Source organism: Bradyrhizobium sp. U87765 SZCCT0048 (assembly GCF_018131225.1).
Lineage (GTDB): Bacteria > Pseudomonadota > Alphaproteobacteria > Rhizobiales > Xanthobacteraceae > Bradyrhizobium_A.
In genome coordinates, this window is the sequence record NZ_JAFCMM010000002.1 from 230687 (window position 1) to 287425 (window position 56739).

General features: G+C 67.7%; 49 protein-coding genes and 1 pseudogene (1 of these 50 running past the window's edge). 18 read left to right on the forward strand and 32 right to left on the reverse strand.

Annotation, left to right across the window (positions count from 1 at the left end; all coding sequences use genetic code 11):
- Positions 1-37 precede the first annotated feature (37 nt).
- Both JQ639_RS14310 and JQ639_RS14315 read right to left on the reverse strand, forming a co-directional pair.
- A complete protein-coding gene (locus JQ639_RS14310) occupies positions 38-679 on the reverse strand; it encodes an ANTAR domain-containing response regulator (RefSeq protein ID WP_211967078.1) in 642 nt (213 codons plus the stop codon).
- Positions 676-1833, reverse strand: coding sequence for a transporter substrate-binding domain-containing protein (locus JQ639_RS14315; protein ID WP_211967077.1), 1158 nt, complete (start codon positions 1831-1833; stop codon positions 676-678). Before JQ639_RS14315 ends, JQ639_RS14310 begins: the two co-directional genes overlap by 4 nt.
- Before the next feature lie 45 nt (positions 1834-1878).
- On the opposite strand from JQ639_RS14315, the gene JQ639_RS14320 reads away from it, so the two are divergent.
- The gene (locus JQ639_RS14320) at positions 1879-2085 is read left to right on the forward strand and encodes a hypothetical protein (protein ID WP_211967076.1); all 207 of its coding nucleotides are present in this window, start codon (positions 1879-1881) and stop codon (positions 2083-2085) included.
- 115 nt (positions 2086-2200) lie between these two features.
- Here JQ639_RS14320 and glk read toward each other — a convergent pair whose 3' ends face one another.
- Positions 2201-3169 (reverse strand): glucokinase, encoded by a 969-nt coding sequence (gene glk, locus JQ639_RS14325; RefSeq protein WP_211967075.1) that lies wholly within the window; start codon positions 3167-3169, stop codon positions 2201-2203.
- A gap of 276 nt (positions 3170-3445) precedes the next feature.
- On the opposite strand from glk, the gene JQ639_RS14330 reads away from it, so the two are divergent.
- Positions 3446-4258 (forward strand): RMD1 family protein, encoded by an 813-nt coding sequence (locus JQ639_RS14330; protein ID WP_211967074.1) that lies wholly within the window; start codon positions 3446-3448, stop codon positions 4256-4258.
- Positions 4259-4430: 172 nt separating this feature from the next.
- Here the strand turns inward: JQ639_RS14330 and JQ639_RS14335 are convergent, their stop codons facing one another.
- The 3 genes from JQ639_RS14335 to pcaH form a co-directional block, all read right to left on the reverse strand.
- Entirely contained in the window at positions 4431-5570 is a 1140-nt protein-coding gene (locus JQ639_RS14335) for a tetratricopeptide repeat protein (RefSeq protein ID WP_211967073.1), read from the reverse strand.
- 234 nt (positions 5571-5804) lie between these two features.
- The gene (pcaG, locus tag JQ639_RS14340) at positions 5805-6431 is read right to left on the reverse strand and encodes a protocatechuate 3,4-dioxygenase subunit alpha (RefSeq protein WP_211967072.1); all 627 of its coding nucleotides are present in this window, start codon (positions 6429-6431) and stop codon (positions 5805-5807) included.
- Positions 6432-6433: 2 nt separating this feature from the next.
- Positions 6434-7219 (reverse strand): protocatechuate 3,4-dioxygenase subunit beta, encoded by a 786-nt coding sequence (gene pcaH, locus JQ639_RS14345; protein ID WP_211967071.1) that lies wholly within the window; start codon positions 7217-7219, stop codon positions 6434-6436.
- A gap of 110 nt (positions 7220-7329) precedes the next feature.
- Between pcaH and JQ639_RS14350 the strand changes: the two genes are divergently transcribed.
- Positions 7330-8331 (forward strand): LysR family transcriptional regulator, encoded by a 1002-nt coding sequence (locus JQ639_RS14350; protein WP_211967070.1) that lies wholly within the window; start codon positions 7330-7332, stop codon positions 8329-8331.
- 29 nt (positions 8332-8360) lie between these two features.
- Here JQ639_RS14350 and JQ639_RS14355 read toward each other — a convergent pair whose 3' ends face one another.
- Positions 8361-8867, reverse strand: coding sequence for a MarR family winged helix-turn-helix transcriptional regulator (locus tag JQ639_RS14355; RefSeq protein ID WP_211967069.1), 507 nt, complete (start codon positions 8865-8867; stop codon positions 8361-8363).
- Between the two features lie 119 nt (positions 8868-8986).
- Between JQ639_RS14355 and JQ639_RS14360 the strand changes: the two genes are divergently transcribed.
- Together JQ639_RS14360 and hpaD are read left to right on the forward strand one after the other, a co-directional pair.
- Entirely contained in the window at positions 8987-9529 is a 543-nt protein-coding gene (locus JQ639_RS14360) for a VOC family protein (RefSeq protein WP_211967068.1), read from the forward strand.
- Between the two features lie 251 nt (positions 9530-9780).
- Positions 9781-10635, forward strand: coding sequence for a 3,4-dihydroxyphenylacetate 2,3-dioxygenase (hpaD, locus tag JQ639_RS14365; RefSeq protein WP_211967067.1), 855 nt, complete (start codon positions 9781-9783; stop codon positions 10633-10635).
- 27 nt (positions 10636-10662) lie between these two features.
- On the opposite strand, the gene dctA is transcribed toward hpaD, so the two are convergent.
- Positions 10663-12042 (reverse strand): C4-dicarboxylate transporter DctA, encoded by a 1380-nt coding sequence (gene dctA / locus JQ639_RS14370; protein WP_211967066.1) that lies wholly within the window; start codon positions 12040-12042, stop codon positions 10663-10665.
- Positions 12043-12285: 243 nt separating this feature from the next.
- Here dctA and JQ639_RS14375 point away from each other — a divergent pair, with 243 nt between their 5' ends.
- Positions 12286-13200 carry an alpha/beta fold hydrolase gene (locus tag JQ639_RS14375; RefSeq protein WP_211967065.1) on the forward strand — a complete coding sequence of 305 codons (915 nt, stop codon included), beginning with the start codon at positions 12286-12288 and terminating at the stop codon, positions 13198-13200.
- Between the two features lie 12 nt (positions 13201-13212).
- Here JQ639_RS14375 and JQ639_RS14380 read toward each other — a convergent pair whose 3' ends face one another.
- Positions 13213-15612 (reverse strand): putative bifunctional diguanylate cyclase/phosphodiesterase, encoded by a 2400-nt coding sequence (locus JQ639_RS14380; protein WP_211967064.1) that lies wholly within the window; start codon positions 15610-15612, stop codon positions 13213-13215.
- A 426-nt stretch (positions 15613-16038) separates the two neighbouring features.
- On the opposite strand from JQ639_RS14380, the gene JQ639_RS14385 reads away from it, so the two are divergent.
- Together JQ639_RS14385 and JQ639_RS14390 are read left to right on the forward strand one after the other, a co-directional pair.
- Entirely contained in the window at positions 16039-16392 is a 354-nt protein-coding gene (locus JQ639_RS14385) for a hypothetical protein (RefSeq protein ID WP_211967063.1), read from the forward strand.
- Positions 16389-17858, forward strand: coding sequence for a methyl-accepting chemotaxis protein (locus tag JQ639_RS14390; protein ID WP_211967062.1), 1470 nt, complete (start codon positions 16389-16391; stop codon positions 17856-17858). The genes JQ639_RS14385 and JQ639_RS14390 overlap by 4 nt, the downstream gene beginning before the upstream one ends.
- A 36-nt stretch (positions 17859-17894) precedes the next feature.
- On the opposite strand, the gene JQ639_RS14395 is transcribed toward JQ639_RS14390, so the two are convergent.
- On the reverse strand, positions 17895-18665 hold the full coding sequence (locus JQ639_RS14395; RefSeq protein ID WP_211967061.1) for an ABC transporter permease: 771 nt from the start codon (positions 18663-18665) through the stop codon (positions 17895-17897).
- 2 nt (positions 18666-18667) lie between these two features.
- Positions 18668-19444, reverse strand: a complete 777-nt coding sequence (locus JQ639_RS14400; RefSeq protein ID WP_211967060.1) for an ABC transporter ATP-binding protein — start codon at positions 19442-19444, stop codon at positions 18668-18670.
- Positions 19445-19632: 188 nt separating this feature from the next.
- On the opposite strand from JQ639_RS14400, the gene JQ639_RS14405 reads away from it, so the two are divergent.
- Positions 19633-20649 carry an ABC transporter substrate-binding protein gene (locus JQ639_RS14405; protein ID WP_211967059.1) on the forward strand — a complete coding sequence of 339 codons (1017 nt, stop codon included), beginning with the start codon at positions 19633-19635 and terminating at the stop codon, positions 20647-20649.
- Positions 20650-20936: 287 nt separating this feature from the next.
- On the opposite strand, the gene JQ639_RS14410 is transcribed toward JQ639_RS14405, so the two are convergent.
- The 10 genes from JQ639_RS14410 to JQ639_RS14455 all read right to left on the reverse strand — a co-directional run bounded on the left by JQ639_RS14410 (position 20937) and on the right by JQ639_RS14455 (position 28860).
- The gene (locus tag JQ639_RS14410; RefSeq protein WP_211967058.1) at positions 20937-21269 is read right to left on the reverse strand and encodes a cupin domain-containing protein; all 333 of its coding nucleotides are present in this window, start codon (positions 21267-21269) and stop codon (positions 20937-20939) included.
- Positions 21266-22261, reverse strand: coding sequence for an amidohydrolase family protein (locus JQ639_RS14415; RefSeq protein ID WP_211967057.1), 996 nt, complete (start codon positions 22259-22261; stop codon positions 21266-21268). Before JQ639_RS14415 ends, JQ639_RS14410 begins: the two co-directional genes overlap by 4 nt.
- Positions 22258-23814: an FAD-dependent monooxygenase gene (locus JQ639_RS14420; RefSeq protein WP_211967056.1), complete on the reverse strand. Its 1557-nt coding sequence runs from the start codon at positions 23812-23814 to the stop codon at positions 22258-22260. Before JQ639_RS14420 ends, JQ639_RS14415 begins: the two co-directional genes overlap by 4 nt.
- Positions 23815-23827: 13 nt before the next feature.
- Positions 23828-24574, reverse strand: a complete 747-nt coding sequence (locus JQ639_RS14425) for an SDR family NAD(P)-dependent oxidoreductase (protein WP_211967055.1) — start codon at positions 24572-24574, stop codon at positions 23828-23830.
- On the reverse strand, positions 24571-25479 hold the full coding sequence (locus JQ639_RS14430; protein WP_211967054.1) for a fumarylacetoacetate hydrolase family protein: 909 nt from the start codon (positions 25477-25479) through the stop codon (positions 24571-24573). Before JQ639_RS14430 ends, JQ639_RS14425 begins: the two co-directional genes overlap by 4 nt.
- 6 nt (positions 25480-25485) lie before the next feature.
- Entirely contained in the window at positions 25486-25884 is a 399-nt protein-coding gene (locus JQ639_RS14435; protein WP_211967053.1) for a RidA family protein, read from the reverse strand.
- A gap of 12 nt (positions 25885-25896) precedes the next feature.
- Positions 25897-26967, reverse strand: coding sequence for an Ldh family oxidoreductase (locus tag JQ639_RS14440; protein ID WP_211967052.1), 1071 nt, complete (start codon positions 26965-26967; stop codon positions 25897-25899).
- Positions 26964-27380 (reverse strand): cupin domain-containing protein, encoded by a 417-nt coding sequence (locus JQ639_RS14445; protein ID WP_249123203.1) that lies wholly within the window; start codon positions 27378-27380, stop codon positions 26964-26966. Before JQ639_RS14445 ends, JQ639_RS14440 begins: the two co-directional genes overlap by 4 nt.
- Positions 27381-27575: 195 nt before the next feature.
- Positions 27576-28367, reverse strand: a complete 792-nt coding sequence (locus JQ639_RS14450) for a GntR family transcriptional regulator (protein WP_211967051.1) — start codon at positions 28365-28367, stop codon at positions 27576-27578.
- 265 nt (positions 28368-28632) lie between these two features.
- Entirely contained in the window at positions 28633-28860 is a 228-nt protein-coding gene (locus JQ639_RS14455; protein ID WP_211967050.1) for a hypothetical protein, read from the reverse strand.
- A gap of 4 nt (positions 28861-28864) precedes the next feature.
- Here JQ639_RS14455 and JQ639_RS14460 point away from each other — a divergent pair, with 4 nt between their 5' ends.
- Positions 28865-29839: a quinone oxidoreductase family protein gene (locus JQ639_RS14460; RefSeq protein ID WP_211967049.1), complete on the forward strand. Its 975-nt coding sequence runs from the start codon at positions 28865-28867 to the stop codon at positions 29837-29839.
- A 16-nt stretch (positions 29840-29855) separates the two neighbouring features.
- On the opposite strand, the gene JQ639_RS14465 is transcribed toward JQ639_RS14460, so the two are convergent.
- The 3 genes from JQ639_RS14465 to JQ639_RS14475 all read right to left on the reverse strand — a co-directional run bounded on the left by JQ639_RS14465 (position 29856) and on the right by JQ639_RS14475 (position 35107).
- On the reverse strand, positions 29856-30713 hold the full coding sequence (locus JQ639_RS14465; protein WP_211967048.1) for a class I SAM-dependent methyltransferase: 858 nt from the start codon (positions 30711-30713) through the stop codon (positions 29856-29858).
- A gap of 152 nt (positions 30714-30865) precedes the next feature.
- Complete coding sequence (locus JQ639_RS14470) at positions 30866-32440, reverse strand: type II toxin-antitoxin system VapC family toxin (protein WP_211967047.1); 1575 nt, start codon at positions 32438-32440, stop codon at positions 30866-30868.
- 231 nt (positions 32441-32671) lie between these two features.
- The gene (locus tag JQ639_RS14475) at positions 32672-35107 is read right to left on the reverse strand and encodes an autotransporter family protein (RefSeq protein WP_211967046.1); all 2436 of its coding nucleotides are present in this window, start codon (positions 35105-35107) and stop codon (positions 32672-32674) included.
- 1 nt (position 35108) lies between these two features.
- On the opposite strand from JQ639_RS14475, the gene JQ639_RS14480 reads away from it, so the two are divergent.
- Positions 35109-35393, forward strand: a complete 285-nt coding sequence (locus tag JQ639_RS14480; protein ID WP_211967045.1) for a hypothetical protein — start codon at positions 35109-35111, stop codon at positions 35391-35393.
- 194 nt (positions 35394-35587) lie between these two features.
- Here the strand turns inward: JQ639_RS14480 and JQ639_RS14485 are convergent, their stop codons facing one another.
- Positions 35588-40264 (reverse strand): autotransporter domain-containing protein, encoded by a 4677-nt coding sequence (locus tag JQ639_RS14485; protein WP_211967044.1) that lies wholly within the window; start codon positions 40262-40264, stop codon positions 35588-35590.
- Positions 40265-40380: 116 nt separating this feature from the next.
- Here JQ639_RS14485 and JQ639_RS14490 point away from each other — a divergent pair, with 116 nt between their 5' ends.
- Positions 40381-43419, forward strand: coding sequence for an ATP-binding protein (locus JQ639_RS14490; RefSeq protein ID WP_211967043.1), 3039 nt, complete (start codon positions 40381-40383; stop codon positions 43417-43419).
- On the opposite strand, the gene JQ639_RS14495 is transcribed toward JQ639_RS14490, so the two are convergent.
- From JQ639_RS14495 to JQ639_RS14505, 3 genes are all read right to left on the reverse strand, one after another.
- Entirely contained in the window at positions 43392-44090 is a 699-nt protein-coding gene (locus tag JQ639_RS14495; RefSeq protein ID WP_249123202.1) for a response regulator transcription factor, read from the reverse strand. The genes JQ639_RS14490 and JQ639_RS14495 overlap by 28 nt on opposite strands.
- Positions 44091-44240: 150 nt before the next feature.
- Positions 44241-45260, reverse strand: a complete 1020-nt coding sequence (locus JQ639_RS14500; protein WP_211967041.1) for an alpha/beta hydrolase — start codon at positions 45258-45260, stop codon at positions 44241-44243.
- A complete protein-coding gene (locus tag JQ639_RS14505; protein WP_211967040.1) occupies positions 45257-46201 on the reverse strand; it encodes an MBL fold metallo-hydrolase in 945 nt (314 codons plus the stop codon). Before JQ639_RS14505 ends, JQ639_RS14500 begins: the two co-directional genes overlap by 4 nt.
- On the opposite strand from JQ639_RS14505, the gene JQ639_RS14510 reads away from it, so the two are divergent.
- The gene (locus tag JQ639_RS14510; protein ID WP_502748172.1) at positions 46200-47258 is read left to right on the forward strand and encodes a LysR substrate-binding domain-containing protein; all 1059 of its coding nucleotides are present in this window, start codon (positions 46200-46202) and stop codon (positions 47256-47258) included. The two genes, JQ639_RS14505 and JQ639_RS14510, sit on opposite strands and share 2 nt — an antisense overlap.
- A 16-nt stretch (positions 47259-47274) precedes the next feature.
- Here the strand turns inward: JQ639_RS14510 and JQ639_RS14515 are convergent, their stop codons facing one another.
- From JQ639_RS14515 to JQ639_RS14525, 3 genes and pseudogenes are all read right to left on the reverse strand, one after another.
- Entirely contained in the window at positions 47275-47910 is a 636-nt protein-coding gene (locus tag JQ639_RS14515; RefSeq protein ID WP_211967039.1) for an HAD-IA family hydrolase, read from the reverse strand.
- Complete coding sequence (locus tag JQ639_RS14520; RefSeq protein ID WP_349644712.1) at positions 47907-48368, reverse strand: RidA family protein; 462 nt, start codon at positions 48366-48368, stop codon at positions 47907-47909. Before JQ639_RS14520 ends, JQ639_RS14515 begins: the two co-directional genes overlap by 4 nt.
- Positions 48369-48370: 2 nt before the next feature.
- Positions 48371-49552: pseudogene (locus JQ639_RS14525) on the reverse strand (alanine racemase).
- A gap of 80 nt (positions 49553-49632) precedes the next feature.
- On the opposite strand from JQ639_RS14525, the gene JQ639_RS14530 reads away from it, so the two are divergent.
- The 4 genes from JQ639_RS14530 to JQ639_RS14545 all read left to right on the forward strand — a co-directional run bounded on the left by JQ639_RS14530 (position 49633) and on the right by JQ639_RS14545 (position 54630).
- On the forward strand, positions 49633-50571 hold the full coding sequence (locus JQ639_RS14530) for a LysR substrate-binding domain-containing protein (protein WP_211967038.1): 939 nt from the start codon (positions 49633-49635) through the stop codon (positions 50569-50571).
- 221 nt (positions 50572-50792) lie between these two features.
- A complete protein-coding gene (locus JQ639_RS14535) occupies positions 50793-52373 on the forward strand; it encodes a sugar ABC transporter ATP-binding protein (RefSeq protein WP_249123201.1) in 1581 nt (526 codons plus the stop codon).
- The gene (locus JQ639_RS14540; RefSeq protein WP_211967037.1) at positions 52370-53365 is read left to right on the forward strand and encodes an ABC transporter permease; all 996 of its coding nucleotides are present in this window, start codon (positions 52370-52372) and stop codon (positions 53363-53365) included. Before JQ639_RS14535 ends, JQ639_RS14540 begins: the two co-directional genes overlap by 4 nt.
- A 107-nt stretch (positions 53366-53472) precedes the next feature.
- Positions 53473-54630, forward strand: coding sequence for a substrate-binding domain-containing protein (locus tag JQ639_RS14545; protein WP_249123200.1), 1158 nt, complete (start codon positions 53473-53475; stop codon positions 54628-54630).
- Positions 54631-54703: 73 nt separating this feature from the next.
- Here the strand turns inward: JQ639_RS14545 and JQ639_RS14550 are convergent, their stop codons facing one another.
- Positions 54704-55507, reverse strand: coding sequence for a DeoR/GlpR family DNA-binding transcription regulator (locus tag JQ639_RS14550; protein WP_249123199.1), 804 nt, complete (start codon positions 55505-55507; stop codon positions 54704-54706).
- 215 nt (positions 55508-55722) lie between these two features.
- Here JQ639_RS14550 and deoC point away from each other — a divergent pair, with 215 nt between their 5' ends.
- Positions 55723-56739, forward strand: partial view of a deoxyribose-phosphate aldolase gene (gene deoC / locus JQ639_RS14555; protein WP_211967036.1) — the 5' portion only. 12 nt of this gene lie beyond the right edge of the window; the window shows 1017 of its 1029 coding nt (coding positions 1-1017); it begins with the start codon at positions 55723-55725; its stop codon lies beyond the right edge, outside the window.

Here is a 56739-nt window from a genome sequence, read left to right on the forward strand (position 1 = left end):
TGGCGGCTGTGTCGCCGCCGGTCCCCGCTATTGGGGATCAGTGTTGCGGATCGTAGCCAAGCAATTCGAAGGAGTCAACGATGGCTGCAGCAACTGCACTCGCGGACACGCGACGATCCATCGCTTGTCTGCGAATGAAGCTGTAGGCTTCGGTTTCCGGCATCTGCCGCGTCGCCATCAGGATGGCCTTAGCTCGCTCGACGGTGCGCATCGAACGCAGATTCTCGTCGAGCTTTTCGATCTTGCTGCGCAGCCGCTTCTCGTAGCCGAACTGGCTGCGCGCCAGCACGAGGCTCGAGAGCACCGCATTCGACGTGAACGGGCGCGACAGCACCGCGTTGGGCGTCGCATGGGACAACGCTTCTGCCTGAATCGCCTCGGTCTGCGGCACGATGACGACCAGCGCCGAGCGCGCATCACCGGGAATCCACGGCAGGCGGCGCGCGAGATCCGGACAGTAGTCGCAGTAGACGACATCGGCGTCGCCCGGCACGCTTTCGGGCATCGGCCACACCTGGCGGACGCGCATGCGGAACCGCTGCAGCTCGCGCAGCAGCAGGCTGGTCTGATCGTCGACCGGCGCGACGACGACCACGCTGAGATCGGCGAGCTCCTGCACCATCGATTTGCGGCCGGCCATCTCGCGATTGCCGGCCGGCTTGCGCATGGTTTCGGTCATTGGGCGTGTCCTGACTGCGCCGTGGCCCGTCCGTAGCCGATCAGGAAGGGATCGGCGTGAACTGCTTCCTTTGATTGATTGATGACGTCGAACTGGCCGCTGCGGTTGGCGCGGCCGATCCGGGTCCACAGGTCGGTGTGGCCGGACATCGGGTTCACGGTCACCGCACCTTGCGGTGCATCATAACTGCTGCCGAACACCATGGCGCGCAGCACCTCGGTGTCCAGCGAATTGGCCTGTTCCAGCGCCCGGGCGAACAGCTGCACCTGGAAGTAGGAGGCCTCGGCGCACATGTTGGTGGACGCGTCGTCGCCATAACGCTTCTTGAATTGCCGTACGAAGGCGTTGTTGGCGTTGCCTTCGATCCCCTGGAAGTAGGACGCCGCGGTGATGTGGCCCTCGCCGACATCGAAGCCCATGGCGGCGATCTCGGCTTCGGTCGTGGTCAGGCTGGCGATCGGTACCTGCTTGGGATCGAGGCCGACATTGGCATAGGCCTGGTAGAGATGGACGGTGCCCTCCCCCACCACGGTGGAGAAGATGACGTCGGGACGAATGCGGCGAATGTCCTGGATGATCGGAAGGAAATCCTGCCAGCGGGCATGGACGCTGACATAGCGCTCGCCGACCACCGAGCCGCCATTGGCCTTGAGCAGCTCGCGCATCACGCGGTTGGATTCGCGGGGATAGATGTAATCGGAGCCGACGAAGTAGAAGCGGCTGCCGAAATTGTCCATCAGGTGGCGGCACAGCGCCAGGCTGTTCTGATTGGGCGAGGCGCCGGTATAGATGACGTTGGGCGAGGCCTCGAAACCTTCATAGAGTGTCGGGTACCACAGCAGGCCGTTGAGCCGCTCCACCACCGGCAGCACCGCCTTGCGGCTCGACGAGGTGTAGCAGCCGAATATGGTGGAGACCTCGTCCTCGATCATCAGCCGCTTGGCGTAATGACCATAGGCGAGCGAATCGGAGCCGGGATCATAGGCGACGGGAACGAGCTCGCGGCCGCACACCCCGCCCGCGGCATTGATCTCGTCGATCGCCAGCAGCGTGCCCCGGTACTGGGTCTCCTCGATCACCGACATGAAGCCTGTTCGCGAAAACAGCACGCCGATCCGCCAGGGGGCGGATGTTTCCTGAGAGAGGTTGGCCATGGACAGACCCTCGATCTCAAAGAGTGACGGGAACGAAAATGACTCTTGAACGCGCGTTTCCGTAAAAAGATTGCATGCGATCCGGATGGAAACAAGCACAGCTTTTCATCGTTGCGTCATCAAGTGGCACAACGTGCGCTTGCCGGCGTGATCAAATCATGGGCCGCGGTTGCACGAAATGTTGCACGGGATACATTCGCCCGTGACCGTCGGTTGCTTTTTGCAGGCCTTTGCTCCGGCGCGGCGATGTGACGGCCGCGCCGTCCACGTGCGATTGCGCTCTGACATAATAATATGTGCGCGCTGGAACAATCCTGAACCATCCGGGCTGCTTTAAACGCCGCCACGCCGGATCGGACACGGACCGTCAGGCCGTGCGGCGGTCCTCATAATTGGCAAGCCCCAGCAGCGCCGGCGACTCGTCCATGATCACGACAGTCGGGATACGTTCGAGATAGGATTGAAAGCGCCCCTTGTCTTCGAAGCGCGCGCGAAACGGCGATGCGGCGAAGACATCGACAAAGCGCTGGACAATCCCGCCGGCGAGATAGATGCCACCGGTGGCCCCGATGGTCACCGCAAGATTGCCCGCCACCGTGCCGAGCATCGCGCAGAACATCCGCAGCGTCGCAACGCAGGTCGGATCGGTGCCGCGAATGGCCTGGTCGGTGATCTCCGCCGGCGACAACGGCTGCGCCGGCTGGCCCGCGACCGTGCACAGCGCTTCGTAGAGATTGACGAGGCCGGGCCCCGACAGCACGCGCTCGGCGGAGACATGCGACCAACGCCGCCGCAGCGCCACGATCACGGCATCTTCCTCCGCCGTCACTCCCGGCAGCGTCACATGCCCGCCTTCGCCCGCCACCAAGGCCCAGCCGCCCCGGTCCGGCACCAGCGAGCTGACGCCGAGACCGGTCCCCGGACCGATCGCGCCGATCGGGCCATGCGCGCCGGCGATCGCCGGGCCGATCGGGCGGCAGCTCGCCGCCGGCAGGTAGGGGATCGCGGCGGCGACCGCAGCGAAATCGTTGATGACCCGCAGCGACAACAGCCCGAGCGCCGTTTTCAGCGCCGCGATCGAGAACGACCAGCTCTGGTTGGTGAGATGGATTTCGTCGCCGAGAATCGGAGCGGCAATGGCGAGCACGCCGGTCGCGGGCTGCATATCGGCCGGCAGCCGCGACAGATAATCGGCCAGCGCATCCTGCAGCGTCGGATAATCCCGCACCGCGACATGGGACAGCGCGCGATAGGCGCCCCGCTCGGCAATCGCGAAGCGCGCATTGGTGCCGCCGATGTCGGCGATGACGCGCCGGCCGTTCGGTGCCGCGCTCATCGCACCGCCTCTCGCGGGCAGATCCGGATCGGACGAAGGCGGCAGGACACGAACGGCGTCATCGGCATGATCGGGCAGTTGGAGCGGCGACAAGGGCGGGACGGCGCGGTCGGCGGGGCGCCCCACCACCGCAGTGACAACATGATGTGTCATCAAGGCGACGGCGAGGCGTCAAGTCCTTGACAACGCATTGTTTGGTAAAGGGTTCCTTCCGCGGCCAGGCCTTGCCTATTTCCCCGGACGGCCTAGCCTTGCCCGGCAGATGACGGAGTATCCATGACCGCCGCCCCCTCCTCCCCGATCGGACGACGCCTCAGCGTGCGCGCGCTGCTGGTCGGCGATCGCCTCAACGCCAGCGGCTTCGAAGCCCGCGACATGATCTCGACCACCCCGGTGGCGTTCCGGGTGCAGAACGACGGCATGGCCGTGCTGTTCCGCTATGGCGTGGTGGTGCTGATCGGGCTGACGCCGGACGAGCAGGCCGGGTTCCTCTCCGCACTCAAGCCGCGCATCATCAGCGAATTCGTGCGCTACGAGGAAGAGGCAACCGAGGTCGAACTCGGCGACGATCCCGGCGACGTCGTGCCTCCCGGCGGCCCGATCCGGATCGCCTCGCTGTCCAACGACCGCCTGCTGCTGGTCGCCGACGCCCTCGCCAAGAGCACGGTGCTCGCCCATGACGAGCGCCGTGTCGCCGCCGTGTTCGATGTCATCGAGCCGTTCGCGCGCGAACTCGCCGAGCGCGGCCGCACCCCGCACGACCGCACCGCGATGCTCAAGCTGATCGGCAACGCGCTGCTGGTGCAGCAGCGCGTGTCCGGCCGCGTTGCCGTGACCGAGAAGCCCGATGCGCTGTGGGACAAGCCGGAGCTCGAGCGGCTCTATACCCGCCTCGAAGATGAGTACGAGCTGCAGGAGCGCGTCGAGGCACTCGACCGCAAGCTCACGGTGATCGCCGAGACCGCCCAGGCGCTGACCGACATGATCGACACCCGCCGCACGCTGCGGCTGGAGTGGGCGATCGTCGGCCTTATCAGCTTCGAGATCGTGCTGACGCTGTACCAGCTGTTCGTCGGCCGCGGCCACTAGAGCCGCGTTCTCGTTTGATGGGAACGCAAACGCGCTCGAAATTCCTGCCCTGAAGCATTTTCTTCACGCGAACCGGTGCCCACTTCGCTCGAAAACGCTCTGGATGCACCGACGCCCGGCTGCGCCGGCGCGCGAACCGAGCGCCGGCGATCACGCCTTCCATCGACCCGCGCTACGGCGCGCGGCCGGCGGGCTTCTGACCGAGCCGCACCGCCTCGTTGTGGTCGGTGGCGGCGCGCTCGGTGTCGCCCTTGGCGCGGTAGGCGATGGCGCGATTCTCATAGGCGACGGCATAGGACGGATCGAGTGCGATGGCGTGGCTGCAGTCGGCGATGGCGCGGTCGTCGTCACCCTTGGCATGATAGGCCGCGCCGCGGCCATTGTAGGCGAGCGCATATTTCGGATCGAGCGTGATCGCCTGATCGTAGTCGACGATGGCCCGGTCGTTGCTGCCCTTGGCCTGGTAGGCGTTGCCACGACCGTTGTAGGCACTGACGTATTTCGGATCGAGCGCGATCGCCTGGTCATAGTCGGCGATGGCGTGATCGTTGTCGCCCTTGGCCTTGTAGGCATTGCCGCGGTTGTTGTAGGCGAACGCGAATTTCGGATCGATCGCGATCGCCTGGCTATAGTCGGCGATGGCGTGATCGTTGTCGCCCCGCGCCTTGTAGATGTTGCCGCGGCTGTTGTAGGCGTTGATGAACCTCGGATCGAGCGCGATCGCCTGGCTATAGTCGGCGAGAGCGTGGTCGTTGTCGCCCTTGGCGAGGTAGGTGTTGCCGCGGTTGTCGTAGGCGAGGACGAACTTCGGGTTGAGCGCGATCGCCTGATCGTAATCGGCGATGGCGCGATCGTTGTCGCCCTTGGCTTTATAGGCGTTGCCGCGGTTGTTGTAGGCATTGGCGTACTTCGCATCGAGTGCGATCGCCTGTTCGTAGTCGGCGATGGCGCGGTCATATTCGCCGACCGCCTGGCGCACGTTGCCCCGGTTGTTGTAGGCCAGCGCGAATTTCGGATCGAGCTCGATCGCGTGATCATAGTCGGCGATGGCGTTGCCGCTGTCGCCCTTGTTCTGATAGGCGAGAGCACGGTCGTAGTACGCGGCCACCGCCGCCGATCCGACGAAACGTCCGGACTGGATCGCCTTGGTGCAGGCCGCCACCTGCTCGTCCCAGGGAATGTCCGGGTTGCCCGTGCAGCGCCAGTCCTTCAGGGTTTCCGCCGCAACGGGGAAAGCCGAGGCGGCCGACAGCAACGCCGCTGCCGCCGCCCCGGTCAGATGCGCACGCGCGCACCGCACAATTCGAGCCATGAACCGCTATCGACCTCGCGCAAGCCGGGATCTGGCAGCACGCCGGCGCACGGAAACGCCGCCGGCCACCCTGCCCGTTTTCCACAACGACTCTCACGGTAGAGTCAGCCGATCAAAAGTTCCACCGCCATTTTGTTTACATTCATATCTATGGCGCTGCGCGCCACAGGGCACAAAAGTGGCGCCGTCGATCGGACGGCGCCGCTCTTGGTAATGCTCGCAAACGCAAAAGGCTCAGATGTCGAAGAACACCGTCTCGTTGTCGCCTTGCAGGGTGACGTCGAAGGTGTAGACCACCTGGCCGTCACGGATGCTGCGCTTCGCAATCAAGGTCTGCCGCCGCGCCGGATTGTCGACGAGGTTGAGCACGGGGTCGGCGGCATTGGCCGCGGTCTCGTCGGAGAAGTACAGCCGCGTGCACAGACCGATGTTGATGCCGCGCGCCACGATCCAGACATTGATATGGGGCGCCTGGGGCGCGCCGCCGCCCCCCTTCACCGCACCGGGCTTGATGGTGTCGAAGGTGTAGAGGCCGGTCTCGAAATGCGAGCCCGCGCGGCCCCAGCCGCGAAAACTCGACGCCAGCGGATTGGCCTGGCCATCCGCCGGATGGTTGTAGCGGCCACTCGCGTCGGCCTGCCAGATCTCCAGCAGCACGTCGCGCAGCGGCGCCCCCGCGCCGTCGATGACACGGCCCTCGATGCGGATGCGCTCGCCCGGCGTCTCCGGGCCCGCCAACACGCTGGTGAAATTCTTCTCGAAGATGTCGAACCCGGCCATGTCGGGGATCAGGCCGATATGGACATACGGCCCGGCGGTCTGCGACGCGGTTTCCTTCAGATAAGGCAACGCCTGCACCATGATCAGTTTCCTTCCGGGCGGTTTTCGAAGAACGTCGAGCGCTGGCCGCGCAGCACGATATCGAAGCGATAGGTCAGGAGGTCGAGCGGCGCACTGGCGTGCAGATCGAGCGGCGCCACCAGACGATCGAGCGCGTCCTTGTCCGGCACGGCCTGGAGGATCGGGCAGGTGCGGATCAGCGGATCGCCCTCGAAATACATCTGGGTGATCAGGCGCTGGGCGAACCCCGAGCCGAAGATCGAAAAGTGGATGTGGGCCGGCCGCCAGCTGTTGATGTAGTTGCGCCACGGATAGGGGCCGGGTTTGATGGTGCGGAAATAGTAGTAGCCGCTGTCGTCGGTCAGCGCGCGGCCGCAGCCGCCGAAATTGGGATCGACCGGCGCGAGATACGTGTCCTTCTTGTGGCGGTAGCGGCCGCCGGCGTTGGCCTGCCAGAATTCCACCAGCGTGTGCGGCACGCCGCGGCCGGTCTCGTCGAGGACGCGGCCATGCACCACGATGCGCTCGCCGATGGGATCGCCGGTCTTGGCGTAGTTGCGGATCAGGTCGTTGTCGAGCGGGCCGAGGTCGTTCTGGCCGAACACCGGGCCGGTGCGCTCGGACAGGCCGGCATCGAACGACAACAGCGCATAGCGCGGCGAACGCAGCACCGACGACTTGTAGCCCGGCGCATAGGCCGGCGGGTGGATCGAGCGGTCGCGCTCGAAAAAGCCGCCCTGGCCGAGACGGGGCAGCGGCTGGTTACTGTCGCGATCCTGCGGATCGAAGCGAAAATTCTGGATGGTCATGCCTGCGTCATCCTCCCTGCAATGGCCGCAGCCGCGCGGGGCGCTGCGGATTTGCCGGGATCATCGACCGCCCTATTCTCAAAATATAGAGATGGATTATCATATATTGCATGAGCAAAATCGATCATTTGGCGCTCGACGGCCATGCCCTGAAGCTGTTCCTGGCCGTGCTGGAGGAAGGTTCGGTCACAGCCGCCGCCACCCGGCTCGGCCTGACCCAGTCGGCCGTCAGCCACAGCCTGCAGAAGCTGCGCCGCATCGTCGGCGATCCGCTGTTCGCCAAGTCCGGCCGCGGCATCGTCGCCACCGCCCATGCCCACGCGCTGGCGGCGCGCGCCCGCACCCTGCTCGACGACATGCGCCAGTTCGCCGGCGCGGCGACTTTCCGCCCGGCCGGCGCCCGGCTGACGCTGACCATCGCCGCCAACGACTTCCAGCGCGACCTGCTGCTGCCCGGCTTCTTCCAGCGGGTCGAGGCCGCGGTCGCGAGCTTCAGCCTGCGGGTGATCCCGTCGCAATCGCCGTCGGCGGCGATGCTACGCGAGGGACGCTGCGACCTCCTGATCACGCCGTTGCCGCCATCGGGCATCGACATCGTCCAGAAGCGCCTGCTGCAGGATCACTATGTCTGCTTCTACGACAGCAAGGTACGCGCGGCCCCGGCGACGCGGGCCGCCTATCTTGCGGCGCGGCACATCACCGTGGTCTACACCGACAATGAGCGGCTCGATTTCGACCGCCGCCTCGCCGCCGGCGGCATCCGCCGCGACATCGCGATTTCGGTGCCGAACTTCAGCGGCGTACCGGCATTCCTGCACGGCTCCGACATGCTCGCCAGCATGCCGAGCCTGCTGGCCAGCCAGCTGATGCGCGACTTCGCTGGGGTCGATATTCCGCTGACGGCGAAGCCCGCGCGCAAGACGGCAACCACGAAGGCTTCGACCAGCAAGGTTTCGGCCCTCAAGACCCGCCCCCTCGCGGAATTGCCGATGTACATGGTCTGGCACCAGCGCTTTCACAAGGATCCGGCGCACAGCTGGCTGCGCGAACAGCTGGAGGCGAGCGTGACCGGCGCACGCGATGGCGACACATCGCGCACGAAGCCGCGTTGAAACGCCGCCGCGCTGAAACGCCGCCGCGCTCAGGCCTCGGTGCGCGCCGCCACCGCCGCCAGATCCGCGGACGCCGCGGCAAGCTTGTCGATGACCTTGTCCAGCACCGCCGCTTCCCGCGGCGTCAACGCCGCGAGCAGCGCCTCTTCCCGCGCCAGCGCCAGCGGCACCACGCGGTTGTAGAGCGTGCGGCCGGCGGCGGTGAGCCGCGCGATGCGCTCGCGGCCGTCGTCGGGATCGCGAAACCGGCGCACGATGCCCCGCCCTTCCAGCCGCTGCATCGCCCGGCTGACCTGCATCTTGTCGAGCGTCGTCTGCCGCAACACCTCGCGGGTGGCGATCTCCTCGCGGGTGCCGAGCACCGCCAGCAGCCGCCACTCCGGCCGCGTCAGCGCAAAGCGTTCGGCATAGACCTCGGCCACCGCCAGCGACACCAGCTCGGCAACCCGCGCCAGCCGATAGGGAAAGTAGCCCTGCAGATCGAGCGTCGGCGCCGCGCCGCCCGCCTCATCCAGTCGTTGCCGGCCACGCGCCATGCTGTGCTCCCAAATCATCGCCGTCACCGGAGCCTGCCGCCGCCACGAACGGTTTGATCCAGATCAAGGAAGGCAAATAGTAACACTTGTTACGAATTGGCGACACCACGGAGCATCCCATGCAGATCGAGAAAATCCATCACGTCGCCTATCGCTGCGTCGACGCCAAGGCGACCGCCGACTTCTACAAAACAGTCCTGAACATGGACCTGCTCGGCGCCATCGCCGAGGACAAGGTGCCTTCGACCAAGGCCCCCGATCCCTACATGCACATCTTTCTCGACGCCGGGAACGGCAACATCCTGGCGTTCTTCGAACTGCCGAAGTCGCCGCCGATGGGCCGCGATCCGAACACGCCGGACTGGACCCAGCACATCGCGTTTCAGGTCGCCGACCTCGCCGCGCTCGACGAGGCCAAGGCACGCGCCGAGGCCGCCGGCCTCGCCGTCGTCGGCATCACCGACCACACCATCTTCAAGTCGATCTATTTCCGCGACCCCAGCGGCCACCGCATCGAGGTCGCCGCCTGGACAGCGACCGCCGACCAGCTCGGCCGCATGAAGTCGGTCGCGCGCGACATGGTCGAGGAATGGTCGCGCACCAGGACGCCGCCGCGCCACACCGCCTGGCTGCACGAGAAAGAATTCGCGGGTGCGGACTAACACAAGCCCAGGCGCGACGCCTCCTTCCATCACGCCGAGCGGCTCACTCCGTCATCCTGAGGTGCGAGCGCCAGCGAGCCTCGAAGGATGAACGGCCACCGAGCAGCAGGCTCCCGGGCCGTCGCCCTTCGAGGATCCGGCAAGACGGGACCACCTCAGGGTGACGGATCGACGCCATCATGCGTCGCCGCTCTCGGCCAGCAAAACTGGCCGGTCACAGACCTCAACCAATGAAAACAGGAGAAACACCCATGGGACAGATCGCCCTCGCCGCCAAGGTTTCGCACGTGCCCTCGCTGCTGCTGTCGGAGCAGGGCGACAGTCCGCTGAAGGAGGCCCGCAGGGAGGCCGTCGGCTCGCTGCGCGAGATCGGCCGGCGCGCCCGCGAGCGCGGCGTCACGACCTTCGTGGTGTTCGATACCCACTGGCTGTCGAACTTCGGCTACCACATCAACGCCAACGCCCACCATCGCGGCACCTACACCAGCCACGAGGCGCCGCACATGATCAGGGATTTGCGCTACGACCTGCCGGGCAACCCGGCGCTGGCCGACGCCATCGCCGCCAGCGCCCGGCGCAACGACCTCAACGTGCTCGCCCATCAGGTGCCGACGCTCGGGCTGGAATACGGCACCATCGTGCCGATGCATTACATGAACGACGGCTGGGCGAAGGTCGTATCGGTGGCATCGCCGCTGTTCACCTCGGTCGAGGAGAGCCGCCGCCTCGGCGAAGCGGTGCGCCGCGCCGTCGAACAGTCGGACGAGCGCGTCGCTGTCCTCGCCAGCGGCTCGCTGTCTCACCGCCTGTGGCCGAACCGCAACCTCGGCCCGGAGGCATGGACCAGCATCGCCAGCGAATTCAACCGTCAGGTCGACCTGCATGTACTGGAGCTGTGGCGCCAGCGCCGCTACCGCGAGTTCGTCGCCATGCTTCCGGACTATGCCGTGAAGTGCAATGGCGAAGGCGGCATGGCCGATACCATCATGCTGTTCGCGGCGCTCGGCTGGGACACCTTCGATGGCCATGCCGAACAGATGTGCGACTATTTCGCCGCGAGCGGCAGCGGCCAGGTCAACGTCGAATTCCATCTCGACGCAGCCTGAGTCCAGCTGTCTCTGGGGCGCGGCCGGTCAGCCGGCGCGCCCTGCGAGCTGCGTCGCGGCGGGCGCGGCGACAGGAGGCGGCAGCGCGCTGTCGGCCGCGGCCGGCAGATCGTCGACCTCGCGGCCGGCGAGTACCGCGGCCATGCGCTCGCGGTCGATGGCGTTTTCCCAGCGCGCCACCGTCATGCAGGCCACCGCGTTGCCGATCATGTTGGTGATGGCGCGCGCCTCGGACATGAAGCGGTCGATACCGAGCAGCAGCGCGAGGCCTGCGACCGGCAGGGTGTGGGTCGACGACAGCGTCGCCGCCAGAGTGACGAAGCCGGCGCCAGTGACCGCCGCCGCGCCCTTCGAGGTCAGCAGCAACACCGCCAGCAGCGCCAGCTGTTGCTCCAGCGGCAGCGGAATGTTCATCGCCTGGGCGATGAACAGCGCCGCCATGGTCAGGTAGATCGCGATTCCGTCGAGATTGAACGAATAGCCGGTCGGCACCACGAGACCGACCACGGACTTGGAGACGCCGAGGTTTTCGAGCTTGGTCATCAGGCTCGGCAACGCGCTCTCGGATGTCGAGGTACCCAGCACCAGCACGATTTCACGGCGGATGTACACCAGCAGCCGCCACAGGCTGAAGCCGCTGAGACGCGCGATGGCACCGAGCACGCCGAAAATGAACAGTGCGCAGGTGGCATAGAAGCACAGCATCAGCAGGCCGAGCTGCTGCAGCGAGCCGATGCCGTACTTGCCGATGGTGAAGGCCATGGCGCCGAACGCGCCGAGCGGCGCGAAATACATGATGACTTCGATCACCCCGAACAGCGCCTCGGCAACCTCGTCGAGCATGCGCACGATCGCGCCGTCGCTGCGCCCGGTGCGCACCAGCACAAGGCCGAACACCACCGACACCAGCAGCACCTGCAGCACGTCGCCGCTGGTCAGGGCGCTGACGAAGGTCTCCGGCACCATCTTCATGATGAAGTCGACGAAATGCAGCTTCTCGCCGCTGCCGACATAACTCGACACCAGCGAGGCATTGAGCGACTGCGGATCGACATTGAGCCCATCGCCGGGGCGGACGATGTTGCCGACCACGAGGCCGACGATCAGCGCCAGCGTCGATACCACCTCGAAGTAGATCAGCGCCTTGAGCCCGATGCGGCCGACGTCGCGCATGCTGCTCATCTTGGCGATGCCGGTGACCACGGTGACGAACACGATCGGCGCGATCATCATGCGGATCAGCTTGATGAAGACGTCGCCGAGCGGCTTCATCACCACGCCGATGTCCGGGAAGAAGCGCCCGACCAGCACGCCGACGACGATCGCGAGCAGAACCTGGCCATAGAGGCGTTTGTGGAACGGCTTGCGGGGATGGCGGGGTGCGGTGTCGAGGGTCGCAGTCGTCATGAAGGTCCTCCCGGAACGGCGCCTGTCTGCGCAGGCGCGCGAGCGCACCGTAGAGAGGGCAGCCGCGAGCGGCCAATGCGTGTTTTCGATGGTTTGATGCCGGAAACGGATGAGGCGCGGCCGCCGCGCTGATATATAGAGTCGATCATGACTGGCGCGGCCGCGCGGCCGGAGCGCTTCCCTGTATGGCGGAACGCGACGGCCGTCGCAGGCGTGCACTGACGGTTTGCCCGGACCATGCCGATGCCCATGCCCATCACCGAACGCGGCCCCTCGCCTTTCCTCGACGGCTTTCGCCTGATCGATGTCGCGGTGGCGCCGGGCCTGACCATCCGCGCCGCGGTCGGCGGCGACGGCCCGCCGCTGCTGCTGCTCCACGGCCATCCCCAGACCCATGTGACCTGGCGCAAGATCGCGCCGCAACTGGCACGCCGTTACACGGTGATCGCCGCCGACCTGCGCGGCTATGGCGACAGCAGCAAGCCGGATGGCGGGCCGGATCACATCAACTACAGCAAGCGCGAGATGGCGCGCGACCAGGTGGCGGTGATGAAGGCGCTCGGCCATGACCGCTTCGCCGTCGTCGGCCATGACCGCGGCGCGCGGGTCGCCCATCGCATGGCGCTCGACCACCCGCAGGCCGTGACCCGGCTCGCGCTATTCGACATCGCACCGACCCGGACGATGTACGAGCGCACCGACAAGGCGTTCGCGACACGCTATTTCTGGTGGTTCTTCCTGATCCAGCCGGCGCCGCTGCCGGAGCGCATGATCGGCGCCGATCCCGAGTTCTTCCTGCGCCACCACATCGCCGGCCAGCTCAAGACCGAGGGCGCGACCGAGCCGGCAGCGTTCGACGAATATCTGCGCTGCTACCGCGATCCGGCGACGCGGCACGCGATCTGCGAGGACTATCGCGCCGCCGCGACCATCGATCTCGTCCATGATGCCGACGATGCCGATCGCCGGGTGACCGCGCCGCTGCTGGCGATCTGGGGCGCCAAGGGCACCGTCGGCCAGCTCTACGACGTGCTGGCGACATGGCGCGAGAAGGCGACCGACGTCAGCGGCCGCGCCTTCGCCTGCGGACACTCGCCGCAGGAGGAAATGCCGATGGAGACGCTGGCCGAGCTCGATGCCTTCCTGTCCCGCCGGTAGGCGGGGCCGCCATCACGCGGTGGCGCGCGCGGAACGGTTCGACAACATCCATTCGACCTCGGACCCTGGCCGCGGCGGGCTGAACAGATAGCCCTGCACTTCGGTACACCCTTCCGCGCGCAGAAGGTTGAGTTGGGTGCGGGTCTCGACCCCTTCCGCCGTGGTGGTGATGCCGAGGCTGCGGCCGAGCCCGGTGACCGCGCGCACGATCGCCATGGCGTCGGCGCGCTCGTCGAGATCCTGCACGAACGAGCGGTCGATCTTGATCTTGTCGAACGGAAATCGGCGCAGATAGCTGAGGCAGGAATAGCCGGTGCCGAAATCGTCGATCGAGATGCGCACGCCGAGATCGCGCAGTTGCCGCAGCGTGGCGAACGTGGCATCGCTGTCCTGCAGCAGCAGCGTTTCGGTGATCTCGAGCTCGAGACGCTCCGCCGGAAGGTTCGCCGCCTCCAGCGCCGCGATCACCGAGCCGACGAGATCGGCGTTCTTGAACTGCACCGGCGACAGGTTCACGGCGACGCAGACTTTCTGCGACCAGCCCGCCGCATCCTGGCAGGCCTTGTGCAGCACGAGGTCGCCGATGGCGCGAATCAGGCCGGTTTCCTCGGCCACCGGAATGAATTGCCCCGGTGCGATCAGGCCGCGGATCGGGTGATTCCAGCGCACCAGAGCCTCGAAGCCGACGATCTGGCCAGTCTCGAAACCGACGATGGGCTGGTAGTAGACCTCGAATTCCCCGCGGCTCAGCGCGGTTTTCAGCTCGAGCTCCAGCATCCGCCGCGCCTGGGCGCGCGCGTCCATGCCCGGCTCGAAGAACAGGAACGTGCCGCGGCCGTCTTCCTTGGCGCGGTACAGCGCAAGGTCGGCGTTGCGCAGCAACTGCTCGGGATCCTCGCCGTCGGACGGCGCCAGCGTGATGCCGATGCTGACGCCGATGTTGAGCTGGTGCCCGCCGATCTCGAACGGCGCGGATATCGCCTCGACGACGTCCCGGGCGAGGATTGCGGCTTCCGTCGGCTGGGGTCCCGCCCCGACCTGGACGATGGCGAATTCGTCGCCGCCGAGCCGCGCCACCTGCGCCGAGCCGCGGGCGCAACCCGACAGGCGGCCGCCGACCTGCTTCAGCAGTTCGTCGCCGACATGATGGCCGAGCGTGTCGTTGATCTCCTTGAAGCGGTCGAGGTCGAGGCACAGGATCGCGACCTCGCAGCCCTCGCGCAGCCCGCCGACCGCACGCTCCAGCGCCTCGCGAAAGCTGTTGCGGTTGGCAAGGCCGGTCAGCGCGTCGTGATGCGCCATGAACGCCAGCTGGGCCTGCGCCTTGCGGGCCTCGGTGATGTCTTCGAGCGTGGCGACCCAGCCGCCGCCCTCCATCGGCTGCTCGACGATGCGAACGACGCGGCCGTTGTTATGCTCCGTGATCTTGACGCTGGAGATCCCGGCGCGCATGTCGGTCATGATGCGGGCGAAGAATTCCTCGGGATCGCCGGCGAAATCCCCCGCCGCCTTGCGCATCCGGAACAGGTCCAGCAGCAGCCGCCCCTTCAGCGGCACGCCGGGGACATTGGTCAGGCGGGCATAGCGCTCGTTGTACACCGTCACCCGTCCGTCGGCGTCGAGCATGCACAGCCCCTGCGACATGTTCTGCAGCGCGGCGTGCAGCAGCATCTCCTGGTGGCGGAGCTTGGCCTTGGCGCGGCCGTCGCTGATCAGCGCGACGAGGCAGAGCGAAGCCATCACCGCGGTGGCGATGGCGATCGACAGCGAGGTGCCGGACAGCGGCGACGCCACCCCGGCGAGCACCGGATCGGCGACGAAGACCATGGTGTGCATCGCCGTGACCTGGTGGGCGGCGATGGCCGCGGCGAGGAACGCGGTCGCGGCAATCGAGCGGAAGATATCGCGGCCACGAGCCGCGAAGGCCAGCGCGACGCAGCCGAGCCCGCTCGCGAGCATCAGCGCCAGCACGCCCAGCGATGCCGGCGACGACATGTGGCCGGGCAGCTCCAGCGCCGACAGCGCGGTGTAATGCATCACCGTGATGCCGCCGCCGAGCACGAGGCCGCCGATCACGACATTGACCTGCGCTTCGCTGCGCAGCACGAGGCCCAGTGCAATGCCGAGCGCCGCGATCACCAGCATCAGCGACATCGCCGCGAATGCGGGATCAGTGGCGGAGAGCACACCGGAGAGATAGACCGGCATCGCCGTGGCATGGGCGATCCAGAAGCCGCAGCCGCCGGCCATCGCCGCGGCGCCGAGCCAGATGGTCTGCGCCGTCGCCGACGACGCCTGCGCACGGCGAAAGAGCGCGATGATCGCCGCGCTCGCCAGGAGGCCGACGACGACCGCGAGCCCGAGCTGGGCCCCAGGGTGATCTGGCGCGACGGACGCGAACACTCGGAACATGGGACCCATCGGATCGGGCAGGCCGAAACGCCCGGCACGGCAATGCCGGGTTCTGGCGCGATTAGGTCATCGCAGCGCTTAAGAATTTACTTAAAATACAGCCCCGCCGCGGACCGCGCCCCGCCGGCCCGACACGCCTTGGCGGCGCGCGCCGCATCATCATAACGCGGCCGAAGTCGGCATCTTATCTGTCACGATCCCAAGCGCTTGCCGCAGGTGCGATACAAGCCCCGCGCCGGTGCGCCGATGGCCGTTCGCGGGCGAAGAGCTGCGCCGGACACGGCGCGCCGGATCAAGCTTTCGTTCGCTCCCAGCGGATTGCGCGAACGGCCGGAGCACGCGGCAGGACATCGGGAGCGACCGGAGATCGCCACAACTGCCGCGAATTTACGCAGGGTTAGCTTTATCCCGGTATCAGGTTGCCACATGAAGCAGGCCCAGCACATTCCGGCCGCGCAGGCCCCCGCGTGGCTTGGCGCGGCCGCGCTTCTCGGCGCAAGCCTGATCGCCATGGCGACGCTAACGCTGCGCGCTGCGCCCGGCATGGATGTGGTCGCGGTGGCATTTCCGCCGTGGTGGAGCCCGCAGCAGACATTCGCCGCCGCGGCAGACGCGAAGGCGAGCATCGTGCGAACCACCGCCTTGTCATCGCTCATCGTGGTCCGCCCGGACGGCCGCGACGGGCTGCGGCGGCTGCAGGCCGCCGGCGCCTGGCTCACCCTCAACCCGCAGGCGATCTCCGCCTGCCTTCGCACAACCCCGACGGACAGACCCGCATGACCACCGACCACGACGATCTCGAGACGTTGCGAGAGACCGCCAGCAAGGCGCTGATCGCCCTGCTGTGGCTGCACCTGCCGCTGTCTGTCACGATCGGAATGGTGCGGGGAGACGGCTGGATGCTGCCCGCGCTGTTCGTCGCCGCCTGCGCCGCGGTGCCCACGCTGTCATGGCGCGCCGCCGGCAGCGCGCTGTCGACCCGGCTAACGGTCGCGGTGGCCTTGATGGCCGATGTCTCCATGCTCACCTATCAACTTACGGGGCATCCCTGGCAGCTCGACCTGCACATGTACTTCTTCGCCACGCTGGCCTGCCTCGTGGCCTATTGCGATCCGCGGCCGATCATCGCCGGCACGATCGCGGTGGCGCTGCATCACCTGCTGCTCAACTTCCTGCTGCCAGCGGCGATCTATCCCGGCGGCAGCGATTTCGGACGCGTGGTGCTGCATGCCGTCGTGCTGCTGATGGAAGCCGGCGTGCTGACCTGGCTCGCGACAACGCTGGCGCAGCTGTTCCGGACGGCGGCGCGGCGCGCCGATGAAGCGAGGGCGGCGCAGACCGCGGAAGCCCACGCCCGCACCGAACGTGCCGACGCCGAGCAGCGCGCCACCCACGCCCGCGAGACATCGCGGCAGGCGCTGGCGGCCGAGTTCGAGCGCAAGGTCGGCGGCATTGTCGCCGCCGTCGCAGCCGCGGCCTCTCAAATGCAGGCCATGTCAGCCGCCATCAACAGCAACAACGAGGATGCCGCCCGCCAGGCCGCGGCAGCCGCGGCCGCCGCCGCGCAGGCCTCACAGGGGGTCGACACGGTGGCGGGAGCCGCCGAACAGCTTGCAGCCTCGATCGGCGAGATCGGCCAGCAGGTCGCCCGCTCCGCCGGCATGACCGAGCAGGCGGCGAACGAAGCCCGCCGCACCAACCGCGTGGTCGATAGCCTTGCCGAGGGCACGCGCAAGATCGGTGAGGTGGTGGTGCTGATCCAGAACATCGCCAATCAGACCAACCTGCTGGCGCTCAATGCCACCATCGAGGCCGCGCGTGCCGGCGAGCAGGGCAAGGGCTTCGCGGTGGTCGCGAGCGAGGTCAAGGCGCTGGCCAACCAGACCGCCAGGGCCACCGAAGAGGTCGCGCTGCAGATTCAGGGCATCCAGAGCGCGACCGGAGAAGCGGTCGGTGCGATCCAGGCGATCGTCGCCACGGTTGCCGGAATCAACGATATCTCGCGCACCATCACACTGGCCGTCGAACAGCAGGACAGCGCGACGCGCGACATCGCCGCCAACGTCCAGCAGGCCGCGGTCGGCACCAGCGACGTCAATGCCAATGTCGACAGCCTCAACCGCGCCTCGGGCGAGGCGAGCCTCGTCGCCGCGCAGTTGTTGCAGGCATCCAATGGACTGTCGGCGCATTCCGAACAGTTGCAGGGCGAAGTCGAACGCTTCCTGTCGTCGCTGCAGGCGGCCTGACCGGCGCCGCGGCGTACGCCCCGTCCCCTCGCCGCCTCAGTGCCCCGCGGCGCGGGGCGGCAGCCAGCGGGCGAGCAGCACCTCGGCGATCTCGACCACCGCATAGACGCCGAGGCCGAGGAACGACAGCGCAAACAGCGCGGCGAACGCCAGCGGCGTGTTGAGCTGCGAGGTGGCGCTGAGCAGCAGGAAGCCGAGACCGCGGCTCGATCCCATGAACTCGCCGATGACCGCGCCGATCACCGCGAGCGTGATCGCGACCTTGGCGCCGGTGAGCACGAACGGCAGCGCCGCGGGAAACTGCACCTTGTAGAAGATCTGCCAGGGCGAGGCCTTGAGGCTACGCGCCAGCTGGACGAGATCGCGCGGCGTCGCGCGCAGGCCCGCGGCGGTATCGATGATGATCGGGAAGAACGCCACCAGCCAGACGATCGCCAGCTTGGATTCGAGGCCGGTGCCGAGCCACACCAGCACGATCGGCGCCAGCGCCACCTTCGGCACCGACTGCAGCGCCACCAGCAGCGGATAGAACATCAGGTTGAGCGGGCGGGAGTTGGCGATCGCCACCGCCATCGGCACGCCGACGGCGAATGCCAGCACGAAGCCGAGCACGGTCTCGGTCAGCGTCACCCAGCCCTCGCGCAGCAGCAGACCGAAGCTGTCGACGAATGCGATGGCGACGCTGTCCGGCGACGGCAGCACCGCTTCGGGAATCTTGAACAGCGAGCAGGCGACGGCCCACAGCACGCAGATGAGCACAACGCCGGCGAACGGATAGCCGATCTGGGAGAGAGTGGCGCGGCTCATGATCAGTGCTCCTTCGCGGGCGCGGCCAGCAGGCCAAGCGCTTCGCTGGCGCGGCGCTCGGCCGCGGTGAATTCAGGCGTGAAGCGGCTTGCCTGGCTGCGCGGCCCCGGGAGACGAATCTCGAACTCGGTGCTGACCCGCGCCGGCCGGCGCGTGAACACCACGACCTTGTCGGACAGGTAGATCGCCTCGGCGATCGAGTGGGTGACGAACAGCACCGAAGCGCCGGTCTCGGCCTTCACCTTGAGCAACAGGTCGTTCATGTCGAGACGGGTGAATTCGTCGAGCGCGCCAAACGGCTCGTCCATCAGCAGCAGCTTGGGCTTGTGGATCAGCGCGCGGCACAGTGACACACGCTGCTGCATGCCGCCCGACAGTTCGTGCGGCCGCGACTGCGCGAACGCCTTGAGGCCCGTCAATTCCAGCAAATGCTCGGCGCGCGCCTTGGCCGCGGCGTCGCGGCGGCCGAGGATTTCCATCGGAAACAGCACGTTCTCGATCACCGAGCGCCACGGCATCAGGCTCGGCTGCTGGAACACGAAACCATAGTCGGAATAGGGACCCTCGACCTCGCGGCCGCCGACCTTCACCGAGCCCGCGGTCTTCGGCACAAGGCCGGCGACGATGGTGAGCAGCGTTGTCTTGCCGCAGCCGCTCGGCCCGAGCAGCGCCACGAACGTCCCTTCCTCGAAGGTCAGATTGGCCTCGTCGAGTGCGACGACTTCCTTCGGCCCGCTGCCGAACACCTTGCGGACACTGGATATCTCGACGAAGGCCATCCCGTTCCTTTCCTGCGACGCCGCAGTCAGCCGCCCGGCCCGGCGAGCGGGCGAAGACCTGGCGACGAGCCGCTCGATCAGCTTGTATGTCTACTGAAATATCTTATGATGTCTCTGTGGTCAACGGCAACCGGCCGCCGGAAGCACGGGCCCGCACCACCTGCTGAAATCGTTCGGAGGACCTTGAAATGCTGAAGAAATGGGCCGGCGTCGCCGCCACGCTGTCGTGCCTCGCCGCCACGTCGTTCACCGGCCCGGCGGCCGCCGAAACCAACGTCAAGTTCATGCTCGACTTCATCAGCCTCGGCCGCCACACGCCGTGGTACGTCGCGCTGGAGAAGGGCTACTTCAAGGAAGAAGGCCTCAACGTCGAGATCATGCCGTCGAAGGGCACCGCGGACGCGATCCGTGGCGTCGTCACCGGCATCTCGCAGATGGGCCTGATCGACGTGCCGAGCCTCGTCGCCGCCGGCAAGGCGGGCAGCGACGTCAAGATCGTCGCCGGCGCCTATGTCGAGGCGCCCTACTGCGTCTATACGCTCAACCCCGGCGCCAACGTCACCAAGCCGACCCAGCTCGAAGGCCTGAAATTTGGTTCCAGCTCGGCGTCGTTCATCCCGCAGATCTGGCGCGCCTTCATGCACATGAATGGTCTCGACGGCAGCAAGCTCGAGATCGTCAATGTCGATGCCGCCGCGCGCATTCCGATGCTGGCCGCCGGGCAGGTCGAAGGCGTCGACCAGTTCTTGATGGCAGCGCCGGCCATTCGCCGCGCCGCGCCGGGCAAGCAGCCGGTGTGCCTGTTCGCCGCCGACTACGGCCTCGACCTCTACTCCAACTCGATCGGCGTGAAGAAGAGTTTCCTCGACGAGAATCCGGAAGCGGTGCGTGGCTTCGTACGCGCGGCGCTGCGCGGCTGGCAGTACACCCTCGCCCATCGCGACGAGGCCGCCGCGATCATGGTCAAGAGCGTGCCCGCCCTCGACCGCGGCATCGTACGCGAGGAGATCGACCTGCTGGAACGCATCGCCGTCAACACCGACGTCAAGGTGAACGGCTTCGGGCATATCCTCCCTGAGAAGATGGCCAAGACCTTCGACTTCATCAACGCCAACGTCCAGGTCAACGGCGGCAAGCTGGAGGCGAACCAGACCTACGTGCCCGGCTTCATGCCGAAGACGCCGATCCTGCCCGAGCAGAAGTAAGCAGCGCAGCATCGCGACAAATGAAAATCCCTGGAGCGGCGCTCCGGGGATTTTTTGTTGGCAACTTATGAACTTGCTCAGGGAAACGGCTCCGTCGTTTCGGAAGGTGGTCTCTCGGCCCTCTCTGTCATGGCCGGGCATTGTCCCGGCCATCCACGTCTTCGTTGCTGAAACTCTGCAAAAGACGTGGATGCCCGGGACGAGCCCGGGCATGACGTAGCAGGTGGGCTCAGCACCGAAATATAATCGGACAGCCTCAGAGGACGCGCACTGGATGCGCCCTGCCCTCAGGCCTTCGTCACGGCCTGCTTGAACTCGATCAGCACGTTGGAATAGGTCGACTGGCCGACATTCTCCAGTTCGTGCGGGATGCCGGCCTCGCGCCACATCACTTCGCCCGGCGTCTCCTTGGTCGGTCGCGAGCGGCCGTCGGCGAAGCGCATGAAGTTGTCGCCGGGGGTCAGCGGCACGATCAGGTACGGCAGGTGGTGCTGGTGCCAGCCCTGGATGCCGCCCGGCGGCAGCGTCAGACGCCACACCCGGATGGTGTCGTTCTCGAAGATGACCTCGTCGCCGATGGTGCCGAGGACGGTGCCCTCCGGCATGCGGATCTCGCTCATGTGGGTTCCTTCCTGGTGCTGAAGCGCGCCAGGAGGCGCGCCGGATTGTCGGTGAGATAGCGCTGGCGCCGCTCGGCGGCGAAGTCGCCGAGCTGGCGACGCGGCTCGACGATGCCCATCGGGAACGGCCAGTCGGAGCCGAACACGACATTGTCGGCGCCGAACGTGCGATCCGCGAGTTCGGCAGCGGCCTCGCCGTGGCAGATGCAGTCGACATGGATGCGGCGCATCAGCTGCGACGGCGCCGCCCGGCCGGTGTCGACGCCCGGCCGCGCCGTGGCGTGGCCACGCTCCCACCGCCCCGCGACCATCGGCGCGAGGCCGCCGCCATGGGCGAAGCACGGCACGATGTTGGGATGGCGCTCGAGGACGCCCGAGAACACGAGGTGCGCGATCGCCACCGTGCTCTCATAGGGGTTGCCGAGCAGGTTGGTGAGGTAGAACGACTGCAGCCGGCCATCGGCGCACTCGCCGGGATGGAAGAACACGAACGCGCCGGCATCGTCGAGCACGCGCCACAGCGGCGCGAAGGCGTCGTCGCCGAGCGTGCGGTCGTCGCCGGTGCCCGTCGGCATCGCGAACAGCGCATGGCCCCGCGCGATCCATTCGGCAGCAATCGCCACCGCCTCGTCCGGCGCCTCGACCGGCAGATGCATCAGCGGCTTAAGGCGATCGCCGGAGGTCGCGGCGATGTCGCGCAGGCCGGCGTTGAGATAGTCGGCCCAGGCGCGCGCGTCCGCGCCGCGCAGCTGCTGGCGGTAGAGCGGCGGCGGCGCCGAGATCCAGGCCTGGCCGACACCGTTCTCGGCCATCCAGGCGATCAGCGCATCGGGCTTGAACAGCGCCTTCATGCCCACCGTGTGGCCGTCGACCACCAGCACGCCCTTCGCGGCATCCCACACTACACCGTCGAACGCCGCGATACGCTCCGGCACCACCGGCGCGAGATGGGCATGGACGTCGAGCAGAATGCGATCGTGCGAATCCGTCATCGTGCGTGTCCCCGGATGCGGTTGTAGAGCCCTGCGATGTCAGCGCGGCCGAGCGGCAGGATCGCCGCAATATGGTCGTCCGGCCGCAGCAGCACAACGGTATCGTCGCCGCAGCCGAGCCGCTCGCGCAGGCGGTTGCCGATGTCGAGCAGCGCACGCTCGCGCAGGCCCGAGTCGAGCGGCGCGTCCCAGCGCGACACCACGTAGCTGCGCAGGCCCGGCAGATCGTCAGGCGGCAGCACCGGGCGGCGGCGCACGTCAGTGAAGTACAGCGCCACGAAGCTGTCGTCGCAGAGATCGTGCAGGTAGACACGGCCGCCCTGCCCGTCGAACAGCGGCATGTCGGGAACACGGTCGCCCACCCGCACCGCGCCACGCTCGGTCTTGACCAGTGACCACTGCCCGGAGCCGTCGACATCGAGGCTGACGCCGAGCAGCGAGCGCGTCATGGCGTTGGCCCACGCCGAGCCGGACATCGCCCGCGCACCGTCGTTCTCGCCGCCCATCAGCTTGCGCGCCGCTTCCGCCATCTCGCCGGAGCCGTGCGCGGCCAGCGGCCGCTGCTCGTGCTCGTAGCCGTCGAGCAGGCTGTCCGCCGCCCAGCCGCGCAGCACCCAGGCGAGACGCCACGGCAGGTTGATGGCGTCGAGCACGCCGGTGTTGAGGCCGAGCGCCCACATCGGCGTGATCAGATGCGCGGCATCGCCGGCGAGGAACACGCGGCCGTTGCGCCAGGTCGAGGCGATGCGGTGATGGACGCGGTAGGTCACGGTGTTGATGACCTCGAGGGCGTTGACCTCGCCGATGAAATGGCGCGCCTTGGCCTCAAGCTCGGCGGGGGTCGCCTCCTCGACGCCCGGCGCCAGCGGAAACAGGAAGCGCCAGCAATGCGGCTGGCGCACCAGCACCATCCACTCCGCCGGATCTGCGAAATAGGCGAGATACGGATAGTCGCGCGGATTGGCGGCGTCGAGGTCGACCTTGATATCGACCAGCATGTAGCGGACGTCGAGCGACGTGCCATCCACCGCGATGCCGAGCTGGCTGCGCACCGTGCTGCGGCCGCCATCGCAGGCGATCAGGTGACTGCCCTCGACCTCGCGCACGCCGTCCGGCGTCTCGAAGCGGGCGACCACGCCATCGTCGGTCTGCGCGAACGACAGCAGCTTGTGGCGCAGGTTGACCGCGCCCTCGGGCAGGTCCGACAGGCCATCAGCCAGCACCGGTTCGAGATGGTGCTGCGGCAGGTTGATGACAAAGGGAAAACGCGTCTCGTCGACGAGATGCTCGGTCATCACCGAGGCGCGGCGGGTGTTGGTCGCCCGCTCGATGTCGCCGATCTCGTCGAGCCGCAGCGCCCGCGCCAGCACCGCGCGGTCGACGCGGTAGCGGCGGAACGCCTCGATGGTGCGGGTGAGGATGGTGCCCGCCTTGGTGTCGCTGGAGAACTCGCGGTCCTCCTCGAACAGGCGGAAGTCGATGCCATAGAATTTAAGGGCGAGAGCCGTCATCAGCCCGACCGGGCCGGCCCCCACCACCAGAACCGGTTTCATCGGCCGGGATCTCCTATTCGTCGTCTTCGTTGCGTGCGAACGCCATGTCGCGGCTGAGCAGCGACGCAGTCATGGTCGCGGCGTCGGACAGCAGGAACATCAGCGGGCCGACGACATCCTCGGGGCGGCCGACGCCGATCGAGGACTTCCAGCTGGCATCGTCGGCGCCGGCATTGGCGGCGCGGTACTGCGGCGTGTCGATCACGCCCGGCGCGATGAGATTGACGCGGACGCGATGCTCGGCGACCTCCTTGGCCGCGCTCTTCACCCAGGCGGTCAGCGCCGCCTTGGACGAAGCGTAGGCCGAGGCCTTCGGCCAGCCCTGGTGCGCAAGGCCAGACGAGAAAGCGATCACGGAGCCCCTGCGCCGCGCGATCATCGATCCGATCACCGCCTGGTAGCACCACATCACGCCGTTGAGGTTGATGCCTATCACCCGCAGCCATTCGGCCGGGTCCATCTCGTGGATCGCCGAGCGCGGCTGGATCGCCGCGGCGCAGACGAGACCATCGACCGGCCCGATCGACGCCGCGATCTCGGCAAAGCCGTCCATCACCGCGGCACGGTCGCCGACGTCGATGCGGCGGGTGGCGATGGCAGGCGCCTCGGCGCGCAGGCTGGCCATCGCCGTCTCGTCCATGTCGCAGACCACCACCCTGGCGCCGGCCGCGGCGGCGGCGCGCGCGAGGGCGCGGCCGATGCCGTTGGCTCCGCCGGTGATGGCGATGACGTCTCCGGTGGCGTCGAAGCGGACTTTCATTGGGGTGCGCTCATGGATGGGATGTCGGTCGTGTCGTGCAGATTCGCCGAGACGACGCGATTGCGCAACTCGCCGAGACCCGTGGCCCGCACCACCATCTCGTCGCCGGCCTTGAGGAACACCTGCGGCTCCCTGGCATTGCCGATACCCGAGGGCGTGCCGGTGATGACGACGTCGCCCGGTTCCAGCGTCATGCCGAACGACAGCTCGGCGATCAGCTCGGCGATCGGAAACGCCATCTGCTTGAGCAGCGCGCTCTGCATCACCTCGCCGTTGAGGGTCAGCTCCAGCCGCGTGTTCGGCAGATCGAGCTCGTCCGGCGTCACCAGCCAGGGCCCGAGCGGCATGGTGCGATCGATGCTCTTGCCCTTGAGCCACTGGCCGCCATGGCGGCGCTGCAGGTCGCGCTGCGACACGTCGTTGGCGAGGCAGTAGCCGAACACGTGGTCGAGCGCCTGTGCCTGCGACACGCTGCGGCAGCGCTTGCCGATGACGAGAGCGACCTCGGCCTCATAGTCCCATTTGGCGGAGATGTGGGCGTCGAGGCCGATCGCCTCATGCGGCCCGATCACCGTGTTCGGCCCCTTGGTGAAGAAAGTCGGCGCCTTGGGGCGGTCGACGTCCTGCCCCTCGCGCTTGCCGCGGCTCTCCTCGAAATGGTCCCAGTAGTTCCAGCCGGTGCACAGCACGTCGCGCTGGAAGCGCTGGATCGGCGCCATCAGCTCGACGGACGCGAGCGGCGCGACCTGGAGATCGCCGCGCGCCGCGAAGCTGTCGATCGCCGCGCGACCCTGCGCGATCAGCGCCACCATATCGCCGGCTTCCGCCGGCAGCAGACGAACCTTGTCGCCTTCGACGAGGGCGACGCGTGCCGCCCCCGCCACCTTGACTGTCGCCAGACGCATGACCGATCAGCCGTTCGGCAGCACGGCGATGGCACTGATCTCGATCAGGTACTCCGGCTTCACCATCTTGGAGACCTCGACCATGGTGGACGCCGGCACCGGCGCCTTGAAGTATTCCTCGCGCACCTTGTGGATGATCGGGAAGTGCTCGATGTTGCGGACATAGACGTCGACTCGCACCACGTCGTCGAGCGAGCCGCCGGCGGCTTCCGCCGCGGCCTTGAGGTTCTCGCAGACCTGGCGGGTCTGCGCCTCGACGTCACCGATGCCGGCGATCGAGCCGTCGGCGCGGCGCGCGGTCATGCCCGAGATGAAGACGAGCTTGCCCTTGGCCTCGATTGTGGTGGCCTGGGAGAAATGGCCGTTCGGCTTGGCGAGCTTGTCGGTGGTGATCTGCTGCTTCATGGCATACGACTTTCAGTTGGAGAGAAGGTGGCCGAGATCGAGCCCGAGCGAACGGGCGACGTCGATCAGGCTGGTCAGGGCTGCGCCGGACACGCGACAGCGCCCGGCGGCGCCGCTGCGCGCGGCATAGGCGAGTTCACCCGGCGCGTAGACACGCTCCACGCCGGGCGCACGGCGCGTCGCGGACACCCGCGACAGCTCCGCGCCGGCGCGCGTGGCGAAAACATCCGGCGCCACGAAGTGGCCGGCGTCGATGGCGAGGAACAGGTTGGCGCAGCGATAGGGCCGCGCCGCCGGACCGTAGAGCGGCGCGACCTCCGCGCCGATCGCGCCGTCGGACAGGCCGCCGCACAACAGGTCGACGATAAAGGCGAGGCCATAGCCCTTCGGGCCCGCCGCCGGCAGCAGCATGCCCTCGATCGCCGCCTTCGGATCGGTGGTCCCCGCGCCACTCTTGTCGGCGGCCCAGCCCTGCGGAATCGGCTGCCCCGCCGCGGCGGCGTTGCGGATCTTGCCCATCGCCACCGCGCTCAACGCCATGTCGATTTCCGGCGCGAACGCGCCGGCGCTCGGGGTCGCGATCGCGATGGGATTGTTGCCGGTGAGCGGTTCGGCGCCGCCCGGCGCCGGCATCAGCGGCCGGGTGTTGGCCATCACCATGCCGACACAGCTTTCGTCCGCCATCATCCGCGCGTAGCGGCCGGCAGCGCCGAAGTGAAAGGCGTTGCGCACGGTGACGGCGGCGAGGCCGTAACGCTTCGCCCGTTCGACCGCGAGGCCCACCGCCTGACGGGCGGTGAGCTGTCCCAGCGCATCGTGCGCATCGATCACCACCGCCGCCTCGCGGTCGGAGACGATTTCCCCGGTGGAGGCCGTCGACACCGAGCCGGCGCGCAGGCGATCGACATACATCGGCACCAGCATGACGCCGTGGGACGCGACGCCCTCGAGATCGGCAGCGACGAGGTCCTCGGCAACGATCGCCGCATCCGCCGGCGCAACGCCGACGGCCACGAAGATCGCCGCGACGGCCTCGGCGAGCGTCGCCGCCGACAGCATGCCGTCGGTTGCCGCGGTGGTCACCGTGCATCCTCGTCGTTGTTGTACCAGGACGGCCGTTCGGGATAGTGCGGACCGTCGTACATCTCGACCACGATGGTCTCCTCGTGCGCCAGCGTCGGGCCGTGCACATTGCCCTTCGGGTTGCAGTAGAACGAGCCGGCGCGCAGCGTCACGCCTGTACTGGTGTACTCGTAGTGGCCCTGCAGGCAGAACATGAACTGGTTCGACGCATGCAGGTGCGGCGTCGGAATGCTCGCGCCCTTGTCGAACCGGATCAGCGCAATCGACGCGCCGGTCTCGTCGTTTCGCCACAGCATCTTCTCGTGCACGCCCGCGAGCGACTTGGCGCGCCACGGCATGTCTGCCGTCTGGATCAGGATTTCAGCGAGGGACGGCATCCCCGGCGGAGTTGTCGGAGGCGTGGTGCTGGCCATGTCAATTTCCAAATATCATGAGGTGAGTTAGATGATATTTCACATGATACAAAAAGCAAGCCCCTTCCACCGCTGTCGGGTGTGAGACCTGTGATGTTCTTGATCGGCCGTCAAAATTCACGACGGAGCTTGCGCGAAAGCAAGCCATGGCGGCGCCGGCAGGCGCCGCTATCGCCCGCGATGCAAAGCGCGGCCTTAGCGCGGCGGCAGCGAACGGAAGGCGTTCGGCGACATCCGCTGCAGCTTCTCCAGCCGGCTGCGCAGCGCCGAGATGTGGTCGAGCATGCGCTGGGCGGCAAGATCGTCATCGCCGGCGATGATCGCGGCGGCAATTTCAGCATGCTGGTGATTGGTCGCCGGCACGTCGATGGTCTGCCACAGGTTGAGATACCAGAAGCGCGTCGAGCGCTCGTGCAGCACGCGGGCGAAGTCGCTCATGATCGCGTTGTCCGACAGCTGGGCGATCTCGCGATGAAACCAGCGGTCGTTGGCGGTGAATGCCGCGATATCCGGCGGATCCTGATCGACGGTCGCGGTGGCGATCTCCATCATCCGCGACAGCTGATCGGCGGTCACCTCGCCGGCGGCGACGCGCCGCGCCGCCGCGCGCGCCAGCTCGGGCTCCACGGTGACGCGAGAATCCAGGATTTTCATGATCTCGGCGAGGCTGTCCGGCTGCACGATGATGCCCTTGCGCGGCAGCACGTCGACAAGGCCTTCGAGATGCAGGCGCTGCAGCGCCTGGTGCACCGGCGTGCGGCCGAGCTTGAGCTGGGCGCAGATCGCCGCCTCGTTGAGATACTGGCCGGGCAGGAAGTGCAGATTGATGATCCGCTCCTTGATGCTCTCATAGGCCTGCTGGACCAGCGACTTGCCTTCCTCGCCGCGGCCACCCTCGGACTTCGGCTTCTTCGCAGCCGCCTTGCGCGGCGCAGCCGTGTTCTTCGGCGCGGAGGCCGCCTTGCTGGACTTCGGGGTCGCGGCCATCGGCCAAGCTCCTCATCAACGGCCGGATCGTCCGCCGGGAATCGCTTCTGATGACTATTCCTTGCGCAGAACATGCGCAAGACTCCATCATCACCAAAAATTGTTCCTGAAATATCTCGCCACGCGTGATGAGCGCGACCGGGACCGCGCATGTCCGTCCGCACGGAGCGCAGTCACGATGCCGCGAGCACGTGGCCGCGCGTCACACTCCGCCGCCCGCCGAAGCCGGGAGCACAGGCCCACCGCCAACGGGCTCTCGCCGACATCAAATCCATCGCGTTGGAGCGCCAATCGAGAACAGGCTTGCCTGACGGCGCCGGATGAGCGCCGCGTGCGCGGCATCTGGCGCGCGATCGATCCCCGCACGTTGCATTGCCGGCAGGCGATCCCTGCCGAAATCCCCCTTCCCGCCTGCGCGGCGCGCCGTCATGATCGCCACCCCACGTCGATCGGCCGCGCGGCCTTGCGCCAGCGATGCCGCCAGGAAGGACATCCCGATGACCCATGCGATTCGCTTTCACGCCACCGGCGGCCCCGAGGTTCTGGTCTGGGAGGAGGTCGCCGTCGGCAAGCCCGGTCCGGGCGAGGCGCGCATCCGCCACACCGCCGTCGGACTGAATTTCGTCGACATCTACAACCGCTCCGGCCTCTACCCGGTGCAGTTGCCGAGCGGGCTCGGCGGCGAAGCGGCCGGCATCGTCGAGGAGGTCGGCCCCGGCGTCAGCGATCTCGCGCCCGGCGACCGCGTCGCCTATGGCAACGCGCCGCTCGGCGCCTATGCCGAAGCCCGCCTGATCCCCGCCGACCGCCTGCTCAAGCTGCCGGACAGCATCGACGACAAGACCGCCGCGGCGATGATGCTCAAGGGCCTCACGGTGCAATACCTGATCCGGCAGACCTACAAGGTGAAGGCCGGCGACACCATCCTGCTGCATGCCGCCGCCGGCGGCGTCGGCCTCATCCTCGGCCAGTGGGCGAAGCATCTCGGCGCCACGGTGATCGGCACGGTCAGCAGCGAGGAAAAGGCCGCGCTCGCGCGACAGAACGGCTGCGCCCACACCATCAACTACACCAGGGAAGACTTTGTCGCGCGGGTGAAGGAGATCACCGGCGGCCAGGGCGTGCCCGTGGTCTACGATTCCGTCGGCAAGGACACGTTCCTGAAATCGCTCGACTGCGTGGCGCCGCTCGGTCTCGTCGCGCTGTTCGGCCAATCGTCGGGCAATGTCGATCCGCTCAATCTCGGCGTCCTCGCGCAGAAGGGCTCGCTGTTCGTCACCCGCCCCACCCTCTTCACCTACGCGGCGAAGCGCGACAACCTCGTCGCCATGGCGAAAGAGCTGTTCGACGTCGTCGGCTCCGGTGCCGTCAAGATCGATGTGCGCCAGACCTATCCGCTCAAGGACGCTGCCCGCGCCCATGCCGACCTCGCCGCCCGCAAGACCACGGGATCGACCGTGCTGCTGGTGTGATGGCCGGCGGCGACGTTCACGTCGTCGCGACCACAAGCTCCTCAGCGTTCGCCGGCGGCCGCAGGCCATCGGCTCGCCCCGCGAAATAGCGCGCGGTGAGATCGTCTGCGGAGATGTGCCGGGCCTCCTTGAAGCCGGTGGCGCGGGCCAGCGCGATGATCTCCGCCGGCGAAAAGAAGCTGATGAACGGCGTGCCGCTGTCGCGCGCGCCCTTCACCGCGAACTCCAGCGCCGGCCGCATCTCCGGCGATGCCAGTTCGAGGGGCAGCAGAAAGGTCATGGCGAGCGCCGAGCCCGGCGCCAGCGACGCCACCTGGCGCAGCGTCGCCTCGATCGCTTCATGGGTGAGATACATGCTGACGCCGGTGGACGCGACCACCGCCGGCTGCGTGGCGTCGAAGCCCGCCGCCTTCAGACGCGCCCACCAGTCGTCGCCCGCCTCGAAATCCACCGGCACGAGCCGAAGCCCGTCCGGCACGCCGAAGCCAAGTTCGAGAAGCCGCTGGCGCTTCCACGCCTGCGCGCCCGGCCGGTCGACCTCGAACACCCGCAGGCGCGCGGCGATATCCGGCCGGCGCTGCGCGAACGTATCGAGCCCGGCGCCGAGGATGACATACTGCGTGACGCCACGTGCGAGAGCGTCGACGACGAGATCCTCGATGAAGCGCGCACGCGCGATGATGGCCGCGCGAAACGGCGCGGTGCGCTGCAGATCCATATCGGGCCGCGTCCGCCAGGCCGCATCGGGCGCGGCGAGTTGCAGGCCGACGGTGTCATCGAGCACCGGCGGCGACGCATCGGCTTCGACATGCAGTGCGCGCCACAGGGCGACGCGAACGGCGGTGCTGTCCGGTGTGGCGGCCAGCTCGGTCATCATGATCCTCCCGGAACGATGTGCGGTGGAGAGCTCGGCATTAATTGCAGAAGCCGCGTGAGGTATCCACGTCGCAGCGTGATGGTGAGCGACCTCACTTGCAGAAAAAAAGGCGGTGAGCGCCTTACCTTCCATCGCGAGACACGCGTCGCTCAGTCGACCGGCGCCTTGAGCACGCGAATGAACTCCGGTCGCACCCAGCGCAGCAGGTTGAGACCCTGGCCCGCCAGCATGCCGTTGTCGTCCTGGGTCGGCGCGACCGACAGGAACAGATTTGCCGTGCTGTTGTCTGCCGGCCAGACCATCGCGGCGCGCGCCGAATAGGGATTGGCCCACGAATCCAGATTGACCACGGGCACGCCCATGAAGAAGGCATCGGTATCGCCATAGGCGATATCGGCCTCGCTCGACATGTCCCAGTCGACATCGAGCGTATGCCAGCCGCTGTCCCTGAGATAACGGATCTCGGACGGCGGCCACAGGAAATAGAATCGCGGCGTCATCCCCGCCGGTACGCTCAGCTCCGCCTTGCTGAACATCTTGTCGTCGAAGCCCATGACGCCGCTAAACTTGACGCGCACCAGCTTCTCCTTGCCGGGCACGAAGGTCGCAAGGCCCGCCACCGTGGTGTCGAATGGCAGCTTGAGCCGGCTGACATCGGCGGGAGCGCGCGGCTTCAGCCAGATGCTGTCGCCGACATCGGAGGCGCCGCCGGTGATGCGCGGCCGCGAGCGCGCGTCGCGCAGCGCGTCGTCGGGATCGATGCCGTAGCCGATCTGGATGCTCTGGAAGACGATGACGGTGTCGATGGCGCTTTCGGCATCGCCCTGCGCCTTCGAATAGGACACCAGCACCAGCGCGCCGAGCTGCGGATCGTCGGCCAACCGCCGCTGAACCTCACCCTGCAAGCCTTGCCATGCCGCTTCGAAACGGCGGGCCTGCACCGCCGTATTGATCCGCTGCAGCACGAAATTGGCGCCCTGGAAGGCGAGCGTCGCGCCCTGGAATTTGGCGTCGCCGCGCGCGTCGGGGCCGCCCTCATGCACCGGCTCGATCGGCTCGCCGACCACCGCCTTCGTCCCCGACGTGCTCCCGCCTTTGGCGCCGGCGCCACCGCCGCTGCTGCCACCGCTGCCACCGGACGCGCCGCCGCCTCCGCCACCACCACCGCCACGCGGCGGCGACGGTGGCCGTGGCACATTGACGGCCGGCAGGTTCAGCAGGCGGCGCGCGACGCCGATATCCTCGGTGCCGGTCCTGATCTCGATGCTGCTCTCGCGCGCGATGGTGACGCCGAGATTGGCGGCGCGCTTGGCGAAATCCTTGTCGAGCGTCCACAGGCTGGCGCGCAGGCTGCGCGCCTCCGCGGCGACGAACGCATCGCCCGGTGTCTCGCCGCCCTTGCCGCCATATTCGTCGACACGGCCGACCTGACCGCGGCCGGGCTTGTAGACGATGTTGTCGGCATAGAAATCGCCGCGATCGGAGATCCTGCTGTCCGGCTTCGGCAGCCGGCTCTCCGGCGGCGTGTGGATGTTGAGGTCATCGAGCAGCACGCGATAGCCTTCGCGCAGATCGGCGCCGGGCGTGTCGCGCACCAGCTCGTTGTAGGCCGCGTGCGCGATATAGACCTGCTCCTTCGACTGCAGCATGCGGGTGAGCGCTTCGGCGATGGCGATGTTGCCGCGCGCGATTGCGGTGATGACGTTCTTGTCGATGATGATCATGGTCGCCCCATCGGCCGGCGAGCACGCCGGCGAAATCAGGGGAACCGGCGAACGCGCCGGCTCGTGCTGACCATTGGTACGGGTATCCCGCGACGGGGTTCAATCACACCGCACGCGCCAGAACATGCACGCTGTGCCCGCACCACGCGGGCTGAATCGCGAGACCCGCGCCGATCTCATCCGCACAGGCCGGCGCGCGCTTCGCGGCCCCGGCCTGTCGGTTCCATCACCTCACCAGCCGTAGCGAACGACGCCCTTGCCGGCGTAGGAGCGCGTGACGTTGGAGAACTCACCCTCGAAGGTCGCTGCGACGGACCAGCCGTTGCGCCACATTCTCTCGACGGATGTCGTGACCAGCGCCGCATCCGACGCCTGTGCCGCACCGTTGACGACGAACGATGCGCCGGGCACCGACTGGAACGTGGCGGCGACGCTGCGGTCGGGATTGAACTCGTGCGCCCAGGCGAAGCGGCTGCGCAGCGTCAGGATGGAATCGGCAAGCGCATAGGCCTTGTCGGTGCGGAAACCGAGCTCGGTGCGTGTCGACGTGATATCCTTGGTGGCGTAATTCAGTGCAAATACGCCGAGGCCGGACAGCGTCTGCTCGCGATAGCCAGGCAGATCGAACGCTGTCGCCTGCACCGCGGCGTAAGGCGTGACGCCGATCCCCATCCATGGCGTCACATAGCGGCTGCCGCCTTCGAGGCGCCCGGAGAATGCATTGACGTTGAAGCGTGCCTGCAACCGATCGACACCGACGACGTTGCGATCCGTCGTCACGTCCTGCCACGCATAACCGAGCGCAGCGGACAGATAGCCGGTCCCGACCGTGTGGCGCAGGAAACCGCCCACCTGGAACAGATCCGACCGGCCGCTGCCGCCATTGGCGACCGAGAATGTGGTGCCGCCGCCGGACATGGCGAAGCCCGCCAGCGTATTCGGCGAGATGCGGTAGTCGGCGCCAACCGCCGCGCCATAGATGCGGCTGGTGGAGGTGTTCGATCCCGTCGCGGCATTGCCGTCCGTGGTCTGCGAACCGCCGAAGCCGGTCGCCCATACGTTCCAGCGCTGCGCGAGCAGGTCGGCCTTGACCGGCATCGCCTTGGCGAACATCGCATAGGCGCTGCGCGGTGAATTCTCCTCTGCGAAGGACGAAACGCCGCCGGCCGACGGAGAGACGTCATTGCTTCGGCCCGCCGCGAACGGATCGGTCATCACGCCCATGAACTGGTTCATCGCATCGAAAGTCGTCTGCTGCGATCCAACCGACGTTTCACCGGACGCCTGTGACAGACCGCCCGGCGTCAACGCGCCGAACACGATCGGGATTGCCCCGCCCGCGTTGAAGACGTTGATCACGGCGTTGGCCACGTTGCGCTGGTTCTGGTTCAGCGGTGTAAAGACCTGAGCCGAGGGATCTGTCGGCGTCGATGGCGGTGTCGACGGCGGCGTCGATGGCGGCGTCGATGGCGGCGTCTTCTCTGGTGGCGTTGTCGGCGTGTAGTTCAGCGTCAGATTGAGATAGGCGCTGTTGGCGTCGTAGCTGAGACCGCTGCGGAAATTTGCCGGGAGATTCGTATTGACGACATTTGATGCAAAGGCGCCGGACACCCCGCCGCTCGCGGTGAGGATGGTGTATTTCTTCTCGATATAGCCACCACTGGCGAACACGGCATTCACCGCAGCGCCGCCGAGTGTCGCCGTACCTGAGACATTGGTGTTCGCCGCAGCCGACGGAGTCACCTGCACCTGATACGTGGCCCCGGACTGGAACATGAGATCGCCGGTGACGCCCAGCGCGCCGGTCGGGCTTGCCGCATTGCCTGGCGCGAGCGTGCCGCCACTCATGATCGTGGTCGCGCCGAGACCGCCCGTGCCCGACAAGGTCCCGCCCGTGTTGACCGTGATGGCCGATGAGCTCGCGATCGAGCCATTCACCTCCAGTTTGCCGCCATTGACCGTCGTGGCCCCGGTGTAGGTATTCGCGCCCGCGAGCGTGACGACGCCGTTCGTCGTCTTGGTCAGATCGGCCGATCCCGCCAGGACACCGTTCACGGCGCCCGCCTGCATAGCGAAGGCCGTCGACGCATTGACGGTCGCCCCCGTGTCCAGCGTGCCGCCCAGCATCGAGTAGGTGGTGGTGCTCAGCAGCCCGTTCCGGATCATGCTGCTACCGCTCTGGAAGACGCCCCCATTCTGGATTTGCACGGTGCCGCCGAGCAGGAGCGTACCGCCATACAGCGTCAGAGTGTTGTCCGCGCTGCCCAGGCCCGCCACCGATTGAATATTGAGCGTGCCGCCATTGATCTTCGTCCCGCCGGTGTAGGAGTTGATACCGAGGAGGTTGACCTGACCCTGGCCAGCGATCGTCAGGGATCCGGAGCCGGTAACAGACCCGCTTACCGAGAAGGTCGAGTAGAGATAGGTGGTCGTGATCACCGTGTTCGAATTGAGTTGAAGAGTAGCCGATATCTCTTTGGCGGTGGATGAGCTGTCCACATTGATCAGCGCATTCCCCCCCGAGCTGGCCTGCATGATCAGCTGGCCCGACTGAAACTGGACACCGGCGTGGGCGGCAAACGCGTTGCTGTTGGCGTAGATATTGAGGACGCGAACCGTAAACGGGCCGCCCCAAAGATCAATGAAGTCGGTTCCTGAATTAGGCACGTTGAATGTCGCGACCGCATCGACTGCATTCGGCATGGACCCGGTCCATTTGTTCGAGGACCAACTGCCGCTGCCGCCAGTCCAGGTCTGTGCTTTCGCATCGCCTGCCGAAACAAGCACCGCCGCCCCGACCGCGATCAGCGCCGTCGTGCCGAGCAGCGCGTGCCGCATCCCAGCCGATGATTTCAAAACACTGCCACCCAACATCGCCAACTTCACGTATCGCCCCCAAAAGCTGCCATTCATCGTAGAGCCGAGGCTGGAGTCCCTGCCGTGCCTGGCGTGACAGTCACAGAGAGCACGCAGGTAGCCCCACACCTGCGCGCATTCCATCGAATCCGAATCACGGACTGCGATCGACTGATCAATTGCTTACCCGCCGTCCTGCAGACTTTGACGAGCCATGTCCCCGCGCGTTGTAAACGGATGTAAGGACAACATGCGCGTCCGCGATCTGAAGAGCCTTGCTGAACGCGGCGATCACCACGCGTATCGGACCACGCCTTTGCCGGCATAGCTGCGGGTAACCTCAGAGAACTCACCTTCGAACGTTCCTGCCACCGACCAGCCGCTCGCCCACTTCATCTCGGCGGATACGGTGCTGAGGACGGAGTCGGACGCCTGCGCCGCGCCGTTGACGACGAAGCTCGCACCCGGCAGCGTCTGGAACGTCGCCCCCATGGCGCGGTCCGGGTTGAAGTCGTGGGCCCAGGCCAGACGCCCACGCAGCGTGAGCACGCCGCCCTCTGCGGCGAACGATTTGTCAGTACGCAGGCCGAACTCGCTGCGCGTATCAGCCGCGGTCCGGCGCGCATAGGCCAGCGCGAAAGTGCCCGCGCCCGCCGTCGCGCTCTCGCCATAGCCCGGCATGTCGAAGGCCGTCGCCTGCACGGCCGCATACGGCGTCAGGCCGATGCCGCCGGTCCACGGCAGGGTGAGGCGATAGCCGCTCTCGAGCCGGCCGGAATAGGCCAGCGCATTGAAAGCGGAGCGCAGCCGGTCGACGCCGCCGGCGGCGACGGTGCGATCCATCGTGATGTCCTGCCAGCCGGTGGCGACCGCTGCGGTCACATAGGCCGCGCCGCTGGTGTGGTGCACATAGGCGCCAGCCTGGAACAGGTCGGAGCGGCCCGAGCCGAGGTTCCTGACCCCGAAGCTGGTGCCGCCACCGCCGAGCGCGAAGCCGGCGACCGTGTCCGGCGAGAAGCGATAGTCGGCGCCGACGGCCGTGCCGTAGACATTGGCCGTCGCCGCGCCGGATCCGGTGATGGCGTTGCCGTCCGTGGTCTGCGCGCCGCCGAAGCCGGCCGCCCACACGTTCCACGGCTGCGCGCAATCGGCAGCACGCAGTGCCCTCGTGGAGACGCCTGATGCACACGCGCTGTCGCCGCGACCGGCCGCCGACCGATCGGTCAACACGCCGAGGAACTGGCCCATCGCGCTGAACGTCGACTGCTGCGCCGCCGTCGCTGCTTCGCCCGTGAGCTGCGACAGCGACGCCGGCGCCATCATGCCGACCGCCAGCGGGACGCTGCCGTTGCTGTCGAAGGCCTTCGAGAGCACGCCTGCGACGCTTCGCTGGTTGCTGGTGAGGCCGCCGCCGAAATCGAGCGACAATGTCAGGTAGGCGTGGGTCGGATCATAGCTCGTCGATGCCCTGACATTGGCAAGTGTCGTGCTGACGGGCCCGAAAGTACCGGCGACACCGCCATCCGCGGTCAGGATCGTATAGCGCCTGGCGATGGCATCGCCGAGGAACGACGCGGTCACCGCCGCGCCACCCGGCGCCGCCTGGCCGATGACATGGGTCGATGACGACTGCGTGCCCTGGAGGCCGACCACATAGCGTGCGCCCGGCTCCATCGCGAGGTTGCCCGCGATGGTCAACATGCCGAGCGGATTGGCCGCGTTGCCCGGCGACAGCGCCGCACCGGATGCGATGGTCGTGGCATGCGGCGGATCGACGAGGCCGATGCCGGACAGCGTCGCGCCGGCGCCGACCATGACGTTCGACGAACTGCCGATCGAGCCGTCGACCTGCAGCGTGCCACCATGGACCAAGGTCGCACCGGTGTAGGTGCTGTTGCCGGTGAGAACCAGCGTGCCGCCGGCCAGGGTGAGATTGCCCGCGCCCGAAATCACGCCGGCAAACGTGCTGGTCGCCGTGCCGTTGAGGGTCAGCGTATTGCCGCCGGACACGATGATCCGTCCGCTGCTGCCGCCGGTCAGGTTGTTGAGCGACTGATCGAAGCCGTGCAGGTCGAAGCTGCCCTGCACGTCCACCGCGCGCGACGATGCGATGACGTTCGCAGCGCCCGCCTGCAGCGTCCCGCTCTGCACGAAGGTCGCGCCGGTGAACGTGTTGCCGGGATTGGACAGCGAGACGATGTTGCGCGCGGCGATCACGAGGTCGCCGGTACCGATCAGCCTGGCGGCGAGATCCGCATCGCTGCCAGCCGCGCCGACACCCTCGGTCAGCGTCAGGCGCCGGCCGCCCTGCAGATCGAGCTGGGTCAGGCCGTAGCCGACATACAGGCCATCCTGGCTGGCGCCGGTGGTGAGATGATAGTCGTAGCTCGCGACCGCGACGAACTGGCCGTCCTGCTGCAGGTTGACGGTCTGTGCGCTGGAGAGCGCATTGCCGTTCTGGTCACGCAGCGTCAGTCCGCCACCGGAGCCAACGACCGGCCCGCTCGACGAGACCAGCTTGACCCCGGCATTGGCATGGCTCTGCTGAAACAGCGACAGGCCGGTCGGCGGGGTCGGCGGCAGCGCGACCGTGCTGGGCATATTGACCCGGACCGATCCGGCGCCGCTGACGTCGAGCGTGCCTGTGCTGATCAGGCCGCTGGTGCTGGCCGGCGTCCACGCCGACGCGTCGAACACCACCGTGCCGCCGTTGATGCTGAAGCCGCCGATGGTCTGGGTACCGGCGCCGACGGTCGTGACGTTCCCCGTCCCCACCGAGAGCGTGGCGTTGCCGAGGGCCGCGGTGTTCGCACCCGACAGCGCGAACGTGCCGTTCGACAGCGCCACCCTGCCGCCGAACGCCGTGCCGGCGGCCGGATCGAATGCAAAAGCCCGGCCGGAGGTCGAGACCGACAGCAGGCCGGCCCCGGTCAGAGCGTTGTTGAAAACGAAGGCTCCGGATGCGCCGACCTGGAGTTCGCCTCCGGACTGGATGTTCACCCCGCCGGATCCGAGATTTGTGGCGCTGTCGATGCTCGATGCGGACAGCTTGACGGTGGCGCCGCTGCCGATCGTGGTCCCGCCGCCGTAGGTGTTGTTGCCCAGCAAGGTCTCTGTACCGCCGGAAACGATCAGGCTGCCCCAGCCGGTGATCGCCCCCGAGAATGTGCCGCTGGCATTGGTCAGCGTCAGGCTGTTGCCGCCGAGAGAGACGTTGCCGGCGGCGGCGCCATCGAGGCTCCGGATCGACACACCTGTGTCGGCCTGCGAAATGTCGAAGGTGCCGCCGGCGACCGTCACCCCGGATGACGCCGCGATCGAGCCTGCTCCCGCCAGCGCCAACGTGCCGCCGGTGATCGTGGTCGCGCCGGTATAGGTGTTGACGCCATACAGAGTCTCGAAGCCGCCGGATAGCTGAAGGCCGCCGCTGCCGGAGATCACACCCGCATAGTCGTCGATCGCGTTCGCCAGTGTCAGTGTCTTGTTGCCGAGGACGACTGTTCCGCCCGTGTCGAGGCCATAGCTGCCGAGAGACTGGAGCGTCGCACCGGCAGTGGTCTGTGAGATATCGAACGTTCCACTCTCGATGGTCATGCTCGACGACGCGATCGCGCCTGCGCCGCTCAGCACCAGCGTGCCATAGCTGATCCAGGTCGTGCCCGTATAGGTATTGACAGCCGTCAGGTTCAGCGTGCCCAGGCCGGACTTGGTGATGCCGCCGCTTCTGCTGCCACCCGGATCCGCGAGCACGCTGGTGAGCGTCAGCGTCGTACCCGCTGCGGGGCTGATGGTACCGCTCGTGACCAGGCTGATCACGCGATCCATCGTGAACGATGTCGTCGTCTGCAATTGCCCGCCGGCGAGCCGCAAGCCCGCGCTCGGCAAGCCGAGACTGGCATCCTGCGAAATGACGAGCGTTCCCCCGGATGACAGACGCCATCCGGCTGTGCTCGCCCATGCGCCGGTCAGCGTCCATGGGCCGCCGTTGACCTCGAAGGACGAGAAGCCCTGATACTTCGTGCCGATCGTGGCGACATCCAAAGTCTCCGGTCCCCTCACATCTCCGCCGAGGCGGAAGATACCGTGGCCGGTCTGGTCCACGACGGTCCCGTTGATCCTGGAGCCCGCCCACAGTTCGAGCGTGTTGACGCCACCGGTGAATGTGACGGCATTGACCGGAGCGCCGCTGCCGCCGGCGCCATTGGTGCCGGCCGAGATCTCACCACCGTTGATGACGGTGAGGTTGCTGCCGATGATGCCGGCGCCACCGATACCCCCCGCAGCGCCGCCACTGCCGGTACCGCCATGGGTCGGAGCGGAAGCGGAGGCGATACCATCGCCGCCATTGCCGCCGGAAATGGTCCCGACATTGGTGATGGTCACGCCCGAGCCAGAGATGCCTGCGCCCCCGCCGCCGCCAGCGCCGGAATACGTCATCCCCGCGCCGCCCCTGCCGCCATTGCCGCCCGAAATATCTCCGGTGTTGACCACGCTGCCGCTATTGCCCACAAGGCCGGCTCCGCCGCCGCCGCCACTGCCGCCGCTGCCAGCCCCCGCGCCAGAGCCGCCTGCGCCGCCGCTGCCGCCAGCTCCGCCGCGGATCGCGTAAATGTTGGTGAGAACGTTGCCGGAGAGCGACCAGCCGTCGCCACCGCCGCCGCCACCACCACCGGCCCCGGCGCCCGAGGCATCGACGCCAGTCGTGCCTGCACCGCCGTTGACGATGGTGGCGTTGGTGACCGCCGTGCTCGACGAGGCGCCGAGAGTCCCTCCGGTGCCGCCTGCACCATCACCGATCCCGGGGCCCGATCCGCCGGCGCCGCCCTGGCCGCTTGGGGAGCCCGCCGCCCCCGCAACGCCCGGCGTGCCGCCGGGCCAGCCGCCGCTGTCGCCGCCGCTGCCCGCGAAGACCGGGCCCGCCTCCAGCGCGAACGCCAGCACGCCGGCCAGTGCGGTCGACGCCAGCAACGAACGCCGTCTGGTGACTGGCGAACATACTGCAGCCCGATGAGATCGGAGGGCTCGGGGAAGATTGCGCATGACGGGGAGGCCGCTCCAGATCGGCAGGCGAAGGCAGAATATCGATGACACCCCGCGTACCTGCCTTCATCAGGAAATTCCGTGCGCGCATTGTCGCCGCTGTAAATGCATGTAAAGACTGTCCGGCGCGACCACATCCGTTGCTCCGCGTGACGCACCGGCAGCCCGCGCCTTCATCTCGATCCCGGTTTGGGCTAGAGCAGCAGGATCTCCGTTTCCCACTTTCCGCCAGACAGCCACTCGTGATTTTCAGCCGACATTCCCGTGCCAGCCGCCCGCACCCGTGGTGGATGGGCTTTCTGACGCTCGCCATCGTCGTCACAAGCCTCGCCCTGCCCTGCCGTGTCGCCGCGGCAGAGACGGACAGCATCGACCTCGCGGGGATCACCGACCATCGCGCGCTCGTGGGCTCGTTGTCGTTGCTCGAGGACCGCGACGGGCGGCTCTCCGCAACAGAGGCGCTCGGTCATCCGGGATGGCAGACGATCACGCCGCGCTCCATGGCGCGCGGCTACACGCGCTCGGCCATCTGGCTGCGCGGCGTGTTCGAGAACACCAGCCGTGCGCCGGTGACACGCTGGCTGTCGGTCGGCGCGCCGCGCCTCGAGGACGTGCGTTACTTCCGCTTCGCGCCGGGCGCGGACACGCCCTCGGAGACGATCCTGGCCGGCAACCGGTTGCCGCTCGACAGCCGCCCGGTGAAAGCGACGCGCTCGATATTTCCGATCACGCTCGCGCCCGGCGAACGTATCGTGGTGGCCGTGCGGGTGCAGAGCCGCTCGTCGGTGAGCCTGGAGCTCAGCCTGTGGACACCCGCCGCCTTCCAGGAAGCGGAGACGCCCGACACGCTGATCGAGATCCTGTTCATCGGCTCGATGGCGACGATGGCGATCTTCACCCTGGTGATGGGCCTCGTCCGGCGCGACCTGATTTTCCTCACGCTCGGCGCCGGAGCATTCGCCGAGATCGTCTACGACCTCGGCTTCCAGGGCCTGCTGTATCGCTACATCCTCACCGGCGGCGGCGAGGTCGTGCTGCGCACGCCCGCCGTGATGGGCGCCGTCGCCCATGTGCTGCTGTGCACGATGGGCGCCCTGTTCATCGGCATGTATCGCGTCGCCATCTGGCGAGCGATCCTCGGCCTGTTCAGTTGCGTCGTGCTCGCCGGCGCGGCCTATGCCGTGATCGGCGACTATCGTGCCGCGGCCACCGGCCTGACGACGATCGAGGTCGTCTTTGAGGCCGTATGGATCATCGGCATCGTGGACTGCTGGCGGCGCGGCATGGGCAACGCCCGCCTGGTGCTGCTGGCGAGCGGCCCGGCCACGCTGCGGTTCTTCCTCTATCTCGGCCACATCCTCGGCGCCTGGCCCGCCTCCTGGTCGGTCGGCTCCGAGATCGCCTGGAACAACCTCACCGTGCTGTTGCTGCTGATCATGATCACGGTGGCGCACCTGCGCGAGATCCAGCGCGAGCGGGAGCGCACGCAGCACGAACTGCTCGACCTCAAGGAGCACGAGCGCGAACGCCTTCAGCAAGCCGTCGACGAACGCACCCGCGAACTGCAGGCCGCGCTGGCCGCCGCCGACGACGCCAACCGCGCCAAGTCCGACTTCCTCGCCGTCATGAGCCACGAGATTCGCACGCCGATGAACGGCATGCTCGGCGCCATCCATCTGCTCAAGTCGATGCCGCTCGCCGACGACGTCCGCACCACCGTCGGCGTGGCCGAGCGCACCGGCGCCGCGATGCTCGCGACCATTGGCGACATCCTCGACTTCGCGCGCATCAGCGAAGGCCGCTTCGTCACCGACGCCGCCCCGTTCGACCTGCGCGCGCTGCTCGGTGATGTGCGGACGATCATGGCGCTGCGAGCAACCCAGAAAGGCATCGCTCTCATCGTCGTCACCGATCCGACGCTGCCGGCCGCCGTGATCGGCGACGCCGACCGGCTACGCCAGATCCTGCTCAACCTCGTCGGCAACGCGATCAAGTTTACCGCAACCGGCGAGGTGCGCCTGGTGGCTGAGCCTGCTCCCCATCAGAACGATATCATCCGGCTGCGCGTCTCCGACACCGGCATCGGCATTGCCCCCGCCATGCTCGGCCAGCTGTTCGAGCCGTTCGTGCAGGCGGATGCCTCGATCGCCCGGCGTTTCGGCGGCACCGGCCTTGGCCTCGCCATCTGCCGGCGGCTGGCCGAAGCGATGGGGGGCCGCATCACCGCGGAGAGCACGCCTGGACGCGGCAGCACGTTCGAGGTTCATCTGCCCCTGCCGGCCACCGATCCCGACGACATCGCGATGCCCGCGTCGGCGGGCAACAGCATCGCGCGCACGGCGCGCCGCATTCTCGTCGTCGACGACGACGCCAACAATCGCTTCGTGCTCACCGGATTGCTCCATGCGATGGGGCACCATGCACTCGAGGCGACCGACAGCGCGCAGGCGCTGGCGCTGCTGGCGCACCATCCGATCGACGTGGTTCTCACCGACCTGCAGTTGCCCGATCTCGACGGCATGGCGCTGACCCGCGCCATCCGTGCGCTGCCCGGCGACATCGGATCCGTTCCAACCGTCGCGGTGAGCGCTGATGTCACCCCCGGGGTGATGGAGCGCTGCCTCGCCGCCGGCATGGACGGCTACCTGTCCAAGCCCGTGATGCCGGCGGACCTGCGACGGACGATCGACGCCGTCTGCGCCGGCCGCCAGCCGGTCGCGCTGGCGCCCGTGGCGAACATCAGCCAGTTCCTGACGGAGGTCGAACAGGAGCTCGGCACGGACATGGCGATCCAGCTGGTCGAGCAGGCGCTGGCGGCAATCGAACGGGGGGCTGCGGAGATCGCCGCTTCGCTGCGGCGTGGCGATCGCGATGCCGCCCGCCGGGCGACACATCGGCTGACCGGGTCGGCCGGACTCGCGGGCCTCGCAACGCTCAGCAAGGCTGCCGCGGCTCTCGAAGGCCGCCTCGCCGCGGCGATGACCGACGATGTCGATGGCGCCGTCGCCGCGATGCTCGCGCTGGCCGAACGATCGGCGGATGAATTGCGAGGCGTCTACGCGACGCTGGCGCTGAAGCGATAGCCGATGCCGGGCACGGTGACGATCAGCCGGGGCGCCCGCGCCGGATCGCCGAGCTTGCGCCGCACGCTGCTGACGATCACATCCACCACACGCGATGGCCCGACGTCGCCATTGGACGCGAGCGCATCGAGCAGGTGAGCGCGCGACACGGTCCGCCCACCGGCCGCGATCAGCGTCGCCAGCACGTCGAATTCCGACGGCGTCAACGCCACGGCCTGCCCCTCGGCATTGGTCAGCACACGGGCAGCGGTCTCGAGGCTCCATCCTTCGAAACGAACGACACCGCTTGCTTCGGCGGGACGACCGAGCAGCGCCATCAGGCTGGCGGTGAGCTGCTGCGGATGGAATGGCTTGACCAGGTAGTCGTCGACCCCCAGTTCGGCCGCCACGGCACGGCTGGCCGCCGAATCGTCGCGCGTCGTGATGCAGATCGGCACGTCGAGCCGGGTGCGCAATTGTCGCACCAGCGCCAACCCTTCCTCGTCCGGCAGGCCAAGGTCGAGCGCGATGGCATCCACAGGCTGGCCCGGCACACGCAGCGCGGCGCGCATCTCGGCCGCTGTCGAGGCGACCGTCACCGCGACGCCTTCCTTCTCCAGATAGGCCGCCAGAAGCGTCTGCACGAAAACTTCGTCCTCCACGAGGAGAACCGTTGGACGCCGCTCTGTCATGGTCTGCCGGTCAAGCCCCTGCCGAATCGTTGATTCGCGCCTCCTGCGTCCTTATTCCATCGAACCGCCCTTTGGCACCCCGAAAAATGGCGGTATGCGGCTGCCCTGCCATGCGGTCCGGCGCGGGCGACCCGCCGCCCTGGCCGGAGCCTAGCCTGAATCCTGGCCTCGCGCGGCGCCGCCAATCGAGCCAGCCTGATGGCTTGCGGCCGCATCCGGCGGGCTCATGGTGAGAAAGGCGCGGATCGCATCGAGCACCTGCCAGCGGTTTGTCTCCATCACCACCATGTGGGTGCCCTCGCCGATCTCGACCCAGCGGCGATATGCGGCGTTGCTCAGCCGCAGGAACAGCGCCTGCATGCGCGGCAGCGGCACGTCGAGATCCCACTCGCCATGCAGCAGGAGCACCGGCACGGTGATCGCGGCCGGATCATAGAACGGCCGGCCAACGGCCCAGTACTCGCGGACGTCCTGGATGACGCCGGCCGGCGCGTTGACGATGCCGTCGCGGGCGTCGCGGTCGCTCGCGAGCATGACCTCAGCCCAGCGCTCGAACCACGCCGGCGGCAGGATCTCGTCATGGCGGTGCGCCGGCACGCCTTCCAGCCAGCGCGTGCGGAAAGCGCGGACGTCGAAGCGGCGATAGGCCTGCAGCGTGCCGCCGGGATCGATCCGTGGCGGGCCGTCGCTCAGCCACTGCGGCGCGATCAGCGTCAGTTTCTCGATGCGCTCGTTATGCGCCGCGGTGTAGGCGCCCGAGACGGTGCCGCCCCACGACATGCCGATCAGCGACAGACGCGGCAGCCCGCGCGCGGCCAGAATGTGATCGATCGCGGTCGAGAGATCGCGCACCGCGACATCGGTGCGCACCTGCGGCGGCGCGGCGTCCGGCGCGCCGCGCATGCCTGGCGGCCGCGTCGAGGCGCCGAAGCCACGCACATTGAGCGCATGGACGTCGAAGCCGGCGTCCGCGAGGACATCCATGAACGCGCCCTGGCCGACATCGACATCGTAGAGGCTTTCCGCCGGCAGCGTCGCGCCATGCATCAGCAGGATGGTGGTGGCGGGCGTGAACGGCGCGCGGTCGGCGCGGTACTTGCGGCGGATGTGAAGTTCGATGCCGGGCTCGTCGGCAGCAATGAGACAATTCTCGGTGATGATGCGGGTCATCGCTGGGCGTCCTCGATCGATGGGGCGAACTGCCAGGTGAAGCCGCCGTCGCGGCGACGGACATGACCGGCAGAGGTTTCGGCGAAATGGGTGGAGAAGCACAGACCGCCGCTGTCGGCGGCCTGCGCCAGCAGCCAGCGTCGCGAGCGCTCGGCGGGCGCGATGAACTCGCAGTAGCCCGAGCGCAGATCGGGACGATAGACCTGCAGCGGATGATGCAGCACGTCGCCCATGAACCACGCCTCCTCGCCGCGCGAGCGCAGGCGGATCGAGGCGTGATCGATGCTGTGGCCGGGCGTCGGGTGAAACGACAGCCCCTCGGCGACCTCCGAACCGTCGACGACGATCGCCTGGCCGAGCCCCGCCGCGATCACCGGCTGCATGCTGTCGCGATAGACCAGCGGCAGCGGCGGGTGATCGGGCGGCCCCAGAGCGGCCGGCGGCAGATCCGGGGCCGGCGCGAGGCCGTCATTGCTCGCACCGTAGCGCGCCTCGATCGCCGAATAGAGGTGACGGGCGTTCGGGAATGTCGGCACCCACGCGCCGTCGCGCCATGACGTGTTCCAGCCGACATGATCGGCGTGGATGTGGCTGATGAGCACGAGATCGACCTGCTCCGGCGCAACGCCGACCGCGCGCAGGTGATCGAGATACGGCGTCCGAAGATCGTGCAGCTTGGGCGCCGCCGGCAGCGACTTGCCGTTGCCGGTCGCGGTATCGACCAGGATGGTCAGACCGGCGTGGCGCACCAGCCAGGAATGCGTGCCCTGCGCCAGGCGTCCCGTCGCACGGTTGTAGGAGCCCGCCGACAGCGACGGGCCGTGATCGCGCAGCGCCGCCGCGTCGAGATCGGGATAGAGAACCGCCGGATCGGTGTCGTCCCAGCGCAGTTCGGGAATGCGGGTGATCAGCGCGTCGCCGACCCGGAACGAGTCTGCCATGGCGGGCCTCCAAGATGATGGCGATGACGGTTGCCGTGTGATGAAAGGGAAGCTAGTGTCCGCCCATCCATTACACAAATCGATCTGCCCAATGCGCTCTATCGATCATTTCAATCTGAGGTCGTTCGACCTCAACCTGCTGGTGGCGTTCGACGCGCTGATCACCGAACGCAGCGTGACGAAGGCCGCGCGCCGGCTGAAGCTCGGCCAGCCGGCGATGAGCCATGCGCTGTCGTCGCTGCGGCTGCTGCTCAACGACGAGATCCTGGTGCGCGTCGGCACCACCATGCAGCCGACGACGCGGGCGCTGGCGCTCGCGCCGCGCCTGCGCGAGCTGCTGGTCCAGATCCAGGGTGCGCTGACGCCGGAGGCGACGTTCGATCCGCTCAGGGAAGAGCGCATCGTCCGCCTCGGCTTCTCGTCAGAACTGGAGATCCTGCTGATGCCGGCGCTGACCGCGCACCTGCGCGAGCACGCACCGGGCATCCGACTGCTGACGCGCCTCACCGGCCGCAGCGACGTCCATGCGATGCTGGACAATGCCGAGCTCGATCTCGCCGTCGGCTGCTTCGACTTCGGCCTGGAACGCCATCGCGGTATCCGCCTGTTCGAACAGACGCTGGCCTGCTGCTTCAATCCGGCGCTTGTGCGGATGCGGTTGCCGATCACCGAAGAGGCCTATGTGACGCGGCCGCACGCGCTGATGACGCTGAAGGACGACATCCACGGCTGCCTGTCCGAGGCGCTTGCGCGCATCGGCCGCGAGCTCAACGTCGCGCTCGCGGCATCGGACTTCCTGACCGTGCTGGCCGCCGCCGCCGAAGCGCCGGTCCTCGCGACGCTGCCGGCGCGCATGGCCCGCCTCTATGCGCCGCTGTTCGGCCTGACGATCGCCGCCGTGCCACTCGACCTGCGCGTGCCGGCGGTGGCGATGGTGTGGTCGGCGCGCAACGACCGCGATCCGGCGTCGGCATGGCTGCGCGAGGCCGTGCGCACCGTGCTGGCGGCGCGCGACCTGCCGCAGGCGCGGCGGCGCGAGCGCAAGCTGACTGCCTGAGACGGCGCAGGCGGCATCAGCCCGGCAGCACCAGCGCGTGCAGCGGCTCGATGGTCGCGCTGTGGCGCAACGGCGGCTGCGCTTCGGGCGGCGCCTGCATGCCGACACGATCATGCCAGAATGTCGGCAGACCGACCCGCGCGGTGCCGACGAGATCGTAGGCCGAGCCCGCGACGAACAGGCAGCGTTCCGGAACGACGCCAAGCTCGGACAGTCCCAACTGGTACGCTCGCGCGTCGGGCTTGTAGACACCGGCGCGCTCCGCGGTGACCACGACGTCGAATGGCACGCCGACGCAAGCCGCCGCGACGCGGCCAAGCCGCTCCGAGCAATTGGTGACGATGCCAAGGCGCACGCCGGCATCCTTCAGCGCGCGCAGCGTGTCCGTGACGCCGGGCCAGGGCTGCAGCTCGCCATAACGGGCGTCGAGCGCATCGGCGACGGAGCGCGGCAGGCCGACGGCGTCGGCGGCTTCGGCGACCAGCGTCTCATAGGGACGATAGCTGCCGGTGCGGTAGGTGATGCGAAGATATTCGGCGCGCCAAGCCCGCCCGGCCTCCGCGCCGCCGGCAACATCGTTCCACAGCGTCCAGCTGTCGAGCAGCGCGGTCAGCAGATCGAACAGGACGGCATCATAGCGGCGGGATGTCATGGTCCGGGCCTTTCGGTGATGGTCGCGGACAGCCGGCCTGCCGGTCGCGCCGCGATGGCGTCGATTTCGATGAGATGGCCGTGATGCAGCTCCGGCACCGGCACGACGGCGCGTGCGGGACGGCTGGCGCCGAACGCCTCGGCATAGACGGCATTGAATGCGGGCCAGTGCGCGACGCCGACGATATAGGCCGTGACCTTCACCACATCCTGCGGACCGCAACCCGCAGCCCTCAGGATCGCAAGAACATGGTCGAGCGCGCGCCGCGCCTGCTGCGCGAACGGCAGCGCCGGATTGTGCGTGCCATCGACGCCGCCCGGCAGCTGGCCGGACACGAACACCAGGTCGCGCCAGGCGGTCGCCTGCACATAGTGCCCGGCGGGCGTCGGCGCATCCGGCGTCGCGATCGCCGTGACGATATCGCCGGTCGTCGTCGCCATCTCCTTCGCCATCGTCATCGTCACCATCCCCGGATGCGCGGCCACGACGCCACCACCGCGTTGTCCGTGTCCAGCACCTCGTAGGCATCGTGCTGCGCGCCGGTGGCGCAGGCGTGGTTGGGCAGGATGCGCAGCCGCGTGCCGAGCGGCAGGTCCGGCAGACGCGCGCCGCTGCCGGGCCGCACCGCGACAATGCCGTGCTCCTGATTGGCGTCGATCACCATGAGATCGGGATACCGACGGCCCGCGGCGTCGCAGACGAGGCCATAGCCCTGGTCAACCGCCTGCCGCGCCGTGCCGCGATCGCGCGACAGCGCCATCCAGCCGGCATCGACGATGATCCATCCCTTGCTGCGCTAGTGTCCGATCACGCTGGTGAGCACCGACAGCGCGATGTCGTCCGGCGTGCAGACACCGACGCCGGCCTGAAACAGATCGAAGAACATGAACACGCCGGCCCGCACCTCGGTGACGCCATCGAGACGGCGCGCGAAATGCGCCGTCGGCGTCGCGCCGACGCTGACCACCGGACATGGCAGCCCGGCGGCCCGCAGCAGCGTCGCGGCTCCAGCCGCCGCCGCGCGCTCGGCCTCCGCCGCCTCAGCCAGCGCATCGGGCGTGTGCAGGCCATAGCTGTCGCCGGCATGGGTGAGGACGCCGCGCAGCTCGGCGCCGCCGGCCTGAAGCGTGCGGCCGATCGCGACGAGCAGTGTCTCGTCATCGGGCAGCACGCCGGAGCGATGGCCGTCGGAATCGATCTCGATCAGCACCGGCAGCCGCTCGCCGGTCGCGCAGACCGTCTCGACCACCGCTTGCGCCTGCGCGACGCTGTCGAGGATGACGGCAAGATCCGCATCGAGCTGGCGGCGGATGGTCACCACCCGCGCCAGCCTGTCCGGCGCGATGCCAACGCCATAGATCATGTCGCGCACGCCATGGGCAGCGAAATACTCGGCCTCGCGCAGCGTCGAGACCATCGCCGGTCCCGCCGGACCGGCGAGCGCCTCGCGCGCGACGTCGATGCTCTTGGCGGTCTTGAGATGGGGGCGCAACGCGACGCCGAAGGGTTCAAGGCGTGAGCGCAGCCGCGCGATGTTGTCGCGCAGCTTGCCGCGATCGAGCAGCAGGCATGGCGTGGCGAGGCTGGCGAGCGGCCGCGCAGGCGGCGGCGTGAGATGGGGCACGGCAGTGTCTCCGGGCAGCGGCGATGACGCCGAGACAACCACGGACCGGCCCGTGCTTCCATTTACATGTCGTGCATCCTCCATTAAGCTCGGGCTTAATGATCACCGCCGAGGATCTGCGCTTCTTCACCGCCGTAGCGGGCGCGCGCTCGCTCGCCGCGGCCGCGCGCGAGCTCAATGTCTCCCCGCCCGCGGTCAGCCAGCGGCTGCGCGCGCTGGAGGAGCGGCTCGGCGTGCAGCTCGTCAACCGCTCCGGCCGCGTGCTGACCCTGAGCGACGAAGGCGAGCTGCTGGCCGATCGCGGCCTGCGCGTGCTCGGCTCGCTCGAGGAACTCGAGGACGCCTTCGCCGACCGGCGTGGCCAGGTCACCGGCCATCTGCGCATCGTCGCGCCGCTCGGCTTCGGCCGTCGTCATGTCGCAGGGGTCGTCGCCGCCTTCCATGCCGCACATCCCCAGGTCGTCGTCGACCTGCAGCTGTCGGACCGGCTCGGCCGCGTGCCCGCCGACGCCTGGGATCTCACCGTCCATGTCGGCGAAGGCAAGGACCTGACGCCGAGCCTGAGCCAGCGCACGCTCGCGCCGAACCGGCGCATCCTGTGCGCGGCGCCGGGCTATCTCGCACGCCATCCCGCGCCCCGCACGCCCGAGGATCTGCCGCAACACGCCTGCATTGCGCTCCGCGAGAACGACGAAGACGTGACGCTGTGGCGCTTCGGCGTGCGCGGCGGCCGCGACAGCCGCGTGCGCATCGAACCCTCGCTGGCGAGCAACGACGGCGAAGTGGTGCGGGCCTGGGCGCTCGCCGGGCTCGGCATCATCATCCGCTCGGAGTGGGACGTCGCTGACGACCTCCGCGCCGGGCGTCTCGTGCCGCTGCTCGACGCCCATCCGCTGCCCGACGCGCCGGTGGTCGTGCTGTTCGGCGCGCGTCGTCAGGCGCGGGCGAACCGCGCTCAATTGTTCGTCGAAGCCCTCGCTGCCGCGCTCAGCCCGCCCCCCTGGCGCACGCCGCCAAAGCGTCCATCCCGCCGCTGACAACGCCGGTCGCTCACGACACGGCGCGCCCGCGATCCGACCGTCGTGTGCACGCGCAACGCCATCGTTCCCGCGCCGCCGCCGAACATGCAGGGCTCGCGGCAGCGCCATTGAGCGTTGACACCTCCCCGCTTTGGTAGAATAGTCACACATAAAGTAACAATCGCATCAGACGATGTTACAATTATCCCAATGACAGCCGTCGGCGGGGGAGGACGTCCATGAACCAGCCGCGCCCGCCCATGGCCGAGGGCCGGCCACATCCACCGCTCGTCAGGGTCGCAGGCGTCACCAAGAGTTTTGGTGGTGCGCGGGCGTTGCGCGGCGTCAATCTCGAGGTCCGTTCCGGCGAAGTGCACGCCCTGCTCGGCGAGAACGGCGCGGGCAAGTCGACGCTGATCAAAATCCTGAGCGGCGTCCACGGCAGCGACGGTGGCCGCATCGAAATCGCCGGCCAGCCGGTGATGTTCGACAGCCCGGCGCAATCGCGCGCCGCCGGCATCGCCGTCGTCTATCAGGATCTCAGCCTGGTCGAATCCCTGAGCGTCGCCGACAACCTGCTGCTCGGCCGCGAGCCGCGCGACCGCTTCGGCTTTCTCCGGAAGAAACATCTACTCGACGAAGCCGAAACGTTTCTGAAACAGCTTGGCATCCCGCTCGACCCGCGCGCCAATGTCGGCGCGCTGCCATTCGCCTATCGCCAGATGACCGAGATCGCCAAGGCGCTAATGGGCGACGTGCGCGTGCTCATTCTCGACGAGCCAACATCGTCGCTGACCGGCGACGAGGTCCGCATCCTGTTCGACGCCATCGGCAAGGTGACGCGCCGCGGCGTCGGCGTCATCTATGTCACCCACCGCCTCGACGAGGTGTTCCAGGTGTCTCAGCGCGTCACCGTGTTCCGCGACGGCGCCAATGCCGGCACCTTCGTCACCGCGAACACCGACATGAAACGTCTGGTGTCGGCGATCATCGGGCCCGGCCATACGGTGGCCATGGACGCGGCGCGGCCGGCGGTGCCACGCCCCGTCGCCTCGGCGGCGCCGGTGCTGTCGCTTTCGGGCGTCGGCAACGAGCGGCTGCGCGCCGTGGATCTCACCGTGTGGCGCGGCGAGATCCATGGCCTCGCCGGACTGATCGGCAGCGGCCGCACCGAAATCCTGGAGACGGTGTTCGGCCTGCGCCACGTCGCGAGCGGCACGCTGGCGCTCGACGGCGAGACGTTCGCGCCGGCGAGCACGGCAGACGCTATCGGCCGCGGTGTCGCGCTTGTGCCGGAAGACCGCCACCTCCAGGGACTGGTTCTCGAACATTCCATCGAGCGCAACATCACGCTGGCGCGGCTGCGCCGGCTGACGGCATGGGGATGGGTGCGCCAACGCGCCGCCCGGCACGATGCCGAAGCCGCCGTACGCAAGCTTGCAGTGAAGGCGCAGGGCATCTCAAGCCCGGCGAAAACACTGTCCGGCGGCAACCAGCAGAAGGTGGTGTTCGCCAAGTGGAACGAGCCGCGGCCGCGGCTGCTGCTGCTCGACGAACCCACCGTCGGCGTCGACGTCGGCGCCCGCGAGGAGATCTATGGCGTCATCCGCGCCGCCGCTGCGGAGGGAACCGGCGTGCTGCTGGTGTCGTCCGATCTCGCCGAACTGCTGCAGCTGTGCGACCGCATCTCCGTCGTCGTCGAGGGCGGCATCGTCGCCACCTTCGCGCGGCGCGACCTCGGCAGCGCGGAAGACCTTCACCACCTGCTGCAACGCAGCCAGACCGACTACGAACGCTCCGTCCACGGGTTGCCCGCATGACCGATCTCGACGTGCCGACCATTGCCGCATCGACGCCCGTCCGGCCGCAAGGACGGCACAAGCTGCTGCAGACGCTGCTGCGCGGCGAACAGCCCTACATGCTGTACATCGCCTTCGTCATCCTGCTGGTGGTGTTCAGTTTCGCATCGCCCTGGTTTATGTCGGTCGACAACTTCCTCAACATCGGCCGGCAGACGACGCTGGTGTCGATCGTCGCCGTCGGCATGACCTTCGTGATCATCGCCCGCCAGATCGATCTCTCGGTCGCCTCAGCGCTGGCGCTGTCGGGTATGGCCGCGGCGCTCGCCATGAGCCATGTCGCCAACAGCTGGATCGTCGGCGCGCTCGCCGGCCTCGGCACCGGCGCGCTGGTCGGCCTTGTCAACGGCATCCTCACCACCCAGCTCGCCATCCCCTCGTTCCTGGTCACGCTTGGAACCCTCAGCATGGCGCGCGGCCTCGCCATGATGGTCACCAACACCAAGCCGGTAATCATCACCAACGAGACCTATTTCGCGATCTTCGGCGAGGGCTCGCTGTTCGGCATCCCCGCGCCGATCGCCTGGACACTCGGTGCGATCGCCGTCGGCATCCTGTTGCTGCACTTCAATGTGTTCGGGCGGCGCATCTATGCCGCAGGCGGCAACCCGACCGCGGCGCTCTACTCCGGCATCCACATCAAGCGAGTGACGACGCTCGCCTTCGTGCTCACCGGCACCTTCGCCGGCCTCGCAGCGCTGGTGCTGTCGGCACGCTCGCATGCGGCGCGGCCGGACGTGGTTCAGGGCATGGAGCTCGACGTCATCGCCTCGGTGATCCTCGGCGGCTGCAGCCTGTTCGGCGGCCGCGGCTTCATCCTCGGCACGCTGCTCGGCAGCCTGATCATCGGCACGCTCAACAATGGCCTCGTGTTGCTCGGCGTCAGCTCGCCGCTGCAGCTGGTCATCAAGGGCGCAATCATCGTCGCTGCCGTGGCGTTCACCAAACGCTGACTTCGACAGGATGCCGCGCGCCGGCCGTCACCGCCGCGCGGCATCGGGAGGCAAGGCCGCCGGCCTCATTCGACAGGCGACCGCAAAACGACAACCGGGAGGAAACCATGACAACAGCCATCCTGCGCCACAGACCCCTGAAAACGGCAATGCTCGCCGCCGCTGCGACCGCGGCGCTGGCGACCTCAGCCCTCGCGGAAGTCCCGGCGACCTGCGTCAAGGGCGTCGATCTTGCAACGCTCGGCCCGAAATCGATCGTCGGCCAGGGGCCGCATGGCGAGAAGGCGGCTTCGCCGGAAGTCCTGGCGCTGTCGGAGGCCGACGCCGCCAAGGTCAAGGCCGGCAATTTCAAGGTCGGCATCTCCATGCAGACCGTCAATCTCGACTGGGCGCAGCTGCAGATCCAGGGCATCACCGACACGCTGAAGAAGTACGGCGTCACCGTCACCGGCGTCGCCTCGGCCGAATACCAGGTCGACAAGCAGATCGCCGACATCGAGAACACCATCCAGCAGCATCCCGACGGCATCATCTCCATCCCCGTCGACTTCACCGCCACGGCGCCGACCTACAAGAAGGTATCGAAAGCCGGCATCAAGCTGGTGCTGATGGACAGCATCCCGACTGGGCTGAAGCATCCCGAGGAGTACGCCGCGATGATCTCCGCCGACAGCCAGGGCAACGGCCAGATCGCGGCGCAGATCCTGGCGTCCTGCGTGCCGCAGGGCGCGACCATCGGCCTCGTCAATTTCGGCGTCGACTATTTCAGCACCAACGAGCGCACCAAGGGCGTGCGCGAATGGATGCAGAAGAACCGGCCCGACATCAAGATGAAGCAGGTCGACTTCACCGATCCACCGAAGGTGTCGCAGATCGCCGGCGACTTCCTCACCGGCAATCCCGACATCAAGGGGCTGTTCGCGGTGTGGGACCAGCCGGCGCTCGACACGCTGAGCGCGATGCGCGCCCAGGGCGTCGACATTCCCGTCACCACCGTCGATCTCGGCCTGCAGTCGGCGATCGAGATCGCCAAGGGCGGCCCGCTGAAAGCAACGGGATCGCAGCGCCCCTATGACCAGGGTGTCGCCGAAGCGCTGGCGATGATGAACGCGCTGATCGGCAAGGCGACGCCGGCGTGGGTCGGCGTGCAGTCGCTGCCGGTGGTGCAGTCCAACGTGCTGGAATCCTACAAGACGGTGTTTAAGAAGGATCCGCCGAAGGAATTGACCGACGCCTGCGACAAGGCCAAGCCGGCCTGCAACTGACGGGGTATCGCGCTTCGGGTCCGGCTCCGGCCGGGCCCACGGCCGCGGCAGAATGTTTTCCCGCCGGCGCGCGTCAGGACGCCTTGGTCACGTAGTCGACCGGCAGTGCCTTGAACGGCTTGCGCTGCTCGCTCGCCGCCGCGCCGCCGACGATGATCCGCGAGAAGGCGTCGAGATCGGCGAACGACGCCGGCTTGAGGCTGCCGAGCTTGCTGGCGTCGACCACCAGGATGCTCTCCATCGCGGTGGCGATGACCGCCTGCTTGACCGCGACCTCGTGGAAATTCGAACAGCTCGCGCCGCGTGTCGGATGGACGCCGCCAGCGGAAATAAACGCCTTGTTGATGCCGAGGCGGCGCAGATAGGACAGGCCCTCGTCCGACGAGAAAGACTGCGACGAGGCGTGATACAGGCCGCCGATCAGCATCACCTGCGTCGCCGGCCGCCGCGCCACAATGGTCGCGACATTGAGCGAATAGCAGATCACCGACAGCGGCATCTCGTCGGGCAGGCATTCGGACAGCGTCTGCATCGTGGTGCCGCAGTCGATGAAGATCGTCTCGCCGTCCTTGAGCGAGGCGGCCGCAGCGCGGCACGCAAGGCGCTTGTCCTGGGTGTGCTGATCGATCTCCTGCTCGAGCGTGTACTTGATGCCGGTCGGCGACGCGGCATTGACGACATAGCCGCCGAGACAGGCGAGCGACGCATCCGATGCCGCAAGATCGCGGCGCACGGTCATTTCCGAGACGTTGAGCAATTCGGCCGCGGCCCGCAGGTGCAAGGCGCCATTGCTTTCGACCGCGCGGCGCAGGCGCTGCAGGCGTTGTTCTCGCGTTTCACTCGGGCGGGCACTGGGAATCTCGGCCATCTTGCTCATGAAGCCTGCTTACCCCGTTGACAACGGTCTTACAATGATGTGATGATCGAAACAACAAAATGTTACGATAATAACAATCAAGCCGGCAAGCGACAGACCGCACACATCGCGTGACGGCCGCGCCACGCTGGCGAACCGGGAGGCACGCATGCTGCCATCGCAACGATCGCCATCAGCGACTGCGTTCGATGTCCTCGCATGTGTGTAGCGCTTCGATGCCGAGCAGTGTCTTGATCTCCGATCCGTCCGCAGCGCCGTCGCGCAGCCATGACCGCGTGCACGCGCGCAACACGCCGCTTGTCCGCAACGACGGCTGCGCGCTTGAGCTCGACGGCATCGACGATATCCGCATCAACCTGTCCGCCGCCGAGCGCCGCGTCGCGACGCTGCCGGGACGGCGCACGGTGAAGAACGACGCCCAGGCGGCATGGCTGCTCAAGGCCGTCGCCTGCATCGACCTCACCACCCTCAACGGCGACGATACCGCCGGCCGGGTGAAGCGGCTGTGCGCCAAGGCGCGCGCGCCGGTGCGCGCCGACATCCTCGATGCCCTCGGCTTCGGCGGGCGCAGCGTCCACACCGGCGCGGTGTGCGTCTATCACCGCTTCGTCGCCACCGCCGTCGAGGCGCTCGACGGCTCCGGCATTCCTGTCGCCGCGGTGTCGACCGGCTTTCCGGCCGGCCTCGTGCCCCACGACGTCAAGCTGCGCGAGATCGAAGCCTCGGTCCACGACGGTGCGGCCGAGATCGACATCGTCATCACCCGCGAACATGTCCTGACCGGTGACTGGCCGGCGCTCTATCAGGAAGTCAGGGACTTTCGCGCCGCCTGCGGCGAGGCTCATCTCAAGACCATCCTCGCCACCGGCGACCTCAAGACGCTGCGCAATGTCGCGAGGGCATCGATGGTCTGCATGATGGCGGGCGCCGACTTCATCAAGACCTCCACCGGCAAGGAAGGCGTCAACGCCACGCTGCCGGTCACGCTGGCGATGCTGCGAATGATCCGCCTCTATCAGGCGCGCACCGGCTTCAAGGTCGGCTTCAAGCCGGCCGGCGGCATTTCCACCGCCAAGGACGTGCTGAACTATCAGTTCCTGATGAAGGAGGAATTGGGACGCGACTGGCTCGAACCAGAGCTGTTCCGGATCGGCGCGTCGAGCCTGCTGGCCGATATCGAACGTCAGCTCGAGCACCATGTCACCGGCCGCTATTCGGCCTTCAACCGCCAT

What these genes read in the sequence shown, in the direction of transcription:
- JQ639_RS14390 (WP_211967062.1), top strand. Translation starts at nt 16,389, where the DNA reads ATGACCACCGACCACGACGATCTCGAGACGTTGCGAGAGACCGCCAGC.
- JQ639_RS14520 (WP_349644712.1), bottom strand. Translation starts at nt 48,368, where the DNA reads ATGACGATGGCGAAGGAGATGGCGACGACGACCGGCGATATCGTCACG.
- JQ639_RS14415 (WP_211967057.1), bottom strand. Translation starts at nt 22,261, where the DNA reads ATGACGGATTCGCACGATCGCATTCTGCTCGACGTCCATGCCCATCTC.
- JQ639_RS14550 (WP_249123199.1), bottom strand. Translation starts at nt 55,507, where the DNA reads ATGAGCAAGATGGCCGAGATTCCCAGTGCCCGCCCGAGTGAAACGCGA.
- JQ639_RS14450 (WP_211967051.1), bottom strand. Translation starts at nt 28,367, where the DNA reads ATGGCCGCGACCCCGAAGTCCAGCAAGGCGGCCTCCGCGCCGAAGAAC.
- JQ639_RS14540 (WP_211967037.1), top strand. Translation starts at nt 52,370, where the DNA reads ATGACCGATCTCGACGTGCCGACCATTGCCGCATCGACGCCCGTCCGG.
- JQ639_RS14375 (WP_211967065.1), top strand. Translation starts at nt 12,286, where the DNA reads ATGCCCATGCCCATCACCGAACGCGGCCCCTCGCCTTTCCTCGACGGC.
- JQ639_RS14355 (WP_211967069.1), bottom strand. Translation starts at nt 8,867, where the DNA reads ATGGCGCGTGGCCGGCAACGACTGGATGAGGCGGGCGGCGCGGCGCCG.
- JQ639_RS14425 (WP_211967055.1), bottom strand. Translation starts at nt 24,574, where the DNA reads ATGAAAGTCCGCTTCGACGCCACCGGAGACGTCATCGCCATCACCGGC.
- JQ639_RS14535 (WP_249123201.1), top strand. Translation starts at nt 50,793, where the DNA reads ATGAACCAGCCGCGCCCGCCCATGGCCGAGGGCCGGCCACATCCACCG.
- JQ639_RS14410 (WP_211967058.1), bottom strand. Translation starts at nt 21,269, where the DNA reads ATGAGCGAGATCCGCATGCCGGAGGGCACCGTCCTCGGCACCATCGGC.
- JQ639_RS14495 (WP_249123202.1), bottom strand. Translation starts at nt 44,090, where the DNA reads ATGACAGAGCGGCGTCCAACGGTTCTCCTCGTGGAGGACGAAGTTTTC.
- JQ639_RS14505 (WP_211967040.1), bottom strand. Translation starts at nt 46,201, where the DNA reads ATGGCAGACTCGTTCCGGGTCGGCGACGCGCTGATCACCCGCATTCCC.
- JQ639_RS14515 (WP_211967039.1), bottom strand. Translation starts at nt 47,910, where the DNA reads ATGACATCCCGCCGCTATGATGCCGTCCTGTTCGATCTGCTGACCGCG.
- JQ639_RS14420 (WP_211967056.1), bottom strand. Translation starts at nt 23,814, where the DNA reads ATGAAACCGGTTCTGGTGGTGGGGGCCGGCCCGGTCGGGCTGATGACG.
- JQ639_RS14335 (WP_211967073.1), bottom strand. Translation starts at nt 5,570, where the DNA reads ATGGCTCGAATTGTGCGGTGCGCGCGTGCGCATCTGACCGGGGCGGCG.
- JQ639_RS14530 (WP_211967038.1), top strand. Translation starts at nt 49,633, where the DNA reads ATGATCACCGCCGAGGATCTGCGCTTCTTCACCGCCGTAGCGGGCGCG.
- JQ639_RS14405 (WP_211967059.1), top strand. Translation starts at nt 19,633, where the DNA reads ATGCTGAAGAAATGGGCCGGCGTCGCCGCCACGCTGTCGTGCCTCGCC.
- hpaD (WP_211967067.1), top strand. Translation starts at nt 9,781, where the DNA reads ATGGGACAGATCGCCCTCGCCGCCAAGGTTTCGCACGTGCCCTCGCTG.
- JQ639_RS14510 (WP_502748172.1), top strand. Translation starts at nt 46,200, where the DNA reads ATGGCGGGCCTCCAAGATGATGGCGATGACGGTTGCCGTGTGATGAAA.
- JQ639_RS14490 (WP_211967043.1), top strand. Translation starts at nt 40,381, where the DNA reads ATGACACCCCGCGTACCTGCCTTCATCAGGAAATTCCGTGCGCGCATT.
- JQ639_RS14445 (WP_249123203.1), bottom strand. Translation starts at nt 27,380, where the DNA reads ATGGCCAGCACCACGCCTCCGACAACTCCGCCGGGGATGCCGTCCCTC.
- JQ639_RS14395 (WP_211967061.1), bottom strand. Translation starts at nt 18,665, where the DNA reads ATGAGCCGCGCCACTCTCTCCCAGATCGGCTATCCGTTCGCCGGCGTT.
- JQ639_RS14310 (WP_211967078.1), bottom strand. Translation starts at nt 679, where the DNA reads ATGACCGAAACCATGCGCAAGCCGGCCGGCAATCGCGAGATGGCCGGC.
- JQ639_RS14455 (WP_211967050.1), bottom strand. Translation starts at nt 28,860, where the DNA reads ATGTCCTTCCTGGCGGCATCGCTGGCGCAAGGCCGCGCGGCCGATCGA.
- pcaG (WP_211967072.1), bottom strand. Translation starts at nt 6,431, where the DNA reads ATGGTGCAGGCGTTGCCTTATCTGAAGGAAACCGCGTCGCAGACCGCC.
- JQ639_RS14360 (WP_211967068.1), top strand. Translation starts at nt 8,987, where the DNA reads ATGCAGATCGAGAAAATCCATCACGTCGCCTATCGCTGCGTCGACGCC.
- JQ639_RS14500 (WP_211967041.1), bottom strand. Translation starts at nt 45,260, where the DNA reads ATGACCCGCATCATCACCGAGAATTGTCTCATTGCTGCCGACGAGCCC.
- JQ639_RS14385 (WP_211967063.1), top strand. Translation starts at nt 16,039, where the DNA reads ATGAAGCAGGCCCAGCACATTCCGGCCGCGCAGGCCCCCGCGTGGCTT.
- JQ639_RS14380 (WP_211967064.1), bottom strand. Translation starts at nt 15,612, where the DNA reads ATGTTCCGAGTGTTCGCGTCCGTCGCGCCAGATCACCCTGGGGCCCAG.
- JQ639_RS14400 (WP_211967060.1), bottom strand. Translation starts at nt 19,444, where the DNA reads ATGGCCTTCGTCGAGATATCCAGTGTCCGCAAGGTGTTCGGCAGCGGG.
- glk (WP_211967075.1), bottom strand. Translation starts at nt 3,169, where the DNA reads ATGAGCGCGGCACCGAACGGCCGGCGCGTCATCGCCGACATCGGCGGC.
- dctA (WP_211967066.1), bottom strand. Translation starts at nt 12,042, where the DNA reads ATGACGACTGCGACCCTCGACACCGCACCCCGCCATCCCCGCAAGCCG.
- JQ639_RS14330 (WP_211967074.1), top strand. Translation starts at nt 3,446, where the DNA reads ATGACCGCCGCCCCCTCCTCCCCGATCGGACGACGCCTCAGCGTGCGC.
- pcaH (WP_211967071.1), bottom strand. Translation starts at nt 7,219, where the DNA reads ATGACCATCCAGAATTTTCGCTTCGATCCGCAGGATCGCGACAGTAAC.
- JQ639_RS14465 (WP_211967048.1), bottom strand. Translation starts at nt 30,713, where the DNA reads ATGACCGAGCTGGCCGCCACACCGGACAGCACCGCCGTTCGCGTCGCC.
- JQ639_RS14460 (WP_211967049.1), top strand. Translation starts at nt 28,865, where the DNA reads ATGACCCATGCGATTCGCTTTCACGCCACCGGCGGCCCCGAGGTTCTG.
- JQ639_RS14470 (WP_211967047.1), bottom strand. Translation starts at nt 32,440, where the DNA reads ATGATCATCATCGACAAGAACGTCATCACCGCAATCGCGCGCGGCAAC.
- JQ639_RS14545 (WP_249123200.1), top strand. Translation starts at nt 53,473, where the DNA reads ATGACAACAGCCATCCTGCGCCACAGACCCCTGAAAACGGCAATGCTC.
- JQ639_RS14350 (WP_211967070.1), top strand. Translation starts at nt 7,330, where the DNA reads ATGAGCAAAATCGATCATTTGGCGCTCGACGGCCATGCCCTGAAGCTG.
- JQ639_RS14430 (WP_211967054.1), bottom strand. Translation starts at nt 25,479, where the DNA reads ATGCGTCTGGCGACAGTCAAGGTGGCGGGGGCGGCACGCGTCGCCCTC.
- JQ639_RS14315 (WP_211967077.1), bottom strand. Translation starts at nt 1,833, where the DNA reads ATGGCCAACCTCTCTCAGGAAACATCCGCCCCCTGGCGGATCGGCGTG.
- JQ639_RS14435 (WP_211967053.1), bottom strand. Translation starts at nt 25,884, where the DNA reads ATGAAGCAGCAGATCACCACCGACAAGCTCGCCAAGCCGAACGGCCAT.